At 65.9% G+C, this 56,922-nt stretch carries 51 protein-coding genes (2 of these 51 running past the window's edge); 34 read left to right on the top strand and 17 right to left on the bottom strand.

The window, feature by feature from the left end; translation table 11 throughout:
* The 5 genes from AC1DVU_RS13135 to AC1DVU_RS13115 form a co-directional block, all read right to left on the bottom strand.
* Positions 1–622 carry the beginning of a dihydrolipoamide acetyltransferase family protein gene (locus AC1DVU_RS13135; protein WP_476922889.1) on the bottom strand. 677 nt of this gene lie to the left of the window's left edge, so 622 of the gene's 1,299 nt are visible here — the first part of the coding sequence; the start codon lies at positions 620–622; its stop codon lies off the left edge, out of view.
* Between the two features lie 14 nt (positions 623–636).
* Positions 637–1,608, bottom strand: a complete 972-nt coding sequence (locus AC1DVU_RS13130; protein ID WP_476922888.1) for an alpha-ketoacid dehydrogenase subunit beta — start codon at positions 1,606–1,608, stop codon at positions 637–639.
* A gap of 1 nt (position 1,609) precedes the next feature.
* Entirely contained in the window at positions 1,610–2,740 is a 1,131-nt protein-coding gene (locus tag AC1DVU_RS13125) for a thiamine pyrophosphate-dependent enzyme (RefSeq protein ID WP_476922887.1), read from the bottom strand.
* Positions 2,741–2,821: 81 nt separating this feature from the next.
* The gene (locus AC1DVU_RS13120; protein ID WP_476922886.1) at positions 2,822–3,121 is read right to left on the bottom strand and encodes a hypothetical protein; all 300 of its coding nucleotides are present in this window, start codon (positions 3,119–3,121) and stop codon (positions 2,822–2,824) included.
* Positions 3,118–4,218, bottom strand: coding sequence for a Glu/Leu/Phe/Val family dehydrogenase (locus tag AC1DVU_RS13115; protein WP_476922885.1), 1,101 nt, complete (start codon positions 4,216–4,218; stop codon positions 3,118–3,120). Before AC1DVU_RS13115 ends, AC1DVU_RS13120 begins: the two co-directional genes overlap by 4 nt.
* A 187-nt stretch (positions 4,219–4,405) precedes the next feature.
* On the opposite strand from AC1DVU_RS13115, the gene AC1DVU_RS13110 reads away from it, so the two are divergent.
* Entirely contained in the window at positions 4,406–4,912 is a 507-nt protein-coding gene (locus tag AC1DVU_RS13110; RefSeq protein ID WP_476922884.1) for an Lrp/AsnC family transcriptional regulator, read from the top strand.
* 503 nt (positions 4,913–5,415) lie between these two features.
* Here the strand turns inward: AC1DVU_RS13110 and AC1DVU_RS13105 are convergent.
* Positions 5,416–6,156, bottom strand: coding sequence for a FadR/GntR family transcriptional regulator (locus tag AC1DVU_RS13105; protein WP_476922883.1), 741 nt, complete (start codon positions 6,154–6,156; stop codon positions 5,416–5,418).
* Positions 6,157–6,376: 220 nt separating this feature from the next.
* Between AC1DVU_RS13105 and AC1DVU_RS13100 the strand changes: the two genes are divergently transcribed.
* Genes AC1DVU_RS13100 through AC1DVU_RS13075 form a run of 6 tightly spaced genes read left to right on the top strand, consistent with a single transcriptional unit; the run spans position 6,377 to position 12,319 of the window.
* On the top strand, positions 6,377–7,063 hold the full coding sequence (locus AC1DVU_RS13100; RefSeq protein ID WP_476922882.1) for a gamma-glutamyl-gamma-aminobutyrate hydrolase family protein: 687 nt from the start codon (positions 6,377–6,379) through the stop codon (positions 7,061–7,063).
* Positions 7,060–8,415: a type I glutamate--ammonia ligase gene (locus AC1DVU_RS13095; protein WP_476922881.1), complete on the top strand. Its 1,356-nt coding sequence runs from the start codon at positions 7,060–7,062 to the stop codon at positions 8,413–8,415. The genes AC1DVU_RS13100 and AC1DVU_RS13095 overlap by 4 nt, the downstream gene beginning before the upstream one ends.
* Before the next feature lie 2 nt (positions 8,416–8,417).
* Positions 8,418–9,197 carry an SDR family NAD(P)-dependent oxidoreductase gene (locus AC1DVU_RS13090; protein ID WP_476922880.1) on the top strand — a complete coding sequence of 260 codons (780 nt, stop codon included), beginning with the start codon at positions 8,418–8,420 and terminating at the stop codon, positions 9,195–9,197.
* Complete coding sequence (locus AC1DVU_RS13085) at positions 9,187–10,635, top strand: aldehyde dehydrogenase family protein (RefSeq protein WP_476922879.1); 1,449 nt, start codon at positions 9,187–9,189, stop codon at positions 10,633–10,635. The genes AC1DVU_RS13090 and AC1DVU_RS13085 overlap by 11 nt, the downstream gene beginning before the upstream one ends.
* Positions 10,632–11,825, top strand: a complete 1,194-nt coding sequence (locus AC1DVU_RS13080) for an NAD(P)/FAD-dependent oxidoreductase (protein WP_476922878.1) — start codon at positions 10,632–10,634, stop codon at positions 11,823–11,825. The genes AC1DVU_RS13085 and AC1DVU_RS13080 overlap by 4 nt, the downstream gene beginning before the upstream one ends.
* 32 nt (positions 11,826–11,857) lie before the next feature.
* Positions 11,858–12,319: a RidA family protein gene (locus tag AC1DVU_RS13075; RefSeq protein ID WP_476922877.1), complete on the top strand. Its 462-nt coding sequence runs from the start codon at positions 11,858–11,860 to the stop codon at positions 12,317–12,319.
* 839 nt (positions 12,320–13,158) lie between these two features.
* Here AC1DVU_RS13075 and AC1DVU_RS13070 read toward each other — a convergent pair.
* Positions 13,159–14,745, bottom strand: coding sequence for an APC family permease (locus tag AC1DVU_RS13070; RefSeq protein ID WP_476922876.1), 1,587 nt, complete (start codon positions 14,743–14,745; stop codon positions 13,159–13,161).
* 140 nt (positions 14,746–14,885) lie between these two features.
* Between AC1DVU_RS13070 and AC1DVU_RS13065 the strand changes: the two genes are divergently transcribed.
* The 3 genes from AC1DVU_RS13065 to AC1DVU_RS13055 all read left to right on the top strand — a co-directional run bounded on the left by AC1DVU_RS13065 (position 14,886) and on the right by AC1DVU_RS13055 (position 18,424).
* Positions 14,886–15,875 carry a sugar ABC transporter substrate-binding protein gene (locus tag AC1DVU_RS13065; RefSeq protein ID WP_476922875.1) on the top strand — a complete coding sequence of 330 codons (990 nt, stop codon included), beginning with the start codon at positions 14,886–14,888 and terminating at the stop codon, positions 15,873–15,875.
* Between the two features lie 22 nt (positions 15,876–15,897).
* On the top strand, positions 15,898–17,436 hold the full coding sequence (locus AC1DVU_RS13060; protein ID WP_476922874.1) for a sugar ABC transporter ATP-binding protein: 1,539 nt from the start codon (positions 15,898–15,900) through the stop codon (positions 17,434–17,436).
* An 82-nt stretch (positions 17,437–17,518) separates the two neighbouring features.
* Complete coding sequence (locus AC1DVU_RS13055; protein WP_476922873.1) at positions 17,519–18,424, top strand: ABC transporter permease; 906 nt, start codon at positions 17,519–17,521, stop codon at positions 18,422–18,424.
* Between the two features lie 894 nt (positions 18,425–19,318).
* Here the strand turns inward: AC1DVU_RS13055 and AC1DVU_RS13050 are convergent.
* From AC1DVU_RS13050 to AC1DVU_RS13035, 4 genes are read right to left on the bottom strand one after another with little or no spacing between them, the layout of a single operon-like run.
* Positions 19,319–20,560 carry a GDSL-type esterase/lipase family protein gene (locus tag AC1DVU_RS13050; RefSeq protein WP_476922872.1) on the bottom strand — a complete coding sequence of 414 codons (1,242 nt, stop codon included), beginning with the start codon at positions 20,558–20,560 and terminating at the stop codon, positions 19,319–19,321.
* Positions 20,547–21,608, bottom strand: a complete 1,062-nt coding sequence (locus tag AC1DVU_RS13045; protein WP_476922871.1) for an aldo/keto reductase — start codon at positions 21,606–21,608, stop codon at positions 20,547–20,549. Before AC1DVU_RS13045 ends, AC1DVU_RS13050 begins: the two co-directional genes overlap by 14 nt.
* Entirely contained in the window at positions 21,601–22,020 is a 420-nt protein-coding gene (locus AC1DVU_RS13040) for an RbsD/FucU domain-containing protein (RefSeq protein WP_476922870.1), read from the bottom strand. The genes AC1DVU_RS13045 and AC1DVU_RS13040 overlap by 8 nt, the downstream gene beginning before the upstream one ends.
* A 58-nt stretch (positions 22,021–22,078) precedes the next feature.
* Positions 22,079–23,359: an enolase C-terminal domain-like protein gene (locus AC1DVU_RS13035; RefSeq protein ID WP_476922869.1), complete on the bottom strand. Its 1,281-nt coding sequence runs from the start codon at positions 23,357–23,359 to the stop codon at positions 22,079–22,081.
* 236 nt (positions 23,360–23,595) lie between these two features.
* On the opposite strand from AC1DVU_RS13035, the gene AC1DVU_RS13030 reads away from it, so the two are divergent.
* The 8 genes from AC1DVU_RS13030 (at position 23,596) to AC1DVU_RS12995 (ending at position 30,672) form a co-directional block, all read left to right on the top strand.
* On the top strand, positions 23,596–24,288 hold the full coding sequence (locus tag AC1DVU_RS13030; protein ID WP_476922868.1) for a FadR/GntR family transcriptional regulator: 693 nt from the start codon (positions 23,596–23,598) through the stop codon (positions 24,286–24,288).
* Between the two features lie 110 nt (positions 24,289–24,398).
* The gene (locus AC1DVU_RS13025; RefSeq protein WP_476922867.1) at positions 24,399–25,799 is read left to right on the top strand and encodes an ABC transporter substrate-binding protein; all 1,401 of its coding nucleotides are present in this window, start codon (positions 24,399–24,401) and stop codon (positions 25,797–25,799) included.
* A 229-nt stretch (positions 25,800–26,028) separates the two neighbouring features.
* Positions 26,029–26,238 carry a hypothetical protein gene (locus tag AC1DVU_RS13020; RefSeq protein WP_476922866.1) on the top strand — a complete coding sequence of 70 codons (210 nt, stop codon included), beginning with the start codon at positions 26,029–26,031 and terminating at the stop codon, positions 26,236–26,238.
* Between the two features lie 75 nt (positions 26,239–26,313).
* Positions 26,314–27,249 carry a carbohydrate ABC transporter permease gene (locus tag AC1DVU_RS13015; RefSeq protein WP_476922865.1) on the top strand — a complete coding sequence of 312 codons (936 nt, stop codon included), beginning with the start codon at positions 26,314–26,316 and terminating at the stop codon, positions 27,247–27,249.
* Entirely contained in the window at positions 27,246–28,136 is an 891-nt protein-coding gene (locus AC1DVU_RS13010; RefSeq protein WP_476922864.1) for a carbohydrate ABC transporter permease, read from the top strand. The genes AC1DVU_RS13015 and AC1DVU_RS13010 overlap by 4 nt, the downstream gene beginning before the upstream one ends.
* A 39-nt stretch (positions 28,137–28,175) precedes the next feature.
* Positions 28,176–29,390, top strand: a complete 1,215-nt coding sequence (locus AC1DVU_RS13005; protein WP_476922863.1) for an alpha-L-fucosidase — start codon at positions 28,176–28,178, stop codon at positions 29,388–29,390.
* 93 nt (positions 29,391–29,483) lie between these two features.
* Positions 29,484–30,068 carry a carboxymuconolactone decarboxylase family protein gene (locus AC1DVU_RS13000; protein ID WP_476922862.1) on the top strand — a complete coding sequence of 195 codons (585 nt, stop codon included), beginning with the start codon at positions 29,484–29,486 and terminating at the stop codon, positions 30,066–30,068.
* A gap of 31 nt (positions 30,069–30,099) precedes the next feature.
* A complete protein-coding gene (locus AC1DVU_RS12995; RefSeq protein ID WP_476922861.1) occupies positions 30,100–30,672 on the top strand; it encodes a GNAT family N-acetyltransferase in 573 nt (190 codons plus the stop codon).
* A 7-nt stretch (positions 30,673–30,679) separates the two neighbouring features.
* Here AC1DVU_RS12995 and AC1DVU_RS12990 read toward each other — a convergent pair whose 3' ends face one another.
* Both AC1DVU_RS12990 and purU read right to left on the bottom strand, forming a co-directional pair.
* Positions 30,680–31,165 (bottom strand): DUF4383 domain-containing protein, encoded by a 486-nt coding sequence (locus AC1DVU_RS12990; protein WP_476922860.1) that lies wholly within the window; start codon positions 31,163–31,165, stop codon positions 30,680–30,682.
* A gap of 79 nt (positions 31,166–31,244) precedes the next feature.
* The gene (gene purU / locus AC1DVU_RS12985; RefSeq protein WP_476922859.1) at positions 31,245–32,111 is read right to left on the bottom strand and encodes a formyltetrahydrofolate deformylase; all 867 of its coding nucleotides are present in this window, start codon (positions 32,109–32,111) and stop codon (positions 31,245–31,247) included.
* A gap of 80 nt (positions 32,112–32,191) precedes the next feature.
* On the opposite strand from purU, the gene AC1DVU_RS12980 reads away from it, so the two are divergent.
* From AC1DVU_RS12980 to AC1DVU_RS12930, 11 genes are all read left to right on the top strand, one after another.
* Positions 32,192–33,019 carry an IclR family transcriptional regulator gene (locus tag AC1DVU_RS12980; protein ID WP_476922858.1) on the top strand — a complete coding sequence of 276 codons (828 nt, stop codon included), beginning with the start codon at positions 32,192–32,194 and terminating at the stop codon, positions 33,017–33,019.
* 118 nt (positions 33,020–33,137) lie between these two features.
* Positions 33,138–34,616, top strand: coding sequence for an aldehyde dehydrogenase family protein (locus AC1DVU_RS12975; protein ID WP_476922857.1), 1,479 nt, complete (start codon positions 33,138–33,140; stop codon positions 34,614–34,616).
* Positions 34,613–36,334 carry a choline dehydrogenase gene (betA, locus tag AC1DVU_RS12970; RefSeq protein ID WP_476922856.1) on the top strand — a complete coding sequence of 574 codons (1,722 nt, stop codon included), beginning with the start codon at positions 34,613–34,615 and terminating at the stop codon, positions 36,332–36,334. The genes AC1DVU_RS12975 and betA overlap by 4 nt, the downstream gene beginning before the upstream one ends.
* Entirely contained in the window at positions 36,331–37,377 is a 1,047-nt protein-coding gene (locus AC1DVU_RS12965) for a quaternary amine ABC transporter ATP-binding protein (protein WP_476922855.1), read from the top strand. The genes betA and AC1DVU_RS12965 overlap by 4 nt, the downstream gene beginning before the upstream one ends.
* Positions 37,374–39,401, top strand: coding sequence for an ABC transporter permease (locus AC1DVU_RS12960; protein ID WP_476922854.1), 2,028 nt, complete (start codon positions 37,374–37,376; stop codon positions 39,399–39,401). Before AC1DVU_RS12965 ends, AC1DVU_RS12960 begins: the two co-directional genes overlap by 4 nt.
* Positions 39,402–39,427: 26 nt before the next feature.
* Complete coding sequence (locus AC1DVU_RS12955; protein ID WP_476922853.1) at positions 39,428–40,393, top strand: ABC transporter substrate-binding protein; 966 nt, start codon at positions 39,428–39,430, stop codon at positions 40,391–40,393.
* A gap of 179 nt (positions 40,394–40,572) precedes the next feature.
* Positions 40,573–43,089, top strand: a complete 2,517-nt coding sequence (locus AC1DVU_RS12950; RefSeq protein ID WP_476922852.1) for a GcvT family protein — start codon at positions 40,573–40,575, stop codon at positions 43,087–43,089.
* A 4-nt stretch (positions 43,090–43,093) separates the two neighbouring features.
* Complete coding sequence (locus AC1DVU_RS12945) at positions 43,094–43,855, top strand: electron transfer flavoprotein subunit beta/FixA family protein (RefSeq protein WP_476922851.1); 762 nt, start codon at positions 43,094–43,096, stop codon at positions 43,853–43,855.
* Positions 43,852–44,841 carry an electron transfer flavoprotein subunit alpha/FixB family protein gene (locus AC1DVU_RS12940; RefSeq protein ID WP_476922850.1) on the top strand — a complete coding sequence of 330 codons (990 nt, stop codon included), beginning with the start codon at positions 43,852–43,854 and terminating at the stop codon, positions 44,839–44,841. Before AC1DVU_RS12945 ends, AC1DVU_RS12940 begins: the two co-directional genes overlap by 4 nt.
* 47 nt (positions 44,842–44,888) lie before the next feature.
* Positions 44,889–46,199 carry a serine hydroxymethyltransferase gene (glyA, locus tag AC1DVU_RS12935; RefSeq protein WP_476922849.1) on the top strand — a complete coding sequence of 437 codons (1,311 nt, stop codon included), beginning with the start codon at positions 44,889–44,891 and terminating at the stop codon, positions 46,197–46,199.
* Complete coding sequence (locus tag AC1DVU_RS12930) at positions 46,199–47,611, top strand: L-serine ammonia-lyase (RefSeq protein WP_476922848.1); 1,413 nt, start codon at positions 46,199–46,201, stop codon at positions 47,609–47,611. Before glyA ends, AC1DVU_RS12930 begins: the two co-directional genes overlap by 1 nt.
* Positions 47,612–47,623: 12 nt before the next feature.
* Here the strand turns inward: AC1DVU_RS12930 and AC1DVU_RS12925 are convergent, their stop codons facing one another.
* The 3 genes from AC1DVU_RS12925 to AC1DVU_RS12915 form a co-directional block, all read right to left on the bottom strand.
* Complete coding sequence (locus tag AC1DVU_RS12925) at positions 47,624–48,718, bottom strand: FAD-binding oxidoreductase (protein WP_476922847.1); 1,095 nt, start codon at positions 48,716–48,718, stop codon at positions 47,624–47,626.
* Positions 48,715–49,980 (bottom strand): aromatic ring-hydroxylating oxygenase subunit alpha, encoded by a 1,266-nt coding sequence (locus AC1DVU_RS12920; protein ID WP_476922846.1) that lies wholly within the window; start codon positions 49,978–49,980, stop codon positions 48,715–48,717. The genes AC1DVU_RS12925 and AC1DVU_RS12920 overlap by 4 nt, the downstream gene beginning before the upstream one ends.
* Before the next feature lie 76 nt (positions 49,981–50,056).
* Positions 50,057–50,992 carry a LysR substrate-binding domain-containing protein gene (locus AC1DVU_RS12915; RefSeq protein ID WP_476922845.1) on the bottom strand — a complete coding sequence of 312 codons (936 nt, stop codon included), beginning with the start codon at positions 50,990–50,992 and terminating at the stop codon, positions 50,057–50,059.
* A gap of 97 nt (positions 50,993–51,089) precedes the next feature.
* Between AC1DVU_RS12915 and AC1DVU_RS12910 the strand changes: the two genes are divergently transcribed.
* Positions 51,090–51,938 (top strand): bifunctional methylenetetrahydrofolate dehydrogenase/methenyltetrahydrofolate cyclohydrolase, encoded by an 849-nt coding sequence (locus tag AC1DVU_RS12910; protein WP_476922929.1) that lies wholly within the window; start codon positions 51,090–51,092, stop codon positions 51,936–51,938.
* A gap of 64 nt (positions 51,939–52,002) precedes the next feature.
* Here the strand turns inward: AC1DVU_RS12910 and AC1DVU_RS12905 are convergent, their stop codons facing one another.
* Complete coding sequence (locus tag AC1DVU_RS12905; protein ID WP_476922844.1) at positions 52,003–53,442, bottom strand: trimethylamine methyltransferase family protein; 1,440 nt, start codon at positions 53,440–53,442, stop codon at positions 52,003–52,005.
* Between the two features lie 182 nt (positions 53,443–53,624).
* Here AC1DVU_RS12905 and AC1DVU_RS12900 point away from each other — a divergent pair, with 182 nt between their 5' ends.
* The 4 genes in view from AC1DVU_RS12900 to AC1DVU_RS12885 are tightly spaced (at most 29 nt apart) and all read left to right on the top strand, a layout consistent with a single transcriptional unit that may run on beyond the window.
* Entirely contained in the window at positions 53,625–54,389 is a 765-nt protein-coding gene (locus tag AC1DVU_RS12900) for an IclR family transcriptional regulator (RefSeq protein WP_476922843.1), read from the top strand.
* Positions 54,379–55,047 carry a corrinoid protein gene (locus tag AC1DVU_RS12895; protein ID WP_476922842.1) on the top strand — a complete coding sequence of 223 codons (669 nt, stop codon included), beginning with the start codon at positions 54,379–54,381 and terminating at the stop codon, positions 55,045–55,047. Before AC1DVU_RS12900 ends, AC1DVU_RS12895 begins: the two co-directional genes overlap by 11 nt.
* A gap of 29 nt (positions 55,048–55,076) precedes the next feature.
* On the top strand, positions 55,077–55,961 hold the full coding sequence (locus tag AC1DVU_RS12890) for a dihydropteroate synthase (protein ID WP_476922841.1): 885 nt from the start codon (positions 55,077–55,079) through the stop codon (positions 55,959–55,961).
* Positions 55,961–56,922: the 5' portion of an ASKHA domain-containing protein gene (locus tag AC1DVU_RS12885; RefSeq protein WP_476922840.1), read on the top strand. 952 nt of this gene lie beyond the right edge of the window; 962 of the gene's 1,914 nt are visible here — the first part of the coding sequence; its start codon is at positions 55,961–55,963; its stop codon lies beyond the right edge, outside the window. Before AC1DVU_RS12890 ends, AC1DVU_RS12885 begins: the two co-directional genes overlap by 1 nt.

The following is a 56,922-nucleotide window of genomic DNA, read 5'->3' as shown; positions in this document are numbered from 1 at the left end:
TGATCGGGATGCGGGTCTCCCGGAGCGCGTCGACTGGATCGGCGGGTGAGACATGCTCTGTTGTGGAGGCAGCCGCTTCGACGTCCTTGCGCGTGATCACGTTGCCAGAGGAGGGCGCAACGGTCGCGAGATCGACCCCCAACTGTTTCGCAAGGAGGCGGACCGGCGGTTTGGTTCGAACGGGGTGATCGGCGAACAGTGAGGCACCTGCCGCGGCAACGGGTGTTGCGACGGCTCCGGTGGAGCGGGAGAGGCGTCGACGGCGCGGCGCGGCCTCGGTCGGCGCCTTTCCGACCAGGACGAGGGGCTCCTCAGCCTCGGCGGGAGCCTCGACGACTACGGGCTCCGCGGCAGGCCCGTCTCCTGGTTCGCCGCCAGACGTTGCCACGCCGTCCTCGATGCTGATGATCACGGTGCCGACGTCGACAGTCTTGCCCTCATCAACATGCAAGGCCGTGATGACCCCGGCGGCTGGGGAGGGAAGCTCAACAATCGACTTCGCGGTTTCAATCTCCACGAGTGTGTCGTTGATGTTGACGGAGTCTCCGACCGTGACGTGCCACGTGATGATCTCGGCCTCGGTCAGACCTTCGCCGACATCTGGAAGGGCGAACTCGATCATATGGTGCTCGCTCTCTAGTAGTTGAGGCTGCGGTCGACCGCAGCCAGGACACGATCGACATCTGGCAGGAATTCGTCCTCGACGGACGCCGGCGGGTAGGGCATGTTGTACGCGCCGACGCGAAGAACCGGTGCTTGCAGCTCGTAAAAGCAGGACTCGCTGATCGACGCTGCTATCTCCGCGCCGATCCCAGCGAAGGTTGACGCCTCGTGCACAACGACGACCCGCCCAGTGCCGGCCGAAACGGACTGCAAGGTGTCGACGTCCAAGGGAGAGATGGATCGCAAGTCCACCACTCCTACGGAGAATCCGTCCTCGGCCGCTGCGTTAGCCGCCGCCAGCGCCGTCTTGACGGTCGGCCCGTGAGCGACCAGCGTGCAGTCGGTACCTTCTCGCAGCACGGACGCTTGGTGCAGCCCGCGCCTGGCTGTTTCGGAGAGCTCCCCCTTGTCCCAGTACCGCCGCTTCGGCTCGTAGAAGATCACCGGATCGTTCGAAGCGACGGCCTGCTGGATCATGTGGAAGGCGTCGTCAGGGTTCGAACAAGAAACCACGCGCAATCCCGCGGTGTGGGCGAAGTACGCCTCATTGGATTCGCTGTGGTGTTCGACAGCTCCGATTCCGCCGCCGACGGGGATGCGTATAACGACCGGGAGGGACATCAGCCCGCCCGATCGCGCGCGCATCTTGGCGAGCTGGCTCACGATCTGGTCGAACGCCGGATACACGAAGCCGTCGAATTGAATTTCGCAAACCGGCCGGTATCCCCTCAGAGCCAGCCCGATCGCGGTCCCGACGATGCCTGATTCCGCGAGGGGCGTGTCAACGACGCGATCCTCGCCGAAGTCCTTCCGCAACCCGTCTGTCACGCGGAAGACGCCGCCCAGGACGCCGACGTCCTCGCCCATCACCACGACTCGGTCGTCACCTTCCATCGCTTTGCGGAGGCCAGCGTTGATGGCGCCGCCCAAGGTGGATGTGGTCATGTCACGCCTCCTTTCCGAGTGACAGCGCTTGGGCGAGATACGCCTCCCGCTCCTTGGCGAGCGAGTCGTGCGGCTCGGCATACACCCGCGCAAACAGCTCACTCATCGGTGTGCTTGTGATGTCCTTACAGGCCGCTCGCACAGTGGCGGCGAAGTCATCAGCCTCGGTCTCCAGAGCGTCGAAGAATTCTCCATCCCCCAGCCCGACGCCTCGGAGGTACGACTCCATCCGCGTGAGTGGATCCTTGAGCTCCCATGCCGCGAACTCATCTTCGGAGCGATAGCGCTTGGGGTCATCCGAGCTGCTGTGTCCGCCGAATCGGTAGGTCTGCGCCTCGATGAGGGCCGGTCCGCCTCCCTCACGGATCCGCGACGCGGCCCGTTGCGTCACCGCATGAACCGCCATGACGTCGTTGCCGTCGACGTGGTACGAATCCAGACCGAAACCGGCCGAGCGGGCGTGCAGAGGGGTCCGCATCTGGGTCGCAGTCGGCGTGGAGATCGCCCACTGGTTGTTCTGGCAGAAGAAGAGGACCGGCAACGAACCTGCCGCGGCCCAGTTGAACGCTTCGTTGACGTCGCCCTGGCTGGCTGCGCCGTCGCCGAAGTACGTCGCGACGACCTCATCGGTCTTTTCGTAGGCAGCTCCGGCGGCGTACCCGGTGGCGTGCAGCGTCTGGGTGCCGAGCACCAACGAGTAGATGTGGAAGCGCGACTCCTCAGGGTCCCAGCCCGAGTGCGCTGCCCCTTTCCACTGCCTCATCAGGTCGGCGGGCGTGATGCCGCGGCACAGCGCGGCACCGTGCTCGCGGTAGCTGGGGAAGACCATGTCGCTGCTTCGCAGTGCGCGGATCGAGCCGATCTGTGCGGCTTCCTGGCCCCAGCTCATCAGCCACAGGCTGAGCTCACCCTGTCGTTGGAGGGCCAGCGCCTCCTTGTCCAGGCGACGGGCGATGACCATGTCCGTGTACAGGTCCTGGGCGAGTTCGACGTCGATGCCTATGGACTGGCCGATCGAGGTCGGTTTGCCGTCGGGATCGATCATCTGGAACAGCGGCTGACCAGCTTTGTCGGGCGCCGAATCGACGAAGTGGTCATGACCACTCACCGGGGTTGCGGTGTGGGGACTCATGGTGCTCCTATGCTTTGGGGCGTGGTGGATCGGGAGATCGGCCCGTCGCTGGATGCGCAGAGCAGATGAAAGTGCTACGGGCTAGGTGCCGGACCGCACTAGTGGTTCGACGTGGAGGGTGCGCTTGTCGAATGCCTCGAAGAGGCTTGCGTCGAGGACGTCGACCAAGTTCTCGTACGACTTGAGGACCGTGTCCGCGCGGCGCGGTTCTGCACTGAATGTCGCGCTGAACACGCGGCGCCCGTGCGACGGCCGAGTCAGGTCTGCTTCGACGACCTCGACCCCTCGGCGGTGCAATACGGATGCCATCGCGAAGAGATTGGCACGGCTTCCGTCGCTGACCAGGGCGACGGTGACGACGAACAGGCGCAGGTCGTTCATGCGACCTCACCCCGCCGGGCAGCCTGCAGCCGCCGGTCCACGAGCACCCTCGCGGCATGACTCGTCGACACGTGGTTCTCGAGTGATGCTCGAAGGATTTGTGCCACCGTCGAGCCGATGTTCTGGACGTCGTCGAGCACGTCATCTTCAGACTTGCGTTGGAGCTCCCCACCGACCTGGATGAGCCCGCCGGCGTTCGCGACGAAGTCTGGGACCCAGAGGATGTCGCGCAGGCTCATCATCTCTCCGACGCCGTCGTGCAGAAGCTGATTGTTCGCAGCGCCGCACACGACTCGTGCGGAGAGGAACGCCACGGACTCGTTCGTCAGCGTCGCCCCGAGCGCGCACGGTGCGTAGACATCCAGGCGTCGGTCCAGAACGTCCGGCACGATCACTGCGCCCGAGTAGGCCTCGGTGACCCTGACCAGAGCAGGTTCGTGTGGGTCAGAGATGAGAACGGTTGCCCCCTCTTCCAGGAGGAGGCCCACAAGGTGAAATCCCACCTTTCCTGCGCCCTCGACGCCAACGGTGCGCCCGTTGAGGCCACCATTACCCCAGGCGACTGATGCGGCCGCGCGCATCGCGCAAAAAACGCCGTAGGCGGTCGAGAACCCGCTGTCCCCGGAGCCGCCGGATGCCTTGCTTCGACCGACCACGTGGGTGGTCGTCTCGCCGATCAGGTCTAGATCCGCTGAAGTCGTTCCGACGTCCGCTGCCGTGATGTACGTGCCGCCAAGCCGGTCGAGGAGCCTGCCGTAAGCACGCAGGAGAGCGGGCGTCTTGAGTGTTGCGGGGTTACCGATGATCACCGCCTTGCCTCCTCCGAGGGGCAATCCCGCGGCGGCGGCCTTGAACGTCATGCCTTGGGACAGACGCAGGCTGTCCGTCAGTGCCTCGCCCTCGTTGCTGTAGGGATAAAAGCGGGTTCCACCGAGGGCAGGTCCGAGCGTGGTGTCGTGCACGCTCACGATGGCGCGAAGGCCCGACTCGGCATCCCTGAGATGAACGACCATCTCGTGATTCGCCTCACCAAGCTCGTCCACTCGGTCGAAGACCTCCCCCGAGTCGAGCAGGTGGTTCATCATCCGCATTGCCATATTGATCGCGCCCCTTCGTGTCGGCCTCGCCGCCTCGTGAGCGATTCGGGCTGGCCGGTGTCAACGGGTCTCGCTGACGTATCGGTCAGGTAATGTTTGCCTCAGATGCCGAAGGCGTCAATACTTCGCGTAACAACATGTCAGATCGCCAATGTAGGATGACGAATTCGAATGCGAGGCTCGCACTGTGACAACCATTGATCGTCTCGATGTTCAGATTCTCGGCAAGCTCACGGCCAACGCCCGGGTCGGCATCGCCGAGCTTGCCGCAGACCTGGGTGTCAGCCGGAACACCATCCAGCTGCGCATCCGTCGTCTGGAGGAGGCGGAGATCCTCATGGGCTTCCGACCGATCATCAATCTTTCTGCCGTAGGTATGCCGGTGGAGGCACTGGTCAGCATTGAGCTCGACCAGCGGCGGATGCTTGAAGTCATCGACGGCTTGCGCCATTTACCGGAGGTGCTGGAGGTGAAGGTTCAAGCCGGCCGCGAGGATCTGCTTGTGCACGTTGCCATCAGCTCGCTCGGTGCCTTGCAAGCGTTGACCGCAGCGATCGTTGACATCGAAGGCGTTCGCAAGACCACCTCGAGCTTCTCGGTGGGGACTCCGATCAACTATCGCCTGCAGCCGCTTTTGGACCGTCTCACGGAGGACGCCGGCTGGGGTCGTTCAACGCCTCTCCCAACTCTCTGAGCGCGCTGGCGCATTCCAACGATCCGCGACGCCGAATGTGCTCAGCTGGGTTGCGTGTGCCGGGCCAAGTGAGTTTCGGCCGTGGCGCGCGATCGATTTGGCCATCGCTCTCGCCTCCAGCATGCCTTCGTCAGCTGGCGGTCTTCTGTCGGGCGGATAGCGGTGATCTACTGATCGGCCCGCGAGTCGTGCGTGGCCGTTCCGACTGCCTACTACCACGCTGACTGGGGAGGAACGGTGGCCTTAGCGGCGTGCACGGTCGCAGACGGCGGCCACGTGAACCTCGGGGCGTTGTCCGAAGCGTTGGTTCAAAGGCAGGCCGTGCAGCTGATCGTCGAGTATGTGCCGGATCGCTTCAGGAGACCGGTTCGCAGGAGACGGCCTGACAGCTGTCATCAAGAGGCTGACGGACCAGGTTCAAGCACTGAGTCGCGAAGTCAGAACGTCGTGTGCCGGGCCGCGGGCCGCATCCGATGCGATGCCGGTCAGCGCGCGGCGAGCGGTCACGGATCTTCGAGGCTCTTACCCTCCATGAGGCGTAGCATTTCTAGCCTCGACGATTGGATGTGGCGCCTCATGGCCGCCGAGGCGGCGTCACCGTCGCCCTTGGCGATCTCGTCGAGAACGAGCTGGTGATGCGTGTGACTCGACTCCTTCGCGAACACGAACGCAGCCAGGTCGACGGGGTGGAACATGCTCGCGCGGGCATCCTCGATAGAGGCGGACAGGTGCGGATTGCCGGCGGCGCTTGCAATCGCGAGGTGGAATGCGGTGTCGGCGCGCCGGGACTCGTCCTTGTTGGTGGCCAGGCGCAGGGCCTCTTGGGCCTCCTGCATGGCTTCCAGGTCCGCCTCGGATCGTCGCGTCGCGGACCATCGAGCGGCTATCGTCTCAATCTCCTCGCGGTACTCCAGGAGCGTGAGGAGGGCGTCTCGCCGCTGCCGAAGCTCGTGGATGGCGACCTCCGGGGCGACGCTGTTGTCCTGGACGATCGCGCCACCGGACGTGCCGCGTTTGATCGTGATCTGGCCGCTGCCCTCCAGCACCCGGAACGCCTGTCGGAGGGTCTCCCGAGCGACGCCGAGTGATTCGGCGAGCTTGCGTTCCGCCGGCAGGCGGTCGCCGGGAAGCAGTCGACCCAGGGAGATCTCGCGCCGGATGTAATCGACGACTTCTGCGTACCCGGAGATGGGGTGCGAGGGGCCTTGGATGGTCGCCGCGATGGAGACGGTTCGTTCTGCCATGTGCGTAAGGGTACGCACGACTCGCGTTTCTGCGGTCCGTCCCGCCAGTCAGATCGCACCGGGCGGACCGGATATTGGGGTTTGCTTGCGCCCAAGAGGCTTTCGGTATAGGCTCTAGACCATTCATAAGGTATGGAATCTAGACCAATCGACTCGAGAGCGGCGGGCCCTTCCCCTCATGGTTGTTATCGGGATCACCGGTCGCCGGTTCCCCACACACGTGACCCACCCAAACGACGGTACGGCCCTCGGCGGGTTCTCGGTCGACACGTTTTTCCCCGTATACGCCGAGCACCTGTCGAGGGCGGGCGCTTCTGCTGTGTTCCTTCCTCGTGAGGCGAACGTGGCGACCCTGGTCGAGCGTCTAGACGGCATTGTGCTGGGCGGCGGCCAGGACATCCACCCAGAGCGCTTCGGAGGTCAAGCCGGACCGAGTGCCACCGACTACGACGAGGGCCAAGACACATTCGACATCTGCTTGGCGCAGGAAGCACTCAGGACCGGCACGCCGATCCTGGGCACGTGTCGCGGGCATGAGGTGCTGAACGTCGCGCTCGGCGGATCGCTGGTCGATGTCGACGATGAGATGCACAGCATCCGCTCGGTCCCGGCATCGGCTCGGACCCAATCCGTCAAGATCGCCGCCGGAAGCGTCCTCGCCGGGATCCTGGGTGCTTCGGTCGAGGTCAACACCCTTCACCACCAAGCCATCGACCGGCTCGGAGCTGGTGTGATCGTGACCGCGCGAGCTGCCGACGGAGTGGTCGAGGCGATTGAGGTGAAGGACGTGCCCGCCATCGGCGTGCAGTGGCACCCTGAGTTCCTGGCTCCGCTCGACCCGGTCCTCGGATGGTTGGTCGAGCAGGCCCGTATCGCAAGCGGCCACCGAGAGAAGGGCAACTCATGAACCACACCGAGGACATCCAGGAAGCGCTGGACCACCTCGACGGGCCGCCCGTCGAACGGATTCGGATCGAGACGCCGGACATCAACGGACTTCTTCGCGGCAAGAACATCATCCCGAGCAAGTTCGTCAGCGGGAAGCCAGTGCAGTTTCCGGAAGCGTATCTGGCCATGACGACCGAGGACGAAATGGTGGACGTGCCGATCGGGCGTGAGGAGTCCGGATTCCCCGATGTACTGATCGCGCCGGACTGGTCGACGCTGCGCAAGGTGCCTGGCGCCCCGACCGTCGCTGCGGTCCTCGGTGACGGGATCACCTCCACCGGAGAGCTGCACGGGCTGCACTCCCGCAGCGTCCTGCGGTCGGTGATTGATCGTGCCGCGGCTGCGGGGTTTGCGGGCACTTTCGGGGTGGAGTTCGAGTTCTGGGTCTTCACGGCCGACGAGGCTTCGGAGCGGGCACGTCGCCGCGGCGATATAGCATCGATGACCCGGCCCTCGTACACCAACCAGGGGTACAGCCTTCTCCGACTGGACGACCATGCCGCGTTCGTTGCCGAGCTGACCGCAGCGATGGCGGCCTACGCCACGCCGATTGAGACCGTCATGTCGGAAATCGGCAACGGCATGCTCGAGGCAGCCATCGCGCCGGCCCCCGCTCTGGAAGCGGCGGATGCCGCCGCGCGTTTCAAGATCCTCGCCCGCGATGTCGCTCGCCGCCACGGATTGATTGTCACCTTCCTGGCCAAGGCCATCCCCGGTGAGCAGGGTTCCTCGGGGCATCTACATCAGAGCCTGTGGCGGGACGGGAAGAACGCCTTCTGGGGAGGCGCGGAGAACACAATGTCTCCCGAAGGGCTCAGCTATGCGGCCGGACTCATGCGGGTTACCCGCGAGTGTGGGGCGTTCTTCGCTCCGTTCGTCAACTCGTACCGTCGTTACGAGCCGGAACAGTTCGTGCCCCTGCAGGTCTCGTGGGGGTGGGACGAGCGCATGAGCCCCGTCCGCGCGATCACCACGGGGGAGTCCGCATGTCGCTTCGAGTTCAGGCGTTCAGGCGCCGACCTCAACCCATACCTCGCCATCGCCGCCTGCCTGGCAGGCGGCGTGGACGCAATTCAGCAGGGGCTGGAACCGGGCGAGCCGAGCGTGGCCCAGCCCGGCGCCCCACTACCGACGAGCCTCGACGGAGCGGCCGATGCGCTGGACGCCTCCGCGARCACACGGGAGTGGCTTGGGGACGACATGGTCGACCTCTATGTCGCCTCCCGGCGACACGACCAAGCCGCATGGAATCGCCTTGCGGCCCAGCACATTCCGGATTGGGAAATCCGGAGATACTTCGAGGTGGTCTAACGATGAGACTCAAGAACAAGGTTGCCGTCATCACAGGTGGCGGGTCCGGCATGGGCCGCGCGGCGACGCTCCGCTTCGCCGCGGAGGGTGCAGCCGTGGTCTGCGCGGACGTGAACGCCGAGGGCGCCCAGACTGCGGTGGACGAGGTGATCGCGGCAGGTGGGAAGGCCGTGGCCTGTGTCGCCGATGTGGCCCGGGCTGACGATGTGGAGGCGATGATCGCGCTCGCCGAGCAGACGTATGGCGGGCTGGACATCCTGTACAACAACGCCGGCTACTGGAACTACGCCGTCAACGGCTATGAGGTGGGCGTCACGGACGCTCCGTCCCCGTTGCTGACTGAGGACATCTGGCGCAGGACTATCGACATCAACCTGACCGGAACATACTTGGGCGCAAAGTTCGGCATCCCCGCGCTCCGCCGTCGAGGCGGCGGATCAATCATCAACTGCTCCTCGGTCGGCGCCTTCCGAGTTGGCAGCGGCGCCTCGGACGCCTACACGGCAGCGAAGGGCGGCGTGGTCTCTCTGACCCGCAGCCTGGCTGTCGAGCACGCCCCTGAGCAGATCAGGGTCAACGCCATCGTGCCGGGTCCCATCGCCACCCCGTTGGTGGGTCGCGTCTCGGAGGAGACGCGCGATGCTTATGTCACTACGGTCCCGCTCGGCCGATGGGGCACCGCGGAGGACATCGCCAACATGGCCTTGTTCCTCGCGTCCGACGAGTCGAGCTTCTGCACCGGGCAGAACTATGTCGTCGACGGTGGTTACCTTGCCTACTGACTTGGACCTGACTCGGGAGCACCGGCTGTTCATCGGTGGCTCGTTCCGCGACGGCGTGGGCCAGTTCGAGGTCCGCAGCCCCAGCACGGGCGAGGTCGTCGGACGTGTCGCCGCCGCCGGCGAGGCGGACGTGAACGCGGCGGTGCTGGCAGCCCAAGCAGCCCAGCTCGGTTGGGCCGCCGAATCGCCCACCACTCGTGCCGCGGTGCTTTACCGCCTGGCCGACCTGCTGGCGGCAGAGGCCGAACAGCTCGCACGCCTGGAGTCATCGGAGAACGGCATGCCGATTTCCGTCACACGTGGCCAGGTCCAGGGTGCTGTCCAGATCATCCGCTACTTCGCTGGTGGCCTCGACAAGTTCACTGGACGCACCATCCCGACGGACGACAGTGGCTTGCTCTTGACCGTGCGCGAGCCGGTCGGGGTGGCGGCACTGATCACGGCGTGGAACGGCCCACTCGCCATCGCCGCGGTCAAGGTCGCGCCGGCGCTCGGAGTCGGTAACGCTGTTGTGCTGAAGCCCTCGGAGCTTGCACCCCTCACGACGCACCGCTTCGTGGAACTGGCAGTCCAGGCCGGTGTGCCGGATGGCTGCATCAACATCCTGAGCGGCGACGGACGCGTCGGGGCCTCACTCGTCACTCACCCGGGCGTGGGCCTGGTGAGCTTCACTGGCTCGACGGGGACGGGCCGGGCGATCGCACAAGCGGCATCCGCATCGTTCAAACGACTGACCCTGGAGCTCGGCGGCAAGTCAGCGGCCATAGTCTTCTCCGATGCCGATCTGGACCGTGTCGGCGAAATGGCACCTGAGGCGGTCTTCGGGATGATGGGCCAGGACTGCTGTGCGCGCTCACGTCTGCTCGTCCACGAGAGCATCCACGCTGAGGTCGTTGAACGCTTCGCTGCCACTGCCGCAGCCATGAGGATGGGTGACCCCTTGGCGGACGAGACTCAGTTGGGGCCGCTGATCTCAACGCAGCACCGCGACCGGGTCGACGACGCCGTCCGTGGTGCTGTCGACTCGGGTGCGCGTGTGGTCACGGGCGGACGGATCCCCGAGGGGCAGGCCGAGACGGCGGGGTTCTACGAGGCCACGGTCGTCGATCGCGCCGCACCAGACATGAGCATCGTTCGCACCGAGCTGTTCGGACCGGTGGTGACTGTCGAGACGTTCTCCTCCGACGCTGAGGCGATTGCCAAGGCGAACAACTCGGAGTACGGGCTCGCTGCTTCGGTGTGGACCGGTGACGCCGGACGCGCCGTCAAGGTCGCGCGAGCACTTCGGTGCGGAGCAGTGTCGGTCAACGGCAACACCTCGGTGCACGTGCCCGCGCCCATGGGCGGCTACAAGAACTCCGGCGTGGGTCGCGAGTACAGCCTCGAGGCGCTCGAGGCCAATACCGAGGTGAAGACGATCTTCCTGCCCGCCTCATGACCGGCGTCGCGAACGACAAGAGCGAGGGCGCGGTCGGCTCGCATGACGTCGCGGTGATCGGAGGTGGCATTGCGGGCGCATCGGTCGCCTACGAGCTGGCGGGCGTCGCGGACGTCGTGCTGGTCGACATGGAGGACACTCTCGGACACCACGCCACCGGTCGTTCCGCGGCCATGTTCCTCGAGACGTACGGTGGGGCCGACATCCGCGCCTTCACCGTGGCGAGTCGCGCCTTTCTCGCGTCACCACCCGAGACGTTCGAGGCGAACCTCATCAGCCCGAGGCCGCTGCTGCAGATCGCTCGCCTCGGGCGCGGAGCTGTCCTCCGGCAGCTGTTCGACGACGTCAGCGCCCTCGTGACAGACACGAGGCTGGTCGGTCCGCTCGAGGCGCGAGACTTGTGCCCCATCCTGCGCGAAGGTGTCGTCGAGCTCGGATTGTTTGAGCCATCGGCCATGGAGATGGACGTTGACGCGCTTCATCAGGGATACGTGCGGGGGTTCCGCCAGCGGGGCGGCCAGGTGCGCCGCGGCCAGGCCGTCACGGAGCTCCTTCGCAGCTCGCAGGGAGGGTGGAGCGTCCATCTTGCCGACGGCTCGTCGCTCGGGGTGGCGACCGTGGTCAACGCGGCCGGTGCGTGGGCCGACCACGTCGCGATCGCGGCCGGAGTAGAACCCCTGGGATTCGTCCCGCGGCGTAGGACGGCCTTCACAACAGCCGCACCGGACGGAGTGAACCTGTCGTCGCTGCCCATGTTGTACGACATCGACGAGACCTTCTATGCCAAGCCGGAAGGAGATCAGATGCTCTGCTCGCCGGCCGACAGGACCACAAGCGAGCCGACCGACGCACGCGCCGACACGATGGAGATCGCCCGTTCGCTCGACGAGATCCGGGAGTTGACGACGATTCCGGCACGGTCCGTCCGGGCGTCGTGGGCGGGGCTTCGGACCTTCAGTCCTGACGAGAACCTCGTCGTTGGCACCGATCCGGAGGTCGACGGGTTCTTCTGGCTAGCAGGACAGGCAGGCTATGGCGTACAGACGGCGCCGGCGCTAGCACGATTCGCGGCCGCCGCCATCGTCCGTGACCAGCCGCCCGCCGACGTGCTGGCACTCGGGCTGGTGCCCGAACGGATCTCGCCCACCAGATTCCATCCAGGACCTACGACACGAGAGGACCTCCAGTGAGCAGGACGAGTACCAACGACGAGGTAGACGGAATGTCAGACGTCGAACTGCGCATCGAGGCGATCGGGCTTCGGCTGGAGACCGTGCCGCCGCCCGTTGCGGCCTACGCGCCGGCGGTTTCGTCCGGCCGACTGATCTGGACATCGGGGCAGGTGCCGCTCACCGGAGGGAGCCCCCTGGCCGTGGGCCACGTCGGCGTAGACGTCGACCTGGCCACCGCCCAGCAGTGCGCCCAGCAAGCGGCCCTGAACGCCATCGCCGCCATCAAGGGCTTGATCGGGGATTTGGATCGCGTCGAGCAAGTTGTGAAGGTGCTCGTCTTCGTCTCAAGCGCTCCCGACTTCACGGATCAGGCGCTGGTCGCGAACGGGGCGAGCACCCTGCTGGAGTCGGCATTCGGTTCACGGGGAGTCCACGCGAGGAGTGCGGTAGGCGTGGCAGCACTGCCCTTCGGTGCACCCGTGGAGGTCGAGCTGTTGGTCGCGGTGCGTTAAGACACTCCGCGTCGGCGCACTAGTCGACGAGTCACGCCGGGGCTGTCCCCGTCGTGTGCTCGGACCAGAAACGACTCGGTAGCGAGTTGAACTCGGCGGGTCGCTCGTGGTGTGCAGCGTGTCCGGCACGGGGGACCGTCGCCGAGATCGGGCTCGGCACCCAACCGGCGAGGCGCTCACCGTGCGCGCCCGACCAGGATGTCGTCCTCTCCCAAATAACGAGCGTGGGCTCGACCACCAATTGTGCTAGTGCGTCGCCGCCGTGATCGAGCAACCCAGCCGCCTGACGGACGAACTTCTCGGGCGGGTAGGTGTGCCACGCAGGGGCTCCAGCCCGCGCTAGGACCGACCTCGACGACCTCCCGCTCGTAGGAGGGGGACAGGCTCGATGGGAACAACGTGCGCACGAAACCAGGTCGTCTAGTGCGAGGCGCGCGTCGGTCAGGCTGGCGATGGTCGCGGTCAGGAGTCCGTCCACGCTTGACCAGGTGACAAATTTGCTCCCGGTATAAACCCGGTGTGAGCAACCGCCGCGAGGACCTGGGCGATGGCGCCGCCCATCGAGCTCCCCACGACGTGAGCGGCGCGTATCCCAAGCACGTTCAAGAGCCCGAGGGCGTCGCCGGCCATGCGATCGATGTGATGGGGTGGCCGCCGTGCTCGTGGCCCTCCCGAGCCGCTCGAAGGCGGTCACCCGGTAGCTGTCGCACAATCGCCTAGCGGGAGCTTCCCACGACGCGATGTCGTCCCTGAGCCCTGCTTATGAGCACGACGTCAGGACCCGATCCTTAGGGTGAACCGGATGTCGATATCGCCGCGCCTAGGGGTTCGGTTGTTGGTTAGGCATCATTCGTCTCTTCGGTCACGCCAGACTGCAAGAGCGCCTTGGTGGACGACGGTGACTCGCTGACGGCGTCAAGAAGCGCCGGTTGGCTGCGACGGCTTCCGACAATGAAACCGACGACGGCGATCACCACGAGAATGAGCGGGAGCCTGTTGACAACATCCGAGGCGCTGCCCGTCACGGCGGAATAGTTGTCGACCGCCAGGAAGGCGAAATAGCCCAGAGCCAGGCCTGACGAGATCGGTGCCACGATGTGATTCCAGACGCGAAGCGGTCCGCGACGGGCAAAATAAAATGGCACGGAAAAGGAGCACGCAGCCATCAGCACAATGACCGCGAGCGTGCCGAGAGCGCCGGTCTGGGACCCAAGGTCGGTGTAGGGGTCGGCGCCGACGACGGCGTATACTCCAGCGACGGCAGATGCCAAAGCTGCCTGGGCGATGCCGGCATTCTTGGGAGAACGGTTGACCGGGTGGGTCCGGCCGAGCGCCCGGTGAAGGATGCCCTCTCGACCGAACGCCATGAGGTAACGCGCCGACATGTTATGCAGCGCCATGAGCACCGCGAGGAGGCTGGACAGCAAGAGCCAGCTGGCCACAGACGACGTTCCCGAACCCAGTACGTGGGTCAACGCTGTCAGGGTGTAGTTGCCGGGATCGGCCGCAGCGACCTCCTTCGCACCTGTCCCGCCGGCCGAAGCGACGATGACCCAGGTCGTCACTACGTAGAGCGTGGCCACGATGCTGATGGCCAAATAGGTGGCTTGGGGGACCGACTTGTGGGGGTCGCGGGCCTCTTCGCCGAAGATGGCGGTTGCCTCGAACCCGATGAAGCAGGTCACGGCGAAAAGGAGCGCAAGTCCGGGAGAGCCGGAAAACACTTGCGATGGGCTGAAGGACTCGACCGGAAGGCTGTCGAGACCGTTCTTGGCGATCGACACGATGTCGAAGGCGACCAGGAGGCCGCTCTCCACGATTAGGATGAATCCGAGGGTGCGCACGTTGACCTCGAGGCCGCGGATGCCCAGGATCAGTGCGATCGTGAGCGCGACTGCGGAGTAGAGCCACCAGGGCAGGTTGATGCCCAGTTCGGCGTCGAAGGTTTGGCGAGCGAAGTAGCCGATGAGCCCCACAACGTAGATCGTGAGCAGGTTGTAGGCGGTCACGGCGATCAGCCCCGACGCCATGCCGATCTGTCGTCCCAGGCCTGCGCTGATGTAGGCATAAAACGCACCAGCGTTGACGATGTGTGCACTCATCGCCGTGTAGCCGACAGAAAAGACCGCCAGCACGATCGACACGAGCAGGTACGTGCCGGGGGCGCCGACACCGTTACCGAAGCCGACGACGACCGGCAGGATCGACGCCATCGCCGTTAGGGGCGCGGCTGTCGCGATGACCATGAAGACGATGCCCCATCGAGAGATGGTGCCTACATTGAGGCCGTCTGCTCGAGATGGTTCCATGCGCACTCCTCGTGATCCGCGATCATTGGTGGAGTGGACCGTAACATAGACCAAGGTTTCGAGCACAAGAGTTTTCTGCGCACAACATGACGCACTAGATGCGCGATTCTCCCTCAAATCGGGCCAGTCAGCGTCGCAGGAATGAAATGACCAACGGTCTAGTGCGCGGTGGCCTAATGGTCTAGGGTCTGTGCCAACCCGCTGTGGTCGCCGACTCTTGGCCGACCCAGCCCGACCGTTCAAGCAGGGAGAACGACATGTTCAGCCGAAAGACACGCGTATTTTCAGCTCTGACGATTGTTGTCGCGATCGCGCTCACGGTGGGCGCGTGCGAGGCGGACAGCGGCGCCTCATCCGCGGACTGCCCAAAGGAGTACACGATCGGCTTCAGCCACCCGGTTGGCGAGTCGACGTTCGTCAAGGCGCTCAAGCTCAACGTCGAGAAGCAGGCGAAGCTCCAGGGTTGCGTAAAGGTCCTCATGGACAACACGCAGGCCAACGACCTGGAGTCCCAGCGGGCCACCGTCGAGACGTGGGTGACCCAGAGCGTCGACGCGATCGTGGTATTTCCCGTCGATGCTGCAGCCTTCGCTTCCCTGCAGAAGCAGGCTCAGGAGAAAGGCATCAAGTGGCTGTCGTACGCCACTCGTGCCAAGGGTACAGACGGTTTCACCGGCTTCGACAACGTGACCAGCGGCAAGATCGTCGGCGACGCGGCCGCCAAGTTCATCAGTGACAACCAACTGGAGGGCAAGGTCACGGCAGCGGTGACATCGCTGTCGGCGCTTCCTGACGTGGCGGGCCGTTGGGACGAACCGGTCAAGGCGATCGAGGCCGCCGGCGTGAAGGTTGTCTCTGAGAAGGACTGCGCGGACCAGGCATGCGGACTGGAGATCACCGAGTCTCTCCTGCGCGAGCACCCGGACCTCCGCATCTTTATCGGCATCACCGACGATCCCGCCCTCGGCGCGGCGAAGGCGTTCAAGAACGCAGGCATCGATCCGTCCGAGGTGTTCATCGGCGGGCAGGACGGGTCGCTCCAGGCATACGAGGCACTGAAGTCGAACGAGTCTTACCGGGTGACGGCGGCGATCGACATGGTGGACCTGGCCACGGCCATCGTTCGCAACTCCGTCAACGCCGTGAAGGGTGAGGGCGAGACCGAGACCGAGGCCAAGGTCGTCCCCGTGTCGATGGAGGATCCCGCCAACGTGGACGCGCTGATCGCTCAGCTCCAGGTCAAGTAGTCGGCCAGGAGGAGTGGATTCCATGAGCACCGCACTGTCGATACGTGAGTTGCATAAGTCGTTCGGGCCTAACGAAGTGTTGCGAGGTGTCGACCTCGATTTCGAGGCTGGAGAGGTACATGCCCTGCTGGGCCCGAACGGGGCCGGAAAGTCCACCCTGCTCGGTTGCCTCAGTGGCGCGACGCGACCCGACGGTGGCTCGATTGTGGTGGGTCGTGACACCCACCAGGGATTCACTCCTCAGGAGGCCTTCGCCGCCGGTACGGCGATCATCTACCAGCATTTCCAGCTGATCGACGACCTGACCGTCGTCGACAACCTCTTCCTCGGTGGCGAGCTGGTGCGTGGCACTAGAACGCTCCGAAAGAGTGACCAATTGGTCGTCGCCAACGAGGTCCTCTCGTCGCTCGGCGCCGACTTCGACGCCTCGCAGAGCGTCTCGACCCTGTCGGTCGGCCAGCGGCAGCTGGTTGAGATCGCCAAGGCAATCCGGCACCGGCCCACCTTGCTGATCCTCGACGAGCCCACTGCGGCACTGAGTGGTGACGAGGCGCAGATACTCCTCGCCCTGGTGCGCCGCCTCGCACGGGAGGAGGGCATCGCCGTGGTCTACGTGACGCACCTCCTCCGAGAGGTTCTGTCCGTCTCGGACCGGGTCACCGTGCTGCGTGACGGTGAGGTTCTCTGGACGCGACCGACCTCCGACCTTGACCTGACTGACCTCATCTCGGCGATCTCGCCCGCACCGGACCTCGATGTCTTGACCCGTCAGCCGGGAGGTGGCCGGGCGGCGGATGCGGCGACCACGACCTTGGTGGAGCTCGAGGGCTTCGCGGTTGGCGGCAGCGCGCCAATAGACCTGACCCTGGGGGAGGGAGAGATCGTCGGCGTGTTCGGGCTCCTCGGCTCGGGGCGCACCAACCTCGTTGAGGGCATGGCGGGCATCCGACGCACCAGCGAGGGCGCACTTCGTATCGCTGGTCAAGTCGTCGACACGAGCTCGCCGGCCCGCGCCCGACGCGGTGGTGTCGTCCTCGTGGCGTCGGACCGCAAGGCCCAGTCCCTGTTCGGCTCGATGACCGCCATTGAGAACCTACTCATGCCGCACTTCGGTTGGCTCAGCAGACCGTTTCGTCGTCGCGCTCGTGAGGCCAAGATCTTCAGCGATGTCTCGCAGTTGGTGAATCTTCAGCCCGAGAGAGCCGACCTCGAGGCCGAATCCTTCTCAGGGGGCAATGCCCAGAAGATCGCTGTTGGCCGCTGGCTCGGCGAGCTAGGGAATCCCAGGCTCATGATCCTCGACGAGCCGACCCAGGGTGTAGATGTCGGCTCGCGGGAGGAAATCTATAACCTCCTGCGGTCGTTCGCGGGGCAGGAGCGCAAGGCCGTTCTGTTCGTGTCGAGCGATCCCGACGAGATCCTCACGCTGGCCGATCGCATCGTGGTGCTCGTCGACTCGGCCGTGGCCGGCACCCTCCCCGCCGACACCGATGAGAAGGAACTGATGGCTCTCGCTCACGCGGACGCCACAACTCAATCGAAAGGACTCTCCCATGTCTAGTGCGACGATGGTCGACAGGCGATCCCTACTCTCGGCGCGACTGGGGGGCAAGTCGCCTTCCTTGGTGGTTATCGACGCGGTCATGCCTCTCGCCACTGTGGGCCTGATGGTCTTCTTCGCCGTTGCCCGTCCGGTATTCCTCACCAGGGACAACCTTTTAGTGGTTGCCACGCAGATCGCGCCCCTCATGGTGGTGGCGATCGGTGCGGCGCTGCTGCTTATGGCCGGCTACGTCGATTTGTCGGTCGGGTCGATCATGGCCGTGTCGGGTGTCAGCGCAGGCCTGGTGTTCCAGTCCAGTGGTGTGCTCCCAGGCATCCTGGTGGGGCTCGCGGTGGGCTTGGCCGCTGGGGCACTGAACGGCGCTCTCGTGGGCACTCTCAACTTGTCACCGATTGTCGTCACCCTCGGCATGCTCGCCGCGGGGCGGGGGCTGGCGCAGTTCCTCGCGCCGGGCTCCGTCTTCGGCTTCCCCGAGCCAGTCTCGAGCTTCGGGACGGGCAAGCTGTTCGGCGTCTCCTACCTGGTGATCATCGCCCTGGCCGCGATCGCGGTGGCGATGATCATCATGAATTCGCTGCCATTTGGACGGCACGTGATTGCGGTAGGGGTCAATGCCCGCGCTGCCTTCCTGAGCGGCATCCCGGTCAAGCGCCTTGTCTTCCTCCTCTACCTCGCCATCGGACTGCTTGCTTCGGTTGCTGGGCTGCTCACGGTCGCCCGGCTGGACAGTGCCCCGAGCGGCACGCTCGGTGCGGGGTTCGAGATCAGCGTTCTGACTGCCGTGCTCTTGGGCGGAATCCCGTTCAACGGTGGGCGAGGTGCCCTCTGGCGAGTCGTCCTAGGAGTGTGGTTAATGGGCATCCTGGCGAACGGCATCACCTTGATGAACGTCGGTCCCGAGGTAAGCGGAATGCTCACCGGTGCGGTCTTGGTGCTTGCAGCCGGTTTGGAGGGCCTGAGGTTCTGGGTTCGCAGGAGGTCCTGACTGCACTGACGTCGTTCGCAGGCGGGCACACGATTCACTCGCTGTTGTCATGCGGAACGGTTGTCGCACGAGCGGATCCAAATGTGTAACTGGTCGTCTCGAACGCGCTGCCCACCCGGGCTTGTCGATTCGGGTAAAACTTCTTGATGATTGCGCCCCCGGGATGGCGCTGAGATGGAGATGGAGATGGAGATGGAGGAGCTTTCGGCCCCTATCCTGCCGGACGGTGTCCGTCCGCGGGTCGGCGTCGACAGTTTGTCGCTCCCAAGTTGCTTGGTTGAGGCGAACGGGTGGGCCATCCGGCGTCACGGCTTGGCGCCTGTCCCTTTCGCCCGGTAGGTGCGAGCACCCGTTGCGAACAGCGAGCGAGCTGACTCTGCTCGGGATCCTGGCCAATCTCGCCCAGCTCATTCACTTCCTGTTGCGCCACTGGTGGCCAGCCGCGGCAGTGCCCCCGGCGCAACCCCACCCCGAAATCGGCGGCCGTAGAGGTATCAATACAACTGAAATGACGGGCCGAACCCGGCAACGGAATCACTAGGGGTGAGGCGGTCATCTTCACGTCAACTGAGCTGGGACTGTGCCGGCCATTGCAGCGTGCATGCCGATCGAATTGGGATCGTCGGCGGACACATTCGTGAGCACATTTTGAGCACAAACGCTCGTGATCCACCTGCAACTGTCATGATCCACGTGAGACGCATTCGCTGGAATTACAGCACAAAATGGCATCCGCGCAGGTCGGCAAAGGGTGCGAATAGGGTTCGACCCCCACCGGGAGCACGTGGACAGGTGTCGCGATTCTTGCGTATGGCGTTGCAGGTCGATTCCCATCTGGGATCTGTCTGCAAGGCTCGAAGTCGCTTCGGACGTCGGCGGCGGCGGCTCGCCGGGTTAGGTGGTATCGAAGGGCCGGTCGCTGGCGAGGGCCGGCGCGAACGCTCTGCCGAGCGCGGTGTCGCGGTCCCGTGCGTAGCCTGCAAATCTGCGCCCGATCAGAGCGCAACCTTCTTCATCGGGATGCAAGTCGTCGTACAGGAGGTGAGCGTCGTCGGGACCGAGGAGGGAGAGGCCGTCGACCAGGTGAAGCGCGGGGTCACCGCGAAGGTCGGCGACGTCGCGGATCAGGCGACGAACCTCCGTCAGGGTGAGACGGTAAGGAGCAGTGCTTGCGGCCGGTCGAAACCGACCTGTCTCGGTATCCTGCTCAGTCGGACCGGGAGTGTGTTCATGCAGGCCGCACCAAATTGGCGTGATGAGACCGATGGGCGTAGTCGGATGTCCGATCCGTACAACGTCAAGGAATCCATGCAATGCGGGAGCGAAGGTGCGGGCGGTGAAGGCGTCCCGGTTGACGACATTGATTCCGAGCTTCAGCGTGATCACGTCTGCAGGCAGGTCGCTGATGCATGCGGCAGTGAACGGGTCGAGAAGAGCATTGCCGGCGTAGCCGAGGTTGATGGCGTCCAATCCCAGATCACCAGCAACTTCCGAGGGCCAGATGTCGCGGGGGCTGGCGATGTCGGTGCAATGGCTGATGGAGGATCCGTGGTGGACCCAACGAGGCCTCGCCGTTCCTGCCTCCGCGGGCGTCAACGGCGCATCAGCACGAACGGCCGTGACGTGGACTTCCGCATTGTGCGGCAGCCACACCCGAACCAACCGTGCGCTGGAAGATGTGCCGATCCTGAATGAGACGGTGGATGGTGCTCCCGGGCGTGTCTCGAACGTTCCGTCTGGCTGCGCGACAGCCAGGTCGCCGTCCGCGGGATCGGCTCCGACAGCGACGTAGAGGTCCGGGGTTTCCACCACCCATTCTGAGGACGGTGGGATATCGCGGTTGTACGTAAGCCGTGTCAGATGAGCTTCGATCTCCAGGACGCTCGCTGACGTGAACAGCTCCATGGTGATGCCGGCAGCTTGGGCGCTGGTGAGTTCGAGATCTTGAGAGTGGGCGCGGCGTGCCATTTCTGGATTCAATCGTCGAGGGATCGCGCCGCTTCCGATGACCTCGATGTGCACTGCGCCCCTGATGGAAGACGCGAGGTCGTCGCCGGAAAGTCGAAAGGGCATTGCCTCCGGGCGATGTGCCGGATCTATGACTGTGTGGTGACGTGCGGGGTCAGATGCCTGCATGGAACCGCTCCTTGCCTGGTAGATCGTGCTGTGGCCTCACAAGCCGCGCGTCGATGAGTGCGTCCCATAGTTCGTGCGGAACTCCGGCGGAGTACAGCTCGACGTTGCGGCGAACCTCCCTCGCGGTACGCATCCCCACGGCGATTGCGGCAACCGCGGGGTGGCGCAGGGGGAAGGCGACCGCAGCTGCGGGCAGCGTGGTGCCGTGCTCCTTGCAGATGGCCGCAATCTCACGGGCCCGGCGCAGTACGTCAGGCGGAGCGGGGGCGTAGTTGTAACGCGCATCGTCCGGCACCTCCTGGGTGGCCAGAAGACCGGAGTTGAAGACACCAACCGCGACGATGCTGCGTCCGGTCTCGGTCGCCGCCGGGAGTGCGTCGTCCAATGCGCCTTGCTCGAGCAGGGTGTAGCGGCCGGCGATCATGGCGAAGTCCACGTCGGTCTCTCGCAGGAAGCGCGCGGCAAGAGCCGACTGGTTGATGCCGACGCCAACGGCGCCCACAACCCCTTCCTCCCGTAGCCGGGCAAGGGTCGGCACGGCCTGTGTCGATGCTTCCTGCCAGTGATCGTCGGGGTCATGGATCAGGACGAGGTCGAGCCGGTCGAGCCCCGAGCGGCTCAATGTGTCGTCAATCGAACGGAGCACGCCGTCCCGGCTGTAGTCCCGCACACGCCGTTGATCGGCCGGAACGTCGAAGCCCTCGGTGTCGCGGCCTCGGGGACTCTGCGGCACCAGGAGCCGCCCTACCTTCGAGCTCACCACCAGCTCACTGCGACAGCGCCCGGCCAGCTCGGCGCCAAGGCGCCGCTCCGACAGTCCGAGCCCGTAGTGCGGGGCGGTGTCGAACCAACGGATCCCAAGGTTCCACGCCTCCCGAATCGCTTCGCGAGCCTCGGTCTCGTCCAAGGCGGCGTAGAGATTGCCGACCCCGGCGCCGCCGAACCCCAGTTCGCTGACCCGCGCCGAGCTTTGGCCGAGCCGGCGCCACGGCAGGTGCGGTGCGCTTTGAGGCCCGACGTGTGATTGTGGTGCCTGGTACTCAGTCATGACGAACGCCGACGGTCAGCAGCAGGTTGGCGTAGGTCCGGACGTCACCGGTGACGACGGCAAGCGCCACGTCGGGGGAGCGGGCGGTCTCGTAGAACGCCCACCTGTCCATCCGGTCGACCTTGATCCCTGGTAGGTCAGCCAGGTGCTGAGTGACGGCCTGCGGTTCATCTTCGCCTGCTGGCGGGACCATGACCGCCGCCGACTCGACCGTCATGGCCGTGAGCAGCACCCGCAGGACCGTGCTCGTGTCCAGTAGGCCGGGCGCGAGGTTGAGGTGCACCTGCTCAGCGCGCTCCGACACGGCGGTGCTTGCGGGATAGTGGCCATCGAGGATGAGCACGTGGGCGCCGTGGCCCGCACCTGCGACCGCGGCCAGCAAGTGAGGGTGAATGAGCTTTCCGGTGATCATGGTCGCTCCCCGTTGTCAGGTTGGCTCTTAGACGTCTGTGGTACCGCAGACGACAACGTCAGTCACTTCCGCTCCACGCGGGACCGTCGGGGAACCGGTACGTGTTGACGCTTTCGACCAACATCCGACCCCCGCCTCCAGGAAAGGTCGGGGCGACGTAGTGGCCGTTGCGGATGCGCACCGGCTCAGTGAAGTGCTCGTGGAGGTGGTCGACGTACTCGATGACGCGATCTTGGGTTGTCCCACTCACTGCCACGTAGTCGAACATCGACAGGTGCTGGACCATCTCGCACAGTCCCACCCCGCCTGCGTGCGGACACACCGGCTTCCCGTACTGAGCAGCCAGCAACAAGATCGCGATGTTCTCGTTGACTCCGGCCACGCGGGCTGCATCCAGCTGGAGCACGTCAATGGCGCCGGCTTGCAGCATCTGCTTGAACATGACCCTGTTGGCACCGTGCTCGCCGGTGGCGACCTTGATGGGGGCGACACCTTGCCGGATCGCGGCATGCGCAAGCACGTCGTCGGGAAAAGTAGGCTCCTCGATCCACCATGGGTCGTACGGGGCCAGGCGCGACATCCATTCGATCGCCTCCGCGACGTCCCAGCGTTGGTTGGCGTCGACAGCCACGCGAATCTCTGGACCCACGACCTCCCGAGCAATACGCATGCGGCGAACATCGTCCTCGACGTCTGCGCCGACCTTGAGCTTGATCTGTCGGAACCCGTCCTTCACGGCCTCAGCCGCGAGCCGGGCGAGCTTTTCATCGGAGTACCCGAGCCACCCTGGCGTCGTCGTGTACGCCGGGTAACCAGTGGCGAGCAGGTGCGCCTCTCGCTCAGCGCGGCCGTCGTGAGCGCGCTTCAGCAGCTCGAGCGCCTGGTGAGGCGTAAGGGCGTCAGTGAGGTAGCGAAAGTCGACGCAGTCGACGAGTTGCTCAGGGGACAGCTGGGACATGTACTGCCACAAGGGGAGGTTCGCCCGTCTCGCTGCGAGGTCCCACGCCGCGTTGACCACCGCACCCGCCGCCATGTGGATGACGCCCTTCTCCGGACCGAGCCACCGGAACTGCGGGTCATGCACCAGCGCACGCGACAGTTCACCGAGGTCGGCGCACATGTCCTCCACGCGTCGACCGACGACCAGGTCGGAAAGCGCCTCGATGGCGCGCACCTGTACGTCGTTCCCGCGGCCAGTGGTGAAAGCCAGGGCATAGCCCGCAGGGTGGTCCGGGTCGTCGGTGCAGATTGTCACATAGGCAGCCGAGTAGTCAGGTTCGGGGTTCATCGCGTCCGAACCGTCGAGCGTCTTGGACGTGGGAAACCTGACATCGGTCACCTCCAAGCCAGTGATCCGCGCGGTCCGGCTGGCTTGGCCCTGTGTGTGTTCTGACAACACGGATTCCTCCTGAGCATGAGCGTCGGTCGCCCTGTCTGCGTGAGCTCGACGTCGGATTGGCGGCGATCACGTAAGAGCCAAGGTAGGAGACTAAAGATCAGATGTCTAGTCAGAGATATGATGTCTAGCAACGAGAGCGCGGACGACCGGGACGCGCGTAGACGAAAGGAAGCCCCATGGGCGCACCTCTGATAGAGCTGGCCATCGACAAGATCAGAGGCCTGATCAGGGACGGCGGTCTTGGACCCGGCGACCGGCTGCCTGCGGAAGCACAACTGAGTGACCTGCTCGGCGTTTCTCGCAGCAGCACTCGTGAGGCGGTGAGGGCGTTGGTCACCGTTGGCGTGCTGGACGTCAGGCGAGGGGATGGAACCTTTGTCACCAACTTGTCGGCCGAGACTTTGCTGACTGGCTTGGGGCGAGCCGTGGAATTCATGGGGGAGGAGTCGATTCTGGAGCTAGTTGAGGCCCGTCGGGTCATAGAACCGCAGGTCACAGCCTTGGCGGCGACGCGGTCCACGCCCGAGGAGCGAGCCGAAATCGCCGGCCACCTTCGCCTCATGCGACGGTGGAACGAGTACGACGACCTGGTCGAGCATGACGCTGACTTCCACGCGGCAGTCGCGCGAGCGAGCGGCAACCTCACCCTCGCGGCGCTGCTCAACGGGATCTCCAGCGCCACCACGCGCGCACGAGTCTGGCGAGGGGTCGTCGACTCTGACGCCGCCGACGTCACCATCGCCGAGCATGCAGCGATCTTGGCGGCTATCGAAGCAGGGGACGCACGACTGGCCGAGGCGTTGGCGCTGGCGCACGTGTCAGGCGTCGAGCACTGGATTCGCGCAGCGGTGGAACAGGATGTCGTGTAAATCGATTCATTTTTTGCTTGACATGTGGTCGGTGTCACAGCGATAGTGGCTCAGACATCTGATCTTTACGGATGAATCAATCAATGCAATGAGCTCGACGAGAGGCCACCATGAAGCGCATACACATCTTTGGCAAGGCCGGCTCCGCCGCCTCTGCCACTCACGAGGCCGTAGGTTCCTCGCAGTCGCCCGCGAAGCTCAGGCGCAGGTCCGCGGCACTGGCCGCGGTCCTGAGCCTGTCCCTCCTTGCCGCGGCCTGCAGCTCGGGAGACTCCGGAGGCGGATCTTCCACCCTGACCGTCCAGGTGCAGGCGGAGCAGCTCGATGCCTTCCAGTACGCCGCGGACATCTTCGAGAAGAAGAATTCCGGCGTGAAGGTCAAGCTGCAGACCATCACCGGGGAGCAGAAGAACACCACCAACGCCCAGGTCCTGGCCTCGGGCGACGCTCCGGACATCGGGATCGTGCCCACCAACGCATCGACGTACCTGGAGCTCATGAAGAACGACGCGCTCGTCCCTCTCGACGACGTGTGGAAGTCGGCCGATCTGGACAACCGGATGGACAAGGCGACCGCAGAGTCGATCAAGAGCGACGGGAAACCGTACGTCGTGCTGTTCGACACCGTGTACTACAACGTCGTCTTCTACAACAAGCAGGCCTTCGAGAAGGCCGGTGTGACGGCGCCGGCGAACCACCAGCTGGAGTCGCCTGAGCAGCTCTACGCCCTCGCCGACCAGCTCGACCACGCTGGATACAAGGGCCTGGCGCTGGGTGGCAGCTCTGGATTCCAGGTCGCGTGGATGCTGGACGCCCAGCTGGCGGCGAACGCCGACAAGGCGGCCTTCGGCGACTTCACGAACGCGTGGAAGAGCGGCAAGGAGCAGACGGTCCCGTACACCGATCCGGAATTCGTCGACTCGGTCGCTCAGGTGCAGAAGTTTGCCAAGAATGGCGTCTTTGTCCCCGGCTACCTCGGACAGAAGCTTGACCAGGCGCAGGCGGCCTTCACCTCCGGAAAGGCCGCGATGCTGCTGGGCGGCATCTGGATGCCTGCGATCTTCGATGATGCCAAGTCCGGCGTGAAGTTCGACTACGACTGGCTGCTCCTGCCCGGCAAGGCGGGCCCCACGTTGCCGACGGTCTACGCCGGGGACACCCTTGCCATTCCCAAGGCTTCGGACAACAAAGCGATGGCGAAGAAGTTCCTCGAGATCTACGTCTCGGACGACGTCCAGCGCTATGCGGCCGTCCACGTGGGGTCGATGCCAGCGGTGAAGTCGGTCGACCCGACGACGATCGACAAGCTGCCGAAGGTGACCCAGGACGTCGTCTCGTTCGTCAACGACAACGGAGCCGGCGTCGGGTGGACCAGCGTTGCTCCCGGGGCGTTGGCACAGTCGTTCATCGACCCCGAGATGCAGAAGCTGCTGGCCGGGCAGACGTCCCTCGAGAAGCTCGGGGAAGCACAGCAGAAGCAGTTCGAGTCCTTCAAGAAGGACAACAGCTGACCCTGCGTCCGGGGCGCCGCCGGGCTCGGGCTCGGCGGCGCCAAGGTCACCATTGAAACCGAATGGGGAATGACATGAACGCATACGCACACGGGACTACGGTCCTAAACGCTGACACGGGTCAACGCGTGGGAAGCGCGGCGACTGCCAGTGACGCGCGATACCTCGCCAGCGCGATGAACGCGCAGCACACCGACACCCGGGTCGCGTCATGAACGCGCGTAGTCCCATGACGGTGCCGAAGGTGACCCAGGACGTCGTCTCGTTCGTCAACGGCAACGGAGCCGGCGTCGGGTGGACCAGCGTTGCTCCCGGGGCGTTGGCACAGACGTTCATCGACCCCGAGATGCAGAAGCTGCTGGCTGGCCAGACGTCCCTTGAGAAGCTCGGGGAAGCACAGCAGAAGCAGTTCGAGTCCTTCAAGAATGACAACAGCTGACCGACCCTCCGGGGCGCCGCCGGGCTCGGGCTCGGCGGCGCCAAGGTCACCATTGAACAACGAACGGACGACACTATGAGTACCCGCAGCGAACAGGCCGCGGCCGGCATGAGCGTAGCTGCACCGCGCCGCCGGCGACGACGGTCCAGGACGTCCCCGCAGACGGTGGCCATGCTGCTGCCCGGCCTGGCGGTCCTCGCGATCTTCTTCGGCCTCCCCGTTCTCGACCTCGTGCGCACGTCACTGTCGAACTGGTCGGGCATCGGACCCCGTGAGTGGACGGGTGTCGACAACTTCGCCGAGGTCTTCAGTGACAACACCATCCGGTCCGCCCTGGTCAGGTCGATCGTCATGGGAGTAGGAGTTGCCCTGGGCATCGCGGCGCTCGGCACGGTCCTTGCCGCCTTCGTGTCTCGCGGGTTGGCCGGTTCGCGGGTCTACCGTGTGCTGTGGTTCCTACCCGGCGTGGCACCGCCCACAGCAGTGGCGGTCTTCTGGGCGCTGTCTGTGCAGCCTTTCGCCGGAGTCGTCAACGTCGTGGTGGGCAAAGTGGGCCTCGGAGACGACCATACCTGGCTGGCCGACCCGTCGACTGCCTTGATCGTCATCATCGCGGTCGGCATTTGGCAGGGAGTCGGGTTTGCCTTCCTGATCATCCTCGGTGCCATGGAAGAGGTGCCGGTCTCGGTCTACGAAGCGGCGATGATCGACGGAGCCGGGGGAGTGAGGTCCTTCTTCCAGATCACGCTGCCGATGATTCGCCCGGTGCTGTCAACGGTCGTCCTGCTCAACATCATCTGGGCCTTCAACGGATTCACGCTCGTGTGGGGCATGACGCGAGGCGGTCCGGGAGACTCCACGACCATCCTGCCTGTTCTCGTCTACAAGGACGCTTTCCAATCATCCAACTTCGGTGTCGCTGCCGCCGTGAGCGTCGTGGGCGGGGTCTTCCTGCTCATCCTCGGCTTCGCCGTCTACGTCTTCGGCTCAAGGAAGGCTCCAGACGCATGAGTACCCAAACCCTGACTGACACGGCCACCCGCCGCAGTGCGCCGTCGCGGCGCCCAAGGCTCGGACGGCTGGTCGGCCAACTCGTCGCCGTGATGTGGACGGCTCTGGCAGTGCTGCCGTTCCTCCTCATCATTCTCCTCAGCTTCAAGTCCAACACCGACATCTTCAGCAACCCTCTCGGCGTCCTCCACGTTGACTGGCGCCCGGAGAATTTCTCAGAGGCGTGGTCCGGACCGCCGGGCGGCCAGGGGTTCGTGCAGTACGTGTTCAACTCAGTCGTGGTGACGGCGATCGGTGTCGCTGGGTGTGTCTTCCTGGGATCCTTCACCGCCTACTTCGCGACCCTTGCCTCGCCGCGCGTTCGGGCGCTCGTCCTCGCCGGCTTCCTGGGCGCAGCGACCCTGCCGTTGATCATGCTGCTGATCCCCTATTACTCAGCATTCAGCGCACTGTCGTTGTTGAGCACGCCGTGGGCTGTGGGCGTCGTGTACGCGTGCCTGTGCCTGCCGACGTCCGTGCTCATCCTGCACGGTTTCTACCTGGGGTTCCCCGCGGAGCTGCGAGAGGCGGCCGCAATCGACGGCTTGGGGCTCATGCGGACCTACCTCAGAATTGTGCTGCCGCTCTCGCGCGGGCCGCTTGTGGCGGTGGGCCTCATCAACGGCATCTTCGTCTGGGGAGAGACCCAGTTGGCGATCGTGCTCTTGCAGGCACCGGAGAGCAGGCCCATCCCGGTTGGTCTTCTCGACTTCCAAGGTCAGTTCAGTGCCAACACCGGAGCCATCTTCGCGGGCCTCACCCTGGCGACCATTCCCTTGGTCCTGCTGTATCTCGTGTTCAACCGATCCATCGCGAAGGGCATCGCCCTCGGCGGCGTGTTCCGCTGACTCGCCCCCTCCCACCCTGACTCCAGGAGCTCGATTCTCGTGCAAGATCACTCACTGCCCGCCTGGGCGCGTGATGCCACCCTCGGCATCTTCATCCACTGGGGTGCCTATTCGGTGCCCGCCTGGGCGGAGCCGTCCGGCGCGTGGGGTGACGTATCGACAGAGGACTGGTTCGCGCACAACGCCTACGCCGAGTGGTACGCCAACACCATTCGCATCGAGGGGTCGCCTGCGTCCCAGCACCACCACGCCGAGTTTGGTGGTATTCCCTATGTCGATCTACTCGACATCTGGCGAGCCGACTCATTCGACCCCGTCGACTGGGCACGCCTGTTCGCCTCAGTCGGGGCGGACTACGTCGTCCCGGTCACCAAGCACCACGACGGGATCGCGCTGTGGGACGCTCCTGGCGCCGGAGACATGAGCACGACCGAGCGTGGCCCGCGACGCGACCTGATCGGCCCGCTGGCCGAGGCCGTCCGCGGCGAGGGGCTGCGCTTCGGCGTGTACTACTCCGGCGGGCTGGACTGGCACGTCACCGACCATCCACCGATCACGAGCATGGCGCACGTCGAAGATTTCCGACCGGTCGACGCGGCCTACTCCGAGTACGCGACCAGCCACGTGCGTGATCTGATCGAGCGCTACGAGCCGTGTGTCGTGTGGAACGACATCAACTGGCCCGATGCAGGGCAGCATGACGGCTCGCTCGACGACCTCCGGGCCTTCTATCGATCCGTCGTGCCCGACGGCATCGTCAACGATCGCTGGGGCCGTATGGACCTGGCCGACTATCGCACCAGCGAGTATGCCTTCGACACCGCCAACGAACTGGGCTCCGGCTGGGAGCACTGCCGGGGGTTGGGCTACTCCTTCGGCTACAACCGAGTCGAAGACGCCTCACTGACGCTGTCGCCGCGAGAGCTGGCCAAGGTGTACGCCGACGTGGTCTCGCGCGGCGGCCGACTGTTGCTGAACGTGGGTCCCGACGCCGATGGCCGCATCCCAGAGGTGCAGCGTCGCACCCTTGAAGGAATCGCCACGTGGATGCACGCGATCAAGCCGCTCACCGCAGATCGACGGGTCCTGACGCCGGGCCAGGTGACCGTGCGCGGTGCCGAAGAGGTCCTGTGGTGGCGCGGTTGGTGGCACGGGCAGCAACTCGTCGTCATCACCAATGACGCGGACATCGAAGTGGAAGCAAGTGACGCCGAGGAGGTCCGGATCCTCGCGCTACCTGGCGACGATGCTTGATTCGTAGACCCCACCGGGAGCACGCAGGCGCATGTCACAATTCTCGGCCGGCCCTCGTCTAGATGTCGTACCCACCAAACACAGGAGGACGACATGACCGGAACAACTCGTATCCCCGCTGCCGAGATCACGGGCTTCAAGGGCGCGCTCATCAAGCGCTTCGCCAAGAAGGCCTTGGGACAGGTCCCGACCTCGCTCGGCGTCTACTGGCACAACCAGAAGGTGCTCATGGCCATGGCCGGCATCGGAGGCAAGGTCCAGAAGTGGGACGCCTGCGACGAGCAGCTCAAGTCGTTCGCGCACATGGCCGTTGCCGCCCAGGTCGGCTGCAGCTGGTGCCTGGACTTCAACTACTTCGAGGCCCACAACAAGAACCTCGACATGGACAAGGCCCCGGAGATCCCGCGCTGGCGCGAGTCGGAGGTGTTCTCGCCGCTCGAACGCGAGGTGCTGGCGTATGCCGAAGCGATGACCGTGACCGAGCCGACGGTGACTGCTGAGATGGTGGACTCGCTGCGTGCTCAGCTCGGCGAGGCCGCCCTGGTCGAGCTCACGGCCGTGATCGCGTTCGCCAACTTCACCACACGTCCGAACGTCGCACTCGGCATCGAGTCGGATGGTTTCGCGGCGGCGTGCGGACTCAAGCCGCTGGCCCAGCGGGCCACCGTCGGGTCGTGAGCTTGTCGGTCGTCGGTGGGACGATGGCGCCATGGCGATCGAGGTGCGGCCGGCGAGCCGCTTCGATGACGTACGCACGATGGTCGGCCCCAAGCGCCCGGACGCCAACGTCTGCTGGTGCCTGAGCTATCGCATCCCTTCCAAGGAGAACCTCGCACTTCGCGGGACTGACCGCGGTGAGCGGGTCGCTCAGCTGCTGCGGGAATCACCCCTTCCCGGGGTGCTCGCCTACGACGGCGACGAGGTGGTCGGGTGGGCCGCCGTGCATCCCCGCTCCGACACCGCGTTCGCCCAGAGCCGCAAGATCCCGCACGTCGACGACCTCGACGTCTGGTCGCTGTGGTGCGTCCGCGTACGTCCGGGGCATCGCGGCCAGGGCATCTCCCACTCCCTCGTTGCTGGCGCGGTCGAGTTCGCGCGGCAGCAGGGTGCCCCGGCCATCGAGGCCTACCCGGTCGACAACCGTGACCGCAAGGTCAACCTGACGATGGCCTACGTTGGCACGCTGAGGCTGTTCGAGCGCGCCGGGTTCGCCAAGGCCGCCGACACCGACTCGGTGATCGACGGTTTCCCGCGCGTGCTGATGCGCCTCGATCTGCGCTAGTGAGGGCTCAAGCCGTGTGGTGACCTCGGTGCCGGCGGAATTCGATGGTGCGTCCGTGAAGTCGCTGCTGAACGATCCAGCCCAGCGCGGCAAGGCCGATCGTCAGCACGAGGTGCAGCCAGTTGTCGGCAGAATTGACCGGGACGAAGTTGGCGGTGCTCTCCTGGTCGACCGCGATGCCGTAGATCGTCAGGACGGCGTAGATTGCCGCGCTGCCGAAGAGGACCGGCGGGACAAGGCGTGCCTGCGTCGCTGTCCAGAGTCCGGCGACGCCGAACAACAGGTGCACGATGTTGTGCAGCACCGACACCTGGAAGACGCCGAGCAGCTCGGCGCCGCTGTCCTGGTCCGCGAAGGTCATGCTGTCGTAGTCGGTCGTGATGCCCGGGATGAACCCCAGCACGCCGACCAGCAGGAAAACGATTCCGACGACGGCTGCAGCCGCTCTCGCAAACTGCTCCGCGTCGGTGACGTTGCCTCGAATCGAGCTCATGAGACGCTCCTTCCTCGTAGGGAGTTGCTCCCTTCCGGAAAGGCATACCCACTGGTCAGCGGGTCATTCGCGGTGTGTTCTACGGGAAGATGACGACCCGTGAGCCGTCGAGGAGCGCCCGTTGTTCGGTGTGCCAGCGCACAGCCCTCGACAGCACCTGAGCCTCGACGTCGCGGCCGGCCTGGACCATCTCGGGAGGCGTCATCCGGTGATTGACCCGGGTCACGTCCTGCTCGATGATCGGCCCTTCGTCGAGGTCGGCGGTGACGTAGTGCGCCGTCGCACCGATCAGCTTGACGCCGCGCTCGTGTGCCTGGTGATAGGGCTTGGCTCCCTTGAAGCTSGGCAGGAAGGAGTGGTGGATGTTGATCACCTTGCCCTCCAGCTTCTTGCAGGTCTCGTCGGACAGGACCTGCATGTAGCGGGCGAGGACGACGAGGTCGATGTCGAGCTCCTCGACGAGCTCGAGGAGTCGGGCCTCGGCCTGGTCCTTGGTGTCCGGCGTGACGGGCACGTGGTAGAACGGCACGTCATACGTCGCGGCGAGTCGCTCGAAGTCGCGGTGGTTGGACACGACCGCGGGGATCACGATGTTGAGCGAGTTGGTGCTCTGGCGGAACAGCAGGTCGTTCAGGCAGTGACCGAACTTCGACACGAGGACGAGCGTTCGGTAGGGCGCGACCGCGGAGAACATCTGCCAGTCCATGCCGTGGGCCGTGGCGACCTGGGTGAACGATGAGCGCAGCTGCGTCAGTTCGATGTCGGCGACCTCGAAGTGCACGCGCATGAAGAAGTTGTGCCCCATGCGGTCATCGAACTGCTGCGAGTCGAGGATGTTTCCACCCATGTCCATGAGCCAGGAAGACACGGCGAAAACCAGCCCCGGACGGTCCTGGCACGCCAATGTGAGCACGTATGACGGGGGTTGATCCTGATCGAAAGCCATGGGTTCCTGCCTCGGTGTGACACGCGGCCCAACTCCGCTGTCGGCCGACCGTGTTGTGAATTGTGCAATAGAGTCGTGCTATGAGCAACAACTCGGTCAACAATTCTGGAGCCACGAAGGCCGCAACGAGCACCGTGCAGTCCGTGGACCGGGCCGTCAGCATCCTCGAGATGCTCGCCCACGACGGGGAGTCCGGCGTCACCACGATCGCCGACGAGCTCGGCGTCCACAAATCCACGGCGTTCAGGCTGATCGCCGCTCTGGAGCGACGCGGACTCGTCGAGCAGGACGTCGAACGCGGAAAGTATCGCCTCGGAGTCGGCATCCTCCGGCTCGCCGGGGCCACCACGGCGCGCCTCGACGTGGTCCAGGAGACCCGACCGCTGGCTCGGGCGCTGGCTGCGGAGACCGGGGAGACGGTCAACATCGCGGTGCGCTCGGAGGGTGCTGCGTTGTATCTCGACCAGATCGCGGGCACCTCGTCCTTGCAGTCCCACAACTGGGTCGGCCAGCGGATACCGCTGCACGCCACTGCCAACGGCAAGGTCCTGCTGTCCGGGCTCACCCCCGACCAGATCACCACGGAGGTCGGCCAGCGTCTCCGTGCCTACACGCCGACCACGATCACCTCGATCAAGAAGTTGCTCGTCGACATCGAGGCTGTCCGGGAGGCGGGGTATGCCGTCGTGGTCGACGAGCTCGAGATGGGACTGACCGCGATCGCGGCACCGCTGCACAACGTGCATGGCGACGTGATCGCCTCGCTCTCGGTTTCCGGACCGACGTTCCGCTTCGACGAGGACCGGGTCAAAACGGTCGTTGACCAGGTCACCGATGTCGCTGCTGAAGTGTCCGAACGACTCGGTTGGAGGGTCGCCAAGCGCCCGCCTGCCGAGATTGACTCTTGACGTAGCGCCCACTTGGCGCGACAGTTGTTGCGCAACGTAGTTTAGGTTGTGTAATACGCAACAAAATTGTATCGGGCGGGTTACGACCACGAGATCGTTTTAGAGCGAGGAGGCACGAGTGTCCGCGCTCTACATCGACGGGCTCTGGCAGCCGGCAGCTGGCGGCGCTGTCCGGGAAATTCACTGCCCCGCAGACGGCACCCTGGTCGCGACCGTGCCAGAGGCCGGACCCGAGGACGCCGAGCGGGCCATCGAAGCGGCTCGCCGTGCGTTCGACTCCGGCCCGTGGCCCGCGACCTCCTCGCTCGAGCGCGCCGCGCTGTTGCACCGGGTCGCTGACCTCCTCGTACGCGACAAGGAAGAAGTCGCTCGCCTCGAGTCGCTCGACACCGGCAAGCGCATCATCGAGTCGCGCTACGACGTCGACGACATCGTCGGCGTGTTCCGCCACTTCGCCGGGCTGGCCGGCGCCGAGTCCGGACGCGTGGTCGACACCGGGCGGCCGGGCGTCGTCAGCCGGGTCGTGCACGAGCCGGTCGGCGTGTGCTCGCTGATCACGCCCTGGAACTACCCGCTGCTGCAGACGGCCTGGAAGGTCGCGCCGGCGATCGCAGCGGGCAACACGTTCGTGCTCAAGCCGAGCGAGCTCACGCCGTCGACGTCGATCTGGTTGATGCGCGCCCTCGACGAGGCGGGTCTGCCCGCCGGTGTCGCCAATCTCGTGCTCGGCGCCGGTGCGGATGTCGGTCCGACCCTCACGACCCATCCCGCGGTCGACCTGGTCTCCTTCACCGGCGGTCTCGTCACCGGTCGCGGGGTCATGGCCGCCGCCGCCCCCACGGTCAAGAAGGTCGCCCTTGAGCTCGGCGGCAAGAATCCCAACATCGTGTTCGCCGACGCCGACCGTGAGACTGCCCTGGACTTCGCCCTCACCGCGGTGTTCCTGCACTCGGGCCAGGTCTGCTCGTCCGGTGCGCGCCTTCTCGTCGAGTCGTCGATCCACGATGAGTTCGTCGACGAGCTCGTACGTCGCGCAGAGCTCATCCGCATCGGCGGCCCGTTCGACGACAAGGCCGAGACCGGTCCGCTGATCAGCGCCGGCCACCGCGACAAGGTCGAGGCCTATGTCGCAGCCGGCATCGCCGAGGGCGCGCAGCTGCGCACGGGCGGCGCCCGGCCCGATGACCCCGCCCTGGCCGATGGCTTCTACTACCTGCCGACGATCTTCACCGGATGCACCGCGGACATGAGCGTCGTGCAGGACGAGTCGTTCGGCCCCGTGCTGACGGTCGAGCCGTTCGACGGCGAGGACGACGCGGTCGCCAAGGCCAACGACAGCATCTACGGCCTGGCCGGAGGAGTCTGGACCTCCCAGGCGGGCAGGGCCGAGCGGGTTGCCGCCCGGCTTCGCATGGGCACGGTCTGGATCAACGACTACCACCCGTACGTGCCACAGGCCGAGTGGGGCGGCTACAAGCAGTCCGGCTTCGGCCGCGAGCTGGGCCTCGACGGCCTCGCCGAGTATCGCGAGACCAAGCACATCTGGCACAACATCGACCCGACCCCCCAACGCTGGTTCGACGGAGCTGAGGCATGAAGAAGCAGAAGAGCTACGACTTCGTCATCGTGGGCGGTGGGTCGGCCGGATCGGCCCTCGCCAATCGGCTGAGTGTGGATCCGTCGACGAGCGTGCTGGTCCTCGAGGCGGGCCGCAACGACTCCAAGCTGGACCCGTTCATCCACATGCCGGCAGCGCTCCCGTACCCGATCGGCAACCGGCTGTACGACTGGAAGTACGAGTCCGAGCCCGAGCCCTTCATGGGCGGCCGCAAGGTCTTCCACGCGCGCGGCAAGGTCCTCGGCGGCTCGAGCAGCATCAACGGGATGATCTTCCAGCGCGGCAACCCGCTCGACTTCGAGCGCTGGGCCGCCGATCCCGGCATGGAGTCGTGGGGCTATGCCAACTGCTTGCCCTACTTCAAGCGCATGGAGACCTGTCTTGCCGGTGAGGACGACTGGCGTGGCGGCTCGGGGCCGCTGATCCTCGAGCGCGGTCCGGCGACCAACCCCTTGTTCGGCGCGTTCCTCGACGCCGCGCAGGAGGCCGGCTACCCGCTGACCGACGACGTCAACGGCTACCGGCAGGAGGGATTCGCGCGCTTCGACCGCAACCTGCACCGCGGCCGCCGGCTCAGCGCCGCCCGAGCCTATCTCCATCCCGTCATGGATCGTCCCAACCTCCGGGTCGAGACCCTCGCGCACGTCACGGGCCTGCGCACCGAGGGCACGAGGGTCACCGGCGTCGACTACCTGCGCGGCGGCAAGCTGCACCGCAGTGTTGGCGCCAAGGAAGTCATCCTGTGCGGCGGCGCGATCAACTCCCCGCAGTTGCTGCAGCTGTCCGGCATCGGCAACGCGGCCGAGCTCGGGGCACTCGGCATCCGATCGGTGGTCGACCTGCCGGGCGTCGGCGAGAACCTCCAGGACCACCTCGAGGTCTACATCCAGTACGCCAGCAAGCAGCCCGTCTCGATCGGCCCGTGGCTCAAGCACCGCCACAAGCCCCGTATCGGCGCGGAGTGGTTGTTCCTCCGCAAGGGCGTCGGCGCGACCAACCACTTCGAGGCCGGCGGCTTCGTTCGCAGCAACGACCTGGTCGACTACCCGAACCTGATGTTCCACTTCCTGCCGATCGCGATCCGGTATGACGGCTCGCAGCCGGCGGCCGAGCACGGCTATCAGGTGCACATCGGTCCGATGTACTCCGACTGTCGCGGCACCGTGAAGATCAAGTCCACCGATCCGAAGGAACACCCGGCGCTGCGGTTCAACTACCTGTCGACGGAGACGGATCGCCGCGAGTGGATCGAGATGATCCGCGTCGCGCGGCGCATCCTCAACCAGCCGGCGTTCGGGCCGTTCAACGACGGCGAGATCTCGCCCGGACCGTCGGTCGAGACCGACCAGGAGATCCTGGACTGGGTCGCCAAGGACGCCGAGACGGCCCTGCACCCGTCGTGCACCGCCCGGATGGGCGCCGATGACATGAGCGTGCTCGATCCGACCAGCATGCGCGTGCACGGGGTCGACGGCCTGCGGGTCGTGGATGCGTCGTCGATGCCGTACGTGACCAACGGCAACATCTACGCGCCGATCATGATGCTCGCCGAAAAGGCGGCGGACCTCATCCTCGGCAACACCCCGCTCGAGCCCGCCACCGATGTTCCCTACTACCGCTACCGCGAGGGCACACCGTTGTTCCCTCCCGGCGACCCCCGCAATGCCTCCCACACCCAAGGAGTGGAGCAGTCATGACCGATACCGCCGTCAAGGTCGACCATCTGTGGAAGGTCTTCGGACCCAAGGCCTCACGCATCCCAGGCAGCCCCGAAGGGGAGTTGTCCCGCGACGAGCTCCGGAGGAAGACCGGCTGCGTCGCAGGCGTCAAGGACGTCAGCTTCGAGGTCAAGCGCGGCGAGGTCTTCGTCGTCATGGGACTGTCCGGGTCGGGCAAGTCGACCCTGGTGCGATGCCTCACCAGGCTCATCGAACCGACGGCCGGTGAGGTCATGATCGACGACGCCGACGTCCTTAAGATGTCGGAGTCGGCGCTGCGCAACCTTCGCCGGACCCACGTGGCCATGGTGTTCCAGCACTTCGGCCTCCTGCCACACCGCCGGGTCATCGACAACATCGCGTACGGGCTGGAGGTACGCGGTGTGGGCCGGGCCGAGCGCCACGCCAAGGCGCAGGAGGTGCTCGAGCTGGTCGGGCTCTCGGGCAACGCCGCGTCCTACCCCGATCAGCTGTCCGGCGGCATGCAGCAGCGAGTCGGACTCGGTCGCGCCCTCGCCGTCGACCCGTCCTTGCTGCTGTTCGACGAGCCGTTCTCGGCTCTCGACCCGCTGATCCGCCGCGACATGCAGAACGAGGTCATCCGGCTGCATCACGAGGTCAAGAAGACGATGGTCTTCATCACCCACGACCTCCAGGAGGCGCTCAAGCTGGGCGACCGCATCCTGATCATGCGCGATGGCGAAGTCGTCCAGGTCGGCACACCCGACGAGGTCGTCGGCGCCCCTGCTGACGAGTACGTGCGCGACTTCGTCAGCGAGGTCCCGAAGTCACACGTCCTGACGCTGAAATGGGTCATGCGGCAGCCCGAGCCCGACGACGCGCTCGACGGGCCCGAGCTCCCGCCCAACACGATCGTCCAGAACGCCGCGCGGCTCGTGCTCGACTCCGACAAGCCGATCAAGGTCGTCGAGAACGGCCAGCTGCTCGGCGTCGTCACCGACGAGGACATCCTCCGCGTGATCGTCGCGGAAGAAAGGCCGAGCGAGGTCGCACCGGCATGACCACCGCAACCGCGCCGCCGCCGGTTTCCAAGGAACAGGCGCCACCCCCTGCGCCGGAGCAGTCCCACCGCGGGCGGGCGATCGCGATCGTCCTCGCCGTCTTCGTCGTCCTCAGCATCCCGTTGCGGGGCGTCGCGACGCTCCCGCTGGCCCGTTCGGACCTCACGGACTTCCAGAACTGGCTGGGCGACCTCAGTGACAAGCTTGAGGCCGCCCAGAGCTCCAGTGCGATCCTGCAGGGGCTCGACAAGATCAGCAACGCCCTTGAGAAGATTGCGGTGTTCTTCCAGGAGCTCATCAGCCAGCCGGCCTTCCCGCGGCCGGTACCTGAGATCGGCTGGCTCGGTGTCCTGGCGATCGCGGTATGGGTGGCTCTGGCCATCGCAGGCTGGCGCATGGCCGTCCTGACGGCGGTCAGCTTCGCGCTCTTCGGCATGCTCGGCTACTGGACCGACAGCATGGACACCCTCATCGTGACGTTCATCGCCGTGGGCATCTGTCTCGTCATCGGCATCCCGATCGGCATCTGGATGGGCCGCAGCACGCGGGCCACAGCCGTCATCACGCCGATCCTCGACGGCCTGCAGACCCTGCCGTCGTTCGTCTACCTGCTGCCGATCACGCTGTTCTTCAGCATCGGAGTCGCTGCCGCGATCATCGTGACCTTGATCTATGCGCTGCCGCCGGTCATCCGCATCAGCGCGCACGGCATCCGCACGGTCTCGTCCGAGACGATCGAGGCGATGGATTCGCTCGGCACGAGCCGTACCCAGATGCTGCGCAAGGTTCAGCTGCCGATGGCCAAACGTACGATCATCGTCGGCGTCAACCAGACGATCATGGCCGCGCTGTCGATGGCCACGATCGCCGCCTTCGTCGACGGCCCCGGCCTCGGCAAGCCCGTCATCAAGGCACTCGAGTCGCTCGACGTCGGCCGGGCCGCCACCGCAGGCATGTGCATCGTCATCATGGCGATCATGCTCGACCGAGTCACGACGGCGGCGAGCGAACGCAGCGAGGCGATCCCGTCCGAGCACGCCCGGCGCAACCGATTGATCGTCCTCGGTGTCTCCGGCGTGGCCGCGATCGTATGTGTCTGGGCGTCCCGTCAGTACATCGACCTGGCGGCATTCCCCAAGGAACCTGACCTCGGCACGCCGTTCGCCAAGGCCGCCGACAACGTCTCCAACTTCTTCACCGACAACGCCGCCTCGACCACCAACGCGATCAAGGACGCCCTGACCTACGGCTTGCTCAACCCGCTGCAGACCCTGCTCGCCGACTCGCCCTGGTGGCTGGTCGCTGCGATGCTGCTGGCCCTGTCGCTGCTGATCGGCGGGATGCGCTCGTTCCTCACGTCGATCGTCTGCATCGCTGTCGTGCTCGGGGTCGGGTTGTGGCAGGACGCCATGATCACGCTGACCATGACCCTGGTGGCGACGATCCTCACCATGCTCATCGCGCTCGTCCTCGGCGTCTGGATGGCACAGAGTCGTGCGGTCGACCTGACCGTGCGGCCGATCCTCGACGCGGCGCAGGTCGTCCCGCCCTTCGTCTACCTGGTGCCCGCACTCGCGCTCTTCAGCGCGACGCGTTTCACCGCCATCGTCGCGGCGGTGGTCTATGCCGCGCCGGTCGCGATCAAGCTCGTCTGTGACGCGATTCGTGCGGTGTCGCCGACGGTCGTCGAGGCGGCACAGTCGGCCGGATCGAGCCGGTGGCAGCTCATCACGAAGGTCCAGCTGCCGATGGCTCGCAAGGGCATCGCGCTGGCGACCAACCAGGGCATGCTCTACGTCTTCGCGATGGTCGTCATCGGTGGACTCGTGGGGGCGGGAGCGCTCGGCTATCTCGTGGTCGCCGGCTTCTCGCAGACCGAGCTGTTCGGCAAGGGCCTCGCAGCGGGCATCGCCATCGTTGCCCTCGCGATCATGCTCGACCGCATGGCACAAGGAAGGCCCACGGGCCAGGCGGTAGGCCCGAAACGCACATTCTTCTCACGACCGACCTGGTTCGTGAGGTGACGATGCAACCCGATGAAGGAGTACGGATGAAGGCATTGACAAGAAGGGCAGGTCTGACCGCGGCAGTCGCGGCCGGCGCCCTGCTCGCGCTCTCCGCCTGTGGAGGCGGGGACATCGAGGACACCGGCAGCAGCGGCGGCAAGAAGTGCGACACCACCGTCAACATGGCCGTGAATCCCTGGGTGGGTTACGAGGCCTCGGCGCACGTCATCGGGCAGGCGATCGAGCAGAAGCTCGGCTGCAAGGTCGACTACAAGGACCTCAAGGAGGAAGTCTCCTGGCAGGGCTTCGCCAAGGGCACGGTCGACGTCGTGATCGAGGACTGGGGCCACCCGGAGCTCTACAAGAAGTACATCACCGACGAGAAGGTCGCTGTCGACGCAGGCACGCAGGGCAACGTCGGTCAGATCGGCTGGTACGTGCCGCCGTGGATGGCCGAGAAGTACCCCGACATCACCGACTACAAGAACCTCAACAAGTACGCCGACCTGTTCAAGACGTCGGAGTCCGGTGGCAAGGGTCAGTTCCTGGACGGTGACCCGTCATACGTCACGAATGACGAGGCGCTGATCAAGAACCTCAAGCTGAACTACAAGGTGGTCTACGCCGGCAGCGAAGCGGCGCTCATCACCGGGTTCCGCCAGGCGGAGAAGAACAAGAAGCCGCTGATCGGCTACTTCTACGCTCCGCAGTGGTTCCTGTCCGAGGTTCCGCTGGTCCACGTCAACCTCCCGAAGTACACCGAGGGATGCGACGCGGACCCGGCCAAGGTCGCGTGCGACTATCCCGAGACGCCTCTGAAGAAGATCATGGCCAAGAAGTTCGCCGACTCCGGTAGCCCCGCGGCGGATGCCATCAAGGCGTTCAAGTGGACCAACGACGACCAGAACGTCGTCGCGAAGTACATCGCCGAGGACAAGATGTCCGCCGACGACGCCGCGAAGAAGTGGATCGAGGACAACCCGGACAAGGTTGACGCCTGGGTCAAGTAGTCCCGTCTGTGAACGTTCGTACGCCCCGAGAGCTCCGGCTTTCGGGGCGTACGGCATTCCGGTCGAAACCGAGTGCCCACACGCCTTGACACTCGGGCGATCGCCGGGGACGATGAATCAAGACTGTTTCAGATAGCGATTTAAGTTGCATATTACGCAACAGATGAACGGAGCTCCACATGCCAGAAGTGCCGGGTAACGCGCGGGTCGTCGTCATTGGTGCCGGCATCGTCGGCAACAGCTTGGTGTATCACCTCGCGCGACTGGGCTGGCGTGACATCGTCCAGATCGACAAGGGCCCGCTGCCCAACCCCGGCGGATCCACGGGGCACGCCTCCAACTTCATCTTCCCGGTCGACCACTCCCGGGAGATCACGGATCTGACGCTCGACAGCATGAAGCAGTACAAGGAGATGGGCGTCTTCACCGAGTCCGGTGGATTCGAGGTCGCCCGCACCGAGGAGCGCATGGAAGAGCTGCGCCGCCGGATGTCGTCGGCCAAGGCATGGGGCATCCCGTCCGAGATCGTGACGCCTGAGCAGGTCGTCGAGAAGGTACCGTTCCTCGACCCCTCGGTCATCATCGGCGCGTTCTACACGCCCAGCGTCGGCGTCGTCGACTCCCTGCGCGCCGGCACGATCATGCGCGAGCGCGCCCAGGAGCTCGACGCCCTGCAGGTCGTCTCGACCGTCGAGGTCATCGGCCTCGACGTCGAGGACGGCAAGATCCGCCGGGTCCGCACGACGGGTGGCGACATCGAGGCCGAGACCGTCGTGATCTGCTGTGGTGTCTGGAGCCCCCGCATCGCCAAGATGGCCGGTGCCCACATCCCGCTGACGCCCGCGGTGCACCAGATGATCAGCGTCGGGCCGGTTCCCCAGCTGTCCGGCACGGTCGGCGAGATCTCGTTCCCGATCGTCCGCGACATGGACACGTTCTGCTACGAGCGCCAGCACGGCGGCGACATGGAGGTCGGCTCCTACGCCCACCGCGCGATCCTGCACGACCCCGACGAGATCCCGTCGATCGAGCAGTCGAAGCTGTCGCCGACCGAGCTCCCGTTCACGGCTGACGACTTCGACCAGCAGCTCGAGGAAGCGCTCGAGCTCATGCCCGAGGTCCTCGGCAACCCGGAGGTCGAGATCCGCTACGCCATCAACGGCCTGCTCTCGCTGACCCCCGACGGCAACCCGGTTCTCGGCGAGACGCCTGAGGTCGAGGGCCTGTGGTCCGCTGCCGCGGTCTGGATCAAGGAAGGGCCTGGTGTCGGGCGCGCGGTCGCCGAGTGGATGACCGACGGCAACCCTGAGATCGACATCCACCAGTCCGACATCGCTCGCTTCTACCCGCACCAGCGCACCAAGCAGCACGTGAGGGCGCGCACGAGCGAGGCGTTCATCAAGACGTACGGCATCGTGCACCCGGCCGAGCAGTACGAGAGCGACCGGAACGCCCGTCTGGCGCCGATGCACGCCCGCCAGAAGGAGCTGGGCGCCCAGTTCTTCGAGACCGCAGGCTGGGAGCGTCCGCACTGGTACAACTCCAACGAGTCATTGCTGGCCGAGTACGGCGATGCCGTGATGCCGCGTGAGAACGAGTGGGACTCGCGCTGGTGGTCGCCGATCATCAACGCCGAGCACCTCGCGATGCGCGAGCGTGCCGGCATGGTGGACCTGACGGCGTTCTCGATCTTCGACGTGGTCGGCAAGGGCGCGTTCGACGCGGTCCAGCGGATCGCGGTCGGGCAGATGAACGTGCCGACCGGACGGGTGGTCTACACCCCGATCCTCGACAGCCGCGGCGGATACCGCGCCGACCTGACGATCATGCGGCTCGGCGACAATCACTTCCGCGTCGTCACCGGTGGTGCCCACGGCAACCTGGACCGCAAGTGGTTCCGTGACCACATGCCGGCTGACGGCTCGGCGCAGGTCGTCGACCAGACATCGGCATTCACCACGATCGGTGTGTGGGGCCCGAGGGCGCGCGACATCATCGGCAGCCTGACCGAGAGCGACGTCAGCCACGACGGGTTCAAGTTCGGCACCTGCCGCCCGATCGAGCTCGGCTCGCTCGAGGTTCTCGCCTCCCGCATCTCGTACGTCGGCGAGCTCGGCTGGGAGCTGTACGTCCCGATGGAGAGCGGCGCGAGGCTGTGGGACCTCATCAGCGAAGCGGGCGCCCCGCACGGGTTGGTCCCGGTCGGGATCGGCGTCTACGGCACGACCGGTCGCATGGAGAAGGGCTACCGGGCCTATGGCGCGGAGCTCGACAGCGAGCGGACCATCATCGAGGCCGGCATGCAGCGACCCAAGGTCAAGGAGGCCGATTTCATCGGCCGCGAGGCCTACGTCAAGCAGCGGTCCGAGGAGCCCGCGGCCGTGATGTGCACGCTGACCGTCGACGACCACACCTCGGCGAGCGGCGTCAAGCGCTACATGCTGGGCGGCGAGCCGGTCCTGACTCCCGACGGCGAGCCGCTCATCGACGGGCACGGCCACCGCGCCTACGTCACATCTGCCGGCTCCGCACCCTCGCTGGGCAAGCACCTGCTGATGGCCTACCTGCCGCCCGAGGTGGCGAAGGTCGGCACCAAGCTCGCCGTCGACTACATGGAGGAGCGCTACTCCGTGACGGTCGGCTCGGCCGACGCAACCGCACTGTTCGACCCCGACAACGCACGAATCCGAGGCTGACGACATGACCAACGTCCTTGTCTGCATCAAACGAGTTCCCGAGACCTCGAGCCAGGTCCTGCTGTCCGAGGACCGCATGAGTGTTGACGCCCGCCACGTGGGGCACACCGTCAGCCCTCACGAGGAGGCCGCCGTCGAGATCGCGGTCCAGACCGCCGAGGCAACGGGTGGCACCGCCACCGTGCTGACACTGGGCCCCGGCGACGCCGAGGACCAGCTCCGCGACGCGATCGCGGTCGGCTGCACCCGTGCCGTTCACATTGAGGCCGACTCCGAGCAGTTCGGGCCGGCCGATGTGGCGGCCGCGATCGCTCAGTTCGTCGCGAACGAGGCCGACCCGGTCGACCTGGTGCTGGTCGGCACCGATGCGGCCGACACCGGCGACTTCCAGGTCGGCGTCCGGCTCGCCTACACGCTTGAGCGACCCGTGCTGACCGGCATCTCGAATGTCTCGGTCGATGGAGGCACGATCACCGCAACTGGTGCCGGCCCCGAGGGTGACGAGATCTTCGAGCTCCCCACGCCGGCGGTCATAGCGGTCTCCGAAGGTGGGGTGTCGCCCCGTTACCCGTCCATCGTCGGACGTATGAAGGCCAAGAAGACCCCGATCGAGGTCATCGAGACCGACATCGTCCCAACAACCCAACGAGTCAAGCTCAAGTCGCCGCCGGAGCAGCCCAGCTCGGTCGAGATCCTGGGCAAGGGCCCCGAGGCCGCAAGCGCTGTCGTCGACATGCTGATCAAGATCGGAGTGGTCGCAAAATGATCCTCGTCCTGGTGGAGACCGACGCCGAAGGCGTCACCCTGACCTCGCGCGAAGCCCTGAGCTTCGCTCGCTCACTCGGTGTAAGCCTCGCTGACAACGCACTGGAAGCGGTCGTTGTCGGACCGCTCTCCGAGCAGCAGCGTCCGCTCGTGCTCGGCCACCTCGGTGAACAAGCCGTGGCCGTCGCGCACCACGCCGACGACGAGCGGCTGACGTCCTACGGCGCCGCGTCGTGGGCGGCGTCCGTCGTCGACGTGGCCTCGTCCGAGTCGGCCCGCCTCGTCATCGCCTCCGGCACGCCCCGCGGCAACGAGGTCCTCGCGCACGTGGCGACCCGACTTGACGCCCTGATGGCGGCCAACGTCATCGGCGTCGACAGCATCGAGCCGTTGATCGTGTCCCGTCAGGTCATGGGCGGCGGTGTGTTCGAGGAAATGCGCCTCGACGGGCAGGTCGCCACGCTCAGCGTCGCGGGTCACGCCGTCGACGCCCTCCCGGCTGCGGCACCGACGAGCCCGGTGCTGCGCACGTACAGCCCAGTGCTGTCGGACGCCGACCTGCTGACCCGTGTCGTTCGCACCGAGGTCAAGGAAGAAGGCGACACCGGAGCTCTGACCAGCGCGCGAGTCGTCGTCGGTGCCGGACGCGGTGCCGGCAGCGCCGAAGGGTTCGACGACCTGCTCGAGCTCACCGACCTGCTCGACGGGGCGCTCGGCGTCTCGCGCGTCGTGACCAGCCTCGGCTGGCGGCCGCACCACGAGCAGGTCGGCCAGACCGGCAGCCGCATCTCGCCCGACCTCTATGTCGCGTGCGGCATCAGCGGCGCTATCCAGCACTGGGCCGGATGCCAGAGTGCGAAGACGATCCTGGCCATCAACACGGATGCAGACGCCCCGATGGTGACCAAGGCGCACTACGCGGTCATCGGCGACCTGCACGAGATCGTCCCGGCGATCAACGAGGAGCTGCGTCGCCGCCTCGGCTGAACGCAGCCAGCAACATCCGTGCGACACCAGGACTCCGAGGAAGTGCCATGTCAGACCAGTTGATCCAAACCCTTGCGGACGTCGACGAAGAAGTCGATCACGCCATCGCTCAAGAGCTCAACCGCCAGCAGTCCACGCTGGAGATGATCGCGTCGGAGAACTTCGCGCCGGCTTCGGTGATGGAGGCGCAGGGCTCGGTCCTGACGAACAAGTACGCCGAGGGCTATCCGGGGAAGCGTTACTACGGCGGCTGTGAACACGTCGACGTCATCGAGCAGCTGGCGATCGACCGGGTCAAGGCGCTCTTCGGTGCCGAGGCGGCCAACGTGCAGCCTCACTCGGGCGCCCAGGCGAATGCGGCGGCGATGTTCGCGCTGCTGGAGCCCGGCGACACCATCATGGGCCTGGACCTGGCTCATGGCGGGCACCTGACGCACGGGATGCGCATCAACTTCTCCGGCAAGCTCTACAACGTCATCGCCTACCACGTCAGCAAGGACGATCACCTGGTCGACATGGCCGAGGTGGAGGCGCTGGCCCTCGAGCACCGGCCGAAGCTGATCGTGGCCGGCTGGTCGGCGTACTCACGGCAGCTGGACTTCGCCGAATTCCGTCGCATCGCCGACCTCGTCGGTGCCTACCTCATGGTGGACATGGCGCACTTCGCCGGGCTCGTGGCGGCCGGTCTGCACCCCAATCCGGTGCCGTACGCCGACGTCGTCACCACCACGACCCACAAGACCCTCGGTGGTCCCCGCGGCGGAGTGATCCTGAGCAAGGAGGAGTACGCCCGCAAGATCAACAGCGCCGTCTTCCCCGGACAGCAGGGTGGCCCCCTGGAGCACGTCATCGCCGCGAAGGCCGTGGCCTTCAAGATCGCGGCCTCGGACGGCTTCAAGGAACGTCAGCGGCGCACGCTCGAAGGGGCGAGCATTCTGGCGGAACGGCTGCTGAAGGACGACGTGGCCGCCGCCGGCATTTCCGTGGTCAACGGTGGCACGGATGTCCACCTGGTCCTCGTCGACCTGCGCGACTCGGAGCTGGACGGACAGCAGGCCGAGGATCGCCTGCACCGGATCGGCATCACCGTCAACCGCAATGCCGTCCCCTTCGACCCTCGTCCTCCGATGGTGTCGTCGGGACTCCGGATCGGCACCCCGGCCCTGGCCACCCGTGGCTTCGGAGCCGAGGAGTTCACCGAGGTCGCGGACATCATCGCGCTGGCCCTGATCGGATCCACGCCTGAGGGAGACCTGGATCAGGCGACCACCCACGAGCTGCGTCGTCGGGTCAGTGCGCTGGCCGCGAGCTTCCCGCTGTATCCGCACCTGAAATCAGGGGTCGAGGACTTCGGCTGATGGCACTGAGCGTGCTGGACCTGTTCTCTGTCGGTATCGGGCCCTCGTCCTCACACACAGTAGGCCCGATGCGGGCTGCGAAGCGCTTCTCCGAGGGCCTGGCCGGTTCGGGTCACCTCGGGGCCACGGTGCGCGTCCAGGCCGAGCTGTTCGGTTCGCTGGGAGCCACCGGCCGCGGTCACGGCTCTGACAAGGCGGTCGTGCTCGGCCTCCAGGGCCTCGATCCGGAGACGGTCGACACCGCGACTGCTGATGACCAAGTGGCGGAGGCCGTCCTCGATGCGGAGCTCTGGATCGCCGGGCACCGGGTCGACTTCAACTGGGACGAGGACGTCGTCCTGCACCGTCGCAAGTCCCTGCCCGCGCACCCCAACGGCATGACGTTCCGCGCGCTGGATCACTCCGGTGGGGTGCTCCGCGAACGCAGCTACTACTCCATCGGGGGCGGGTTCGTGGTCGACGGCGATGTCGACGGCGCCGACAAGGTGGTCGCCGACACCACCGCCCTGCCTTACCCGTTCACGACGGCCGACGAGCTCCTGGAGATCTGCCGAAGCCAGGGGATGTCGATTTCTGACGTCATGCTCGCCAACGAGATGGTCTGGCACACCGAGGCCGAGCTCAGGGAGAAGCTCCTGGCGCTGTGGGCCGTGATGCGTCAATGCGTCTACAACGGCTGCGCGAGCGACGGCATTCTGCCCGGTGGGTTGAAGGTCAAGCGGCGGGCGCCGGCGTTGTTCCGTACGCTCACCGCCTCGGCAGCCAGCGTCGAGGCCGCGGCCCTGAGCCACCCCACCAGTCAGCCGCCCGCGGACCCGCTGCTCGCGATGGAGTGGGTCAATCTCTTCGCCCTCGCGGTGAACGAGGAGAACGCGGCTGGCGGCCGGATCGTCACGGCGCCCACCAACGGCGCGGCGGGGATCGTGCCGGCCGTGCTGCACTACTACGTCAAGTTCGTGCCTGGTGCGGACGACGACGGGGTCGTCCGGTTCATGCTGGCGGCCGCCGCGGTGGGGATCCTGTTCAAGATCAACGCCTCGATCTCCGGCGCCGAAGTCGGCTGCCAGGGTGAGGTGGGCTCGGCGTGCTCGATGGCCGCAGCGGGGTTGTGCGAGGTGCTGGGCGGCACCCCGACTCAGGTCGAGAATGCTGCAGAGGTGGGCATCGAGCACAACCTCGGCCTCACGTGCGATCCCGTCGGGGGACTCGTGCAGATCCCGTGCATCGAGCGGAACGCCATCGCGAGCGTCAAGGCGATCAATGCCGCGCGGCTGGCCCTCCACGGCGACGGCAGCCACAAGGTGTCGCTGGACAAGGCGATCAAGACGATGCGCGAGACCGGCGCGGACATGAAGGACAAGTACAAGGAGACGTCCCGCGGCGGCCTCGCCGTCAACGTCGTGGAGTGCTGAGGCGAGAGGCGACTACGCCTCGACGATCAGGTCCTCCAGGGGCCTGGAGCAGCACAGGAGGATCTTGCCCTGCGCGATCTCCTTCGGCCGGATGCCGCCGTCGTGGTGCATGTCGACCGAACCCCTGACGAGGGTGGTCTTGCAGGTGCCGCACATCCCTCCGCCACATGAGGACGGGACGCGGATCCCGGCAGCAAGGGCGGCCTGGAGCACGGTGACGTTCGTGTCGCACTCGACCGTCTGGTTGCTGCGCGTGAACTGCACGCTGAAGGACGCCGGTGCGGCGCCGTCAGGATCTGTCGCCGGGTCCTCTTCGGCAACCCCGAACGCGAAGGACTCGGTGTGGATGCGGGAGGGATCGACCCCTGCGGCGGTGAGCAGCTCCTGGGCTGCGGCCATGTAGGCAGCCGGCCCGCACAGGAAGATCTCACGCTCGTGCAGGTCCGGGGCGATCTCCGCGAGCACGTCCGACGTCAGCCGGCCGCGCCGTCCTTCCCAGCTCTCTTGGGCGTCCTCGCAGATGATGGCGACGTCGAGGTTGGGGTCTGACGCGGCCAGATGGTTGAGCTCGGACCGGAAGACGATGTGCTCGGGGCTCCGCACGCTGTGCACGAGCACGACGTCTGTCGGTTCGGCGAGGTCGTGCAACGTCCGAATCATCGACATGGACGGCGTGATCCCCACCCCTGCGGACAGGAACAGGTACTTGGCCGAGGGGTGCTCGGCGAACGTGAACGATCCGAGCGGACCCGTGGCGCTGACCCGATCGCCCACCCTCAGCTCGTCGTGCAGCCAGTTCGACACCAGGCCGCCGGGTTCACGCTTGACGCTGATGCTCAACGCGTACGGGCGGGTCGCCGGCGACGAGATCGTGTAGCAGCGGCTGACGGGCTGCCCGCCGACGTCGACCGTCAACGTGAGGTACTGACCCGGCAGGTGCCGGAAGAATCGAGGCTCCGGCGCCTCGAAGATGAACGTGCTGATCTCGTCTGTCACCGGCACGATGCCGCGGCAGATCAGCTTCTCCTCCGCGCTGTCGTCCCACATGCGCGGCGGGCGACGGTCCTGGGTGAGCATCGCGCTGAAGGTCTGGGTCAGCACCGTCATGACGAGAGGTGCTCCTTCAGCCGGTCGATGTACCAGGTGCAGAACGCCTCGACCTGGTACTCGCTGGGCATGTAGGGGCCCGGCTCGTACGCGGGGCTCGCCGCGCCGAGCTGTGCACGGGCCACGAAGGCGGCATCTTGGGAGTTGGTCTCGCGCCAGACCTTCGTGAGTGCCGCGGGGTCGTAGTCGACGCCCTCCTCGGCGTCCTCATGCACCAGCCAGGTCGTGCGTACGAGCGTCCGCCCCGCGCTGAGGGGGAGGACCGCGAACGTCACGGCGTGGTCGCTGAGGAAGTGGAACCAGGCGTTGGGCTGGAGGTGCAGCGACAGCCGTCCCAGGCGCCGGTGCTCGAAGTCGCCGAGGAGCATGGTCGAGACCGACTCCCCGCTCTCGCTGAAGGACTCGCCGGCACCGTCGAGCGCCTCGCGCTGGATGCGGAAGCCGGACAGGCGCGTCGTGAGCTCCTCGACGGCGGCGTACGGCAGGCCGAGCTCATCACACGTGGCCTCCAGCTGCGCCTGCGCGAGCAGGTAGCGATCGTGGCCCGGTTGGAGGTGGGGCGGGATGTCCGACGAGCCGTAGCCGAACGTGGGGAAGAGGGAACACGCCAGCTCGGGGTGACCGTCGCAGTGGTAGCACTCGCGGTTGTTCTCCATCACCAGCTTCCAGTTGCCCTCCTCGACCAGGTCGACCTGGGCCGCCACCTTGGTGCGGCCCAGCTGGTGGGGCGCGATGTAGGGGCTGATGATGTCGGAGACCCGGGCGAGGTCCTCCGGAGGCTCGTCGGCCAGGCAGATGAAGATCAGGCCGCTGACCACCTGCACTGCGACGTGCTTCAGGCCGAAGCACGTCATGTCGAAGTCCTTGCCGTGCGTGGGGGCGTGGCGCAGCCGGCCGTCCGTCGCGTAGGCCCAGTGGTGGTAGCCGCACACCAGGTTGCCGACGGAGCCCTGGGCGTCGGTGAGGATGCGGGCGCCACGATGCCGGCAGACGTTGTGCAGGGCGCGGACCTCTTCGTCGTCATCGCGGACGACGATGACCGAGTACGTGCCGAGGTTGATCGTGACGTAGTCGCCGGCGTCGGGGATCTCGCCCTCCGAAGCCACGAAGATCCACTGCTTGGAGAAGATGCCCGCGATGTCCGCCTGGTAGATCTCGTCGCTCGTGTAGAACGGCGCTTCGAGGCTCAGTCCCGGCTCTCGTCGTTCCGCCAGTTCGGCGATGTCCAGCTGTTGCACGGGGTCCAGAAGGCGAGCATCCATAGCGGCATCCTAGATTCGTCCACTCTTCATGAATAGCGCACGAATTTGGACGGCAATGTGCACATTCGCTGCACGGTCACGACTCATCCGGGGTCAGCTGGACGGCAGCCAGTGCCGCGGGCCCCACGTCGTCGAGCGTCCGGATCGCCTCGGAGACGATGGGGAGACCGCGACTGCCGCGACGAATGCCCGTGATGATGTGCCGGGTGGGCCTGGGGTCGCCATGCAGCGGGACGCGTACGACGGGATAGCCGGCGGGTATGCGCGCCAACCGCGGGATCAGCGCCACGCCGAGCTCGGCACCCACGAGCGCGGCGGCTGTCTCCCACTCGACCACCTCGTGCGCAATCGTCGGCACGAAGCCGGCCGTCGCGCAGGCAGTCATGAAGAGCTGATGGTACGGACGACCCACGCGGTCGACGATCCATCGTTCGGTGGCGACCTCGTGGAAGGACGCTGACTCGTGCCCGGCGAGCCGGTGGTTGGTCGAGAGCAGGAGGTCGAGCGGGTCGTTCAGGAGGGGCTGCTGGTAGAACCGAGGATCAGCGGCCGGAGGGATTTCCTGCGTCACGGCCACCACCGCGACGTCGGCCTCACCGGCGAGCAACAGGTCGAAGCACTCCGCGGGTCCGGCCTCGATGATCCGGACGTCGAGGTTCGGATAGGTCCGCAACAGACGTGCAGCGACCGGGGGAAGCAGCGCGGCAGCGGCCGTCGAGAAGCCGCACATGCGCAGCTCGACCATGGTGTCGTCGGTGCCGGCGACCAGCTCGGCCCGGATCTGCTCCCAGCGCTCGTACAGGTCGTCGGCGCGGGACAGCAGGAGGCGTCCGGCGGGTGTGAGCTTGACCCCTCGGCCCTTGGGGACCAGCAGGGTGACGCCGAGCTGCTCGGACAGTGAGCGAAGCTGGGCCGACACGGCAGACGGCGTGTAGTGGAGCGCTTCGGCGGTCGCGGTCACCGTGCCGTGGTGGGCGAGCAAACGGAGCACCTGGAGGCGGTGATCGATCATGCACCAGTTTTGCATGATTGTGTATGAATTCGTGCGCTGTTCACGAAGGGTCGGGGAATCTAGGATGCGATGATCCGACCAGATGGGACTCGATCACGTGACTGCGCAGATTCTTGATGGCAAGGCGGTTGCGTCCGCGATGAAGGACGAGCTGCGGGTGCGGGTGGATGCGTTGCGTGAGCGGGGGGTGACTGCTGGGCTGGGGACGATCCTGGTCGGGAACGACCCGGGGAGTCAGTGGTATGTGGCGGGCAAGCATCGTGACTGTGCCCAGGTGGGCATCGAGTCGTTGCGGATCGATCTGCCTGAGACCGCGACCCAGGCTGAGGTCGAGGCGGCGGTYGATGAGCTGAATGCTGATCCGGCGTGCACGGGTTACATCGTGCAGCTGCCGTTGCCGAAGGGTYTGGATGAGAACGCGGTGATCGGYCGGATTGATCCGGTCAAGGAYGCCGATGGTCTGCATCCGACGAACCTGGGGTGGTTGGTGCTGGGCAAGGACGCGCCGTTGCCGTGCACYCCRCGGGGGATCATCGAGCTGTTGCGTCGCCATGAGGTGCCGATCGCCGGCCAGCATGTGGTGGTGGTGGGCCGGGGGATCACGGTGGGCCGGCCGATGGGGTTGTTGCTGACGCGGCGCAGTGAGAACGCGACGGTGACGTTGTGCCACACCGGCACCCGTGACCTGGCCGAAGAGGTCTGCCGGGCGGACATCGTGATCGCCGCGGCCGGGGTGCCGGGCATCATCTCCGCGGACATGGTCAAGCCCGGTGCCGCTCTGCTGGATGTGGGGGTGAGCCGTGATGAGAACGGCATCGTGGGTGACGTGGACCCCAAGGCGTACGAGGTCGCGGGCTGGATCTCACCGAACCCTGGCGGGGTCGGGCCGATGACCCGGGCGATGCTGCTGGCCAACGTCGTGGAGACCGCCGAGCGGCTCGCCTGACACTCAGTCCGCGAACACACAGAGCGCCTCCATGCCGCAGCATGGAGGCACTTGTGTGTCAGTGTCAGTCGCCGAGCTCGGTGCGGCGCCGGTTGACGTAGCTCTCGAGCTCTTCGCGGATGCTCTCGTCGAGTGGCGGCTGCTCGTACTCCTCGAGGCGCTTCTTGTAGATGACCTCGGCGCGCTGGTTGGTGTCGAGCGAGCCGTTGCGGGTCCACTTGTCGAAGTTGTCCGAGCTCGACAGGAACGGCCGGTGGAAGCACGTACGGAAGCGCTCCATGGTGTGCGCTGCGCCGAGGAAGTGACCGCCGTGGCCGACCTCGACGTGAGCATCGAACGCGAGCGAGCCCTCGTCGATCTCGAGCGGGGTGAACTCGGCCCGCAGCATCTGCAGCAGCTCGACGTCCATGATGAACTTCTCATAGCCGGCGACGAGCCCGCCCTCGAGCCAGCCGGCGGAGTGCATGACCCAGTTGGCCCCGGCGAGGAACGTGGGCATCAAGGTCATGAGTGCCTCGTAGCCGGCCTGCGCGTCGGCCTGGTGTGCGGACGTGAGCCCGCCACCGGACCGGAACGGCAGGCCGAAGCGGCGCGCGATCTGTCCCGTGCAGAGCAGTCCGATGCCGGATTCGGGGGTGCCGAACGTCGGCGAGCCCGACTGCATGTCGATGTTGGACAGGAACGAGCCGAAGATGACCGGCGTGCCGGGGCGCACCAGCTGAGCCAGGGCGATGCCCGACAAGGCTTCGACGATCTGCTGCACGAGCGCCGCCGGGATCGTGACCGGCGACATCGCGCCCATCAGGATGAACGGTGTCAGGACGACGGGCTGGGCGGCCTTGGCGTACTCGAACAGCGACTCCAGCATGCGATCGTCCCAGCGCAGCGGCGAGTTGCAGTTGATCAGGGAGATCGAGACCGGCGTCTTCTCGATCGCCTCGCGGCCACCGAAGAGGATCTCGCCCATCGCGATCGTGTCGCGCGCGTTCTCGCCCGTCACGACGTTGCCCATGTAGATCTTGTCGGTCAGGGTCTGCAACGCGTAGACCATGTCGAGGTGTCGCGAGTCGAGCGGCGTGTCGTAGGGCTCGCAGATGATGCCGCCGGCCGAGTCGAGCTCGGCGTAGCCCTGAGCCAGTTTGGTGAAGTTGCGGAAGTCGTTCATCGTCGCATCACGGCGCACGGCACCTTCACGGACGAATGGGGGACCGTAGACCCCGCTGAACGCCATCATGTTGCCGCCGATGTGCACGTTGTTGGCCGGGTTGCGGGCCTGGACGTCGAACTCCTTGGGCGCCAGGGCGACCTGAGCGAGCACGAACTCCGGGTCGAGGAAGACCGTGTTGTCGACGACCTTCTGGCCGGCCTTGCGGAACAGCTCGAGCGCGTCCTCGTGCATGAACTCGACGCCGACCTCTGTCATGAGGCGGCGCCACGCGGTCTCCAGGGATGCCATCGCGTCCTGGGACAGGATCTCGTAGCGCGGCATCGTGTTCTCGAACATCGGACCTCCATAAGACCGTGAATGAAGCGGACCGGAAACTGCTGTGCCCGCAATGCTTGACCCCAACGTTTTGGGATCTTACCCTCATGTAGTGGGATTGAGGTTCCACACTATGGAACTCTCGTGGTCTTGTGAAGAGGCCGCCCGCCCCAATTTCCGCCGAGCTGAGAAAGCGTGGATCGATGAGCAACGGCACCCAGTCCCTCGATCGAGCAGCCGAGCTGCTGTCGTTGGTCGTGCGCGCCGAGGAGCCCATCTCCTACACAGCGATCGTCGGCCAGACCGGCCTCGCCCGCTCGACAGCGTCACGGCTGCTGCAGGGACTCGAGCGCAACGGTCTGCTCGAGCGTGATCGCGACGGCGCCTTCCGCGGAGGCGCCCTGTTCGCGCACTACGCCAGCAGGTTCGACCGCGTCGAGGCGCTCGTCGCTGCGTCGCAGCCCAATCTCGACCGCCTCGCCGAAGCCACCGGAGAGACGGTCAACCTCGCGGTGGCCCGCGGCGACACGGTCGTGCAGGTGGCCCAGATCGACACCACGTTCATGATCGGCGCGATGAACTGGGTCGGCATCGACGTTCCGCCGCACTGCTCGGCGCTCGGCAAGGTCATGTACGCCTATGGCGCACTCCCACTGCCCAAGCGCGACCTCGAGAAGCGCACCGAGGCGACCATCACGGCCCCGGCCGCGTTCAAGGCAGAGCTCGACCTCGTACGCGAGCGCGGCTTCGCCGTCACCCGTGGCGAGCTCGAGGAGGGGCTGGACGGCATCGCCACGCCCGTCTTCGGCGCCGACGGCCACGTGTTGGCCGCACTGGGAGTCTCCGGTCCTGCATTCCGGATCGAGGACTCCCTCACCAGCATCGGCGACCTCCTGGTCGCCGAGTCACAACAGCTGACCCGACTGCTCGCCCGTCGCATACGAAAGGAATCCCGCAATGACTCCTGAAGAAGTCCTGCAAGGGCTCTACGACGAGACGCTCGTCGGCAATGCCCCCCGTGTCCTCGAGCTCACCAAGCTCGGCATCGAGATGGACATGGGCCCCGAGACGCTGCTGTTCGACGCGTTGATCCCATCCCTCGAGGAGGTCGGTGCGCGCTTCGAGCGGGGAGACTTCTTTGTTCCCGAGATGCTGATCGCCGGCCGGGCCATGAGCGGGGCGCTCGACGTGCTGCGGCCACTGCTCGCGGAGACCGGCGCCGAGACCGTCGGCACGTTCCTCATGGGCACCGTCAAGGGCGACGTGCACGACATCGGCAAGAACCTCGTCAACATCATGCTCGAGGGTGCCGGCTTCCATGTCATCGATCTCGGCGTGCAGGTGCCGCCGGAGAAGTTCATCGAGGCCATCAACGAGCACAAGCCGGACATCGTCGGCATGTCGGCGTTCCTCACCACGACCATGCCGATGTTCAAGGCCAACATCAACGCGCTCGAGAAGGCCGGCATGCGCGACCAGGTCATCGTCATGGTCGGCGGCGCGCCGGTCACGCAGGAGTACGCCGACGCGGTCGGCGCCGACGCCTATGCGCCCGACGCCTCGGCGACGGTCAAGAAGGCCAAGGACCTCATCATGCGGCGCCGCGAAGCCGCCGTCGGCGTCTAGTTCCCACCCCCAGCAACCCAGGAGTCTCAGTGCACACGATCATCCGCTCGGCCAGCAAGGAAGTCGTGCTCGGTCACGACCAGAAGTTCTGCATCATCGGAGAGCGCATCAACCCGACCGGACGACGCATCTTCCAGGAGCAGCTGCGCGCCGGTGACATGTCGGCGATCGAGCGCGACGTCGATGCGCAGGTGGCCGGCGGAGCGATGGTGCTCGACGTCAACATGGGTGTGCCGCTGACCGACGAGCCGGAGCTCCTCGGCCGCGCGATCAAGCTCGTCCAGAGCCGCACAGACCTGCCGATCTGCATCGACTCCTCCGTCGTCGAGGCGCTCGAGGTCGGCCTGGCGGCATACGAGGGCCGCGCGCTCGTCAACTCGATCACGGCCGAGGACGACCGCATGGAAGCGATCCTGCCGCTGGTCAAGAAGTACAACGCCGCCGTCATCGCGCTGCCCAACGACCACGACGAGATCCCGATGGAGCCCGAGAAGCGGCTCGAGCTGGTCGAGAAGATCGTCCGCGTCGCCACGAAGGAGTACGGCATCGCGCTCGAGGACATCATCATCGATCCCCTCGCGATGCCGATCGGTGCCGACCCACAGGTCGGTCGGTCGTTCTTCCAGACGGTGTCCGGCATCCGCGAGCGCTGGGGCATCAACACGACCTGCGGTGCAGGCAACAACTCGTTCGGCATGCCGGGCCGCGACGATCTCGGCGCGTCCTTCCTGCCGATGGCGATCGCAGCCGGGCTGACCTCCGCGATCATGGACGCCCGCAGCCCGCGCATGGTCACGGCGGTCAAGGCCGCCGACGTCGTGATGGGCAATGACGAGTGGGGCATGGCCTGGATCGGTGACTTCCGTGCGAAGCAAGCTGCCGAGAAGGCGGCCCAGGAGGCTGCAACAGCCTGATGACCGATCAGCCGCGCCGTTCACGGGCGATTCACGTCGACGCAGAAGCCGAGTATGCGGCCAATCCCGAGTGGGACGGGACGGGCCGGCTCAAGCTCAGCTTCACCCCTGCCGAGCGCGAGGTACGGGTGCCGCCGGCGGTGTCGGTCTTCGACGCCGCGAGCTGGAACGGCATCGCGATCGACTCGACCTGTGGCGGCCACGGCACGTGCAAGAAGTGCAAGGTCAAGATCCTGGATGGCACGATCCCGGTGTCGCCGATGGACCAGCGCGCGTTCCGGCCCGATGAGCTTGACGACGGCTGGCGCCTCGCGTGCCTGGCCTCGGTGCACACCGACCTCAAGATCGAGATCCCGCCGCTGACGACCCGGCCCAAGGCCGCCACGGTCGGCGTCGGGCGGCAGGTCATCCTGCGTCCGRCCATCATGAAGCGTTACGTCGAGCTGGCCGAGCCGTCGCTGCACGACCAGGTGCCGGACGTCGAAAGGCTGCTGGCCGCGATCGACGACCTGGAGCTCAAGGTCGACCTGCACGCCCTGCGCCGTATTCCGTCGGTCATCCGCGCCGCGGGCTGGAAGGTCACGGCCGTCATCGTCGACGAGCTGCTGATCGACGTCGAGCCCGGCGACACGACCGAGACCCACCACGCGCTCGCGTTCGACCTCGGCACGACGACCGTCGTGGCGACCCTGCTCGACACCTCGATCGGCACGCCCGTCGCCGTCGCCTCGATGCTCAACAAGCAGCAACCGTTCGGCGGTGACGTCATCACGCGGATCAGCGCGACGATGATGGATCCCGACACCCTGCCGCGGCTCACCGAGCTCGCGAAGGACACCCTGGCCGAGCTGACCGAGAACGTCTGCGCCGAGGCCGGCATCGAGCCGACCCAGATCTACGAGATGGCGCTCGCCGGCAACGCGACGATGGTCGCGCTGCTGCTGGGCATCGACCCCGAGCC

The sequence above is a fragment of the Aeromicrobium sp. P2_G6 genome (genome assembly GCF_056403535.1).
Note: the sequence above shows the minus strand (reverse complement) of the source record. Positions and strands in the feature narration are given on the sequence as shown.

Excerpts from the sequence above, each read along its gene's own strand:
- AC1DVU_RS13130 (WP_476922888.1), bottom strand. The coding sequence starts at position 1,608 with ATGACCACATCCACCTTGGGCGGCGCCATCAACGCTGGCCTCCGCAAA.
- AC1DVU_RS13125 (WP_476922887.1), bottom strand. The coding sequence starts at position 2,740 with ATGAGTCCCCACACCGCAACCCCGGTGAGTGGTCATGACCACTTCGTC.
- AC1DVU_RS13120 (WP_476922886.1), bottom strand. The coding sequence starts at position 3,121 with ATGAACGACCTGCGCCTGTTCGTCGTCACCGTCGCCCTGGTCAGCGAC.
- AC1DVU_RS13115 (WP_476922885.1), bottom strand. The coding sequence starts at position 4,218 with ATGGCAATGCGGATGATGAACCACCTGCTCGACTCGGGGGAGGTCTTC.
- AC1DVU_RS13105 (WP_476922883.1), bottom strand. The coding sequence starts at position 6,156 with ATGGCAGAACGAACCGTCTCCATCGCGGCGACCATCCAAGGCCCCTCG.
- AC1DVU_RS13090 (WP_476922880.1), top strand. The coding sequence starts at position 8,418 with ATGAGACTCAAGAACAAGGTTGCCGTCATCACAGGTGGCGGGTCCGGC.
- AC1DVU_RS13080 (WP_476922878.1), top strand. The coding sequence starts at position 10,632 with ATGACCGGCGTCGCGAACGACAAGAGCGAGGGCGCGGTCGGCTCGCAT.
- AC1DVU_RS13075 (WP_476922877.1), top strand. The coding sequence starts at position 11,858 with ATGTCAGACGTCGAACTGCGCATCGAGGCGATCGGGCTTCGGCTGGAG.
- AC1DVU_RS13065 (WP_476922875.1), top strand. The coding sequence starts at position 14,886 with ATGTTCAGCCGAAAGACACGCGTATTTTCAGCTCTGACGATTGTTGTC.
- AC1DVU_RS13060 (WP_476922874.1), top strand. The coding sequence starts at position 15,898 with ATGAGCACCGCACTGTCGATACGTGAGTTGCATAAGTCGTTCGGGCCT.
- AC1DVU_RS13055 (WP_476922873.1), top strand. The coding sequence starts at position 17,519 with ATGCCTCTCGCCACTGTGGGCCTGATGGTCTTCTTCGCCGTTGCCCGT.
- AC1DVU_RS13050 (WP_476922872.1), bottom strand. The coding sequence starts at position 20,560 with ATGCAGGCATCTGACCCCGCACGTCACCACACAGTCATAGATCCGGCA.
- AC1DVU_RS13045 (WP_476922871.1), bottom strand. The coding sequence starts at position 21,608 with ATGACTGAGTACCAGGCACCACAATCACACGTCGGGCCTCAAAGCGCA.
- AC1DVU_RS13040 (WP_476922870.1), bottom strand. The coding sequence starts at position 22,020 with ATGATCACCGGAAAGCTCATTCACCCTCACTTGCTGGCCGCGGTCGCA.
- AC1DVU_RS13030 (WP_476922868.1), top strand. The coding sequence starts at position 23,596 with ATGGGCGCACCTCTGATAGAGCTGGCCATCGACAAGATCAGAGGCCTG.
- AC1DVU_RS13025 (WP_476922867.1), top strand. The coding sequence starts at position 24,399 with ATGAAGCGCATACACATCTTTGGCAAGGCCGGCTCCGCCGCCTCTGCC.
- AC1DVU_RS13020 (WP_476922866.1), top strand. The coding sequence starts at position 26,029 with ATGACGGTGCCGAAGGTGACCCAGGACGTCGTCTCGTTCGTCAACGGC.
- AC1DVU_RS13015 (WP_476922865.1), top strand. The coding sequence starts at position 26,314 with ATGAGTACCCGCAGCGAACAGGCCGCGGCCGGCATGAGCGTAGCTGCA.
- AC1DVU_RS13010 (WP_476922864.1), top strand. The coding sequence starts at position 27,246 with ATGAGTACCCAAACCCTGACTGACACGGCCACCCGCCGCAGTGCGCCG.
- AC1DVU_RS13000 (WP_476922862.1), top strand. The coding sequence starts at position 29,484 with ATGACCGGAACAACTCGTATCCCCGCTGCCGAGATCACGGGCTTCAAG.
- AC1DVU_RS12995 (WP_476922861.1), top strand. The coding sequence starts at position 30,100 with ATGGCGATCGAGGTGCGGCCGGCGAGCCGCTTCGATGACGTACGCACG.
- AC1DVU_RS12990 (WP_476922860.1), bottom strand. The coding sequence starts at position 31,165 with ATGAGCTCGATTCGAGGCAACGTCACCGACGCGGAGCAGTTTGCGAGA.
- AC1DVU_RS12980 (WP_476922858.1), top strand. The coding sequence starts at position 32,192 with ATGAGCAACAACTCGGTCAACAATTCTGGAGCCACGAAGGCCGCAACG.
- betA (WP_476922856.1), top strand. The coding sequence starts at position 34,613 with ATGAAGAAGCAGAAGAGCTACGACTTCGTCATCGTGGGCGGTGGGTCG.
- AC1DVU_RS12965 (WP_476922855.1), top strand. The coding sequence starts at position 36,331 with ATGACCGATACCGCCGTCAAGGTCGACCATCTGTGGAAGGTCTTCGGA.
- AC1DVU_RS12960 (WP_476922854.1), top strand. The coding sequence starts at position 37,374 with ATGACCACCGCAACCGCGCCGCCGCCGGTTTCCAAGGAACAGGCGCCA.
- AC1DVU_RS12955 (WP_476922853.1), top strand. The coding sequence starts at position 39,428 with ATGAAGGCATTGACAAGAAGGGCAGGTCTGACCGCGGCAGTCGCGGCC.
- AC1DVU_RS12950 (WP_476922852.1), top strand. The coding sequence starts at position 40,573 with ATGCCAGAAGTGCCGGGTAACGCGCGGGTCGTCGTCATTGGTGCCGGC.
- AC1DVU_RS12945 (WP_476922851.1), top strand. The coding sequence starts at position 43,094 with ATGACCAACGTCCTTGTCTGCATCAAACGAGTTCCCGAGACCTCGAGC.
- AC1DVU_RS12940 (WP_476922850.1), top strand. The coding sequence starts at position 43,852 with ATGATCCTCGTCCTGGTGGAGACCGACGCCGAAGGCGTCACCCTGACC.
- glyA (WP_476922849.1), top strand. The coding sequence starts at position 44,889 with ATGTCAGACCAGTTGATCCAAACCCTTGCGGACGTCGACGAAGAAGTC.
- AC1DVU_RS12930 (WP_476922848.1), top strand. The coding sequence starts at position 46,199 with ATGGCACTGAGCGTGCTGGACCTGTTCTCTGTCGGTATCGGGCCCTCG.
- AC1DVU_RS12925 (WP_476922847.1), bottom strand. The coding sequence starts at position 48,718 with ATGACGGTGCTGACCCAGACCTTCAGCGCGATGCTCACCCAGGACCGT.
- AC1DVU_RS12920 (WP_476922846.1), bottom strand. The coding sequence starts at position 49,980 with ATGGATGCTCGCCTTCTGGACCCCGTGCAACAGCTGGACATCGCCGAA.
- AC1DVU_RS12915 (WP_476922845.1), bottom strand. The coding sequence starts at position 50,992 with ATGATCGATCACCGCCTCCAGGTGCTCCGTTTGCTCGCCCACCACGGC.
- AC1DVU_RS12905 (WP_476922844.1), bottom strand. The coding sequence starts at position 53,442 with ATGTTCGAGAACACGATGCCGCGCTACGAGATCCTGTCCCAGGACGCG.
- AC1DVU_RS12900 (WP_476922843.1), top strand. The coding sequence starts at position 53,625 with ATGAGCAACGGCACCCAGTCCCTCGATCGAGCAGCCGAGCTGCTGTCG.
- AC1DVU_RS12895 (WP_476922842.1), top strand. The coding sequence starts at position 54,379 with ATGACTCCTGAAGAAGTCCTGCAAGGGCTCTACGACGAGACGCTCGTC.